Origin of the sequence: Bradyrhizobium genosp. P (assembly GCF_049949265.1) — a bacterium.
Classification (GTDB): domain Bacteria; phylum Pseudomonadota; class Alphaproteobacteria; order Rhizobiales; family Xanthobacteraceae; genus Bradyrhizobium.
In genome coordinates, this window is record NZ_CP188195.1 from 4,698,308 (window position 1) to 4,753,198 (window position 54,891).

The following is a 54,891-nucleotide window of genomic DNA, read 5'->3' on the forward strand; positions in this document are numbered from 1 at the left end:
CCGGCGCTGATCATCGACGCACTGTTCGGCGCTGGCCTCAACCGTGCCGTGAAGGGCGACCCGCTCGAGATCATCGCGGCAGTGAATGCCAACGGTGCGCCGGTGCTGGCGGTGGACCTGCCGAGCGGGATCAACGGCTCGAGCGGCGCGGTGATGGGCGCCGCGGTGCAGGCGACCGAGACCGTGACCTTCTTCCGCAAGAAGCCCGCGCATCTGTTGCTGCCCGGACGGATCTATTGCGGCCGCGTGCGCGTCGCCGACATCGGCATCGATCCGCAGGTGCTGGACGAGATCAAGCCGCTGTGCGCCGAGAACGTGCCGCAGGCCTGGCGGTGGTCGTTTCCGGTGCCGCGGATCGACGGCCATAAATACGCACGCGGGCACGCAGTAGTGGTGTCGGGCGACATCGCTTCGACCGGGGCGGCACGGCTCGCGGCGCGCGCGGCGCTGCGCGCCGGCGCTGGGCTGGTGACGCTGGCGTCGCCGCGCGATGCGCTCGCCGTCAACGCCGCGGCACTGACCGCGGTGATGGTGCGGGCGGTCGACAACCCGATCCAGTTCGCCGAGTTCCTGAGCGACAAGCGGCTCAACGCCTGCGTGATCGGACCCGGCGCCGGCGTCAGCGCGCGCACCCGCGACTTCGTCCACACCGCGCTGTCGGCGCAACGGCATCTGGTGCTCGATGCCGATGCGCTGACGAGCTTCGCCGGTGCGCCGGACCGGCTGTTTGAAGCGATCAAGGCTTCCGACGGCCAGCAGGTCGTGCTGACGCCGCATGAGGGCGAGTTTCCGCGGCTGTTCAGCGATATCTCGAACAAGCATCCCGGCCGTTCAAAACTCGAACGCGTGCGCGCCGCAGCCGAGCGGTCCGGCGCCGTGGTGCTGCTGAAAGGCGCGGATACGGTGGTCGCCTCGCCCGACGGCCGCACCAGCATCGCCGCCAACGCGCCGCCCTGGCTCGCCACCGCCGGCGCCGGCGACGTGCTGTCAGGCATGATCGCGGGCATGCTGGCGCAAGGCGTGCCGGCCTTCGAGGCCGCCAGCATCGGCGTCTGGATGCACGGCGAGGGCGCGACCGAAGCCGGGCCCGGCCTGATCGCGGAGGATCTGACCGAGGTGCTCCCCGCCGTGTTCCGACGCCTCTATGATGAGTTCGGAATTGAGTATTAGTAGTCGGTATCCGGACGATATCCTTGCATCAGATACTCGATGGCGTGCGGCAGCGTTTGCCTCATGGTGGGAGGATCCCCATGCCCGGCATTGCGGGCGAAGATGAACTGGTACTCGTAGCCTTTCGCCGCCAGCACCTTGGCCATGGTCTCGCAAGCCAGCACATAATCGTGCATCCCGTCCGCCATCTGATTGGGAAACCATTCGTCGTGGTCGCCTACCTCGAACCACATCCGGATCGGCTTCTTGGGGCTGTTGGGGATGAGGGGTGATGCTGCGGGTTGCTTCGTAGGCTGCGGCCCCGGGGGCAAAAACATGAAGCCTTCCGTTTCCAGCAGGGGATTCGGGATCGGGCCCGCGTACTTACTGTGATATTCCCAGGCCCCGCCTGGCAGGTTGGGATTATGCGGCCACTGCTGGTTGGTAAAGGTCGGGGAGTAGGCGAGGACCTTGCCGAAGAGCTCGGGGTGGAACCAGGCCATGGTGAAGACCGCTTCGCCGCTCGCACTGCCTCCCATCGCGATCCGGCCCGCCGGATTGCGGGTCAGGCGGAGGCCGGCCGCTTTCTCGACCAGGGGCAACACCTCCGTATCAACAAATTCCGCGTACTGCCCGTTCATGGAATCGTACTCAAACCCGCGCTGACTGCCCTGCGCGTCCTGGCCGCCGTTCTCGACGGTGATGGCCACCATCGGAGGGATTCGCCGCTCGTTGATTAGACCATCGAGGGTCGGGAACAGCAGGGACTCAAAGCTGTCCGATCCGGGGAAGGACGAGTTGCCGTCCCCTGACACGATGAACGGCAGGTCCCCTCTGTCGCGTGCCTGCCGGGGCACGTAGATTGTCACCTTGCGAGTCCATGTCCCCACCTCGCTGCAGTATTTGACATTGGGCGTGAAGCAATTGGGAACGAGCAAGGTCGAGAAGTCCCCCGGGGCGGTCTGCCCAAACTGATTGATGTAATCGAAATTGGGCTCCACGCGCACCAGGCCCGTGGGATAGATCTTGCTGTCACTCGACCGCATGGTGAAGCTGTACACCTTCCCTGTCGGGACGGTCGTGACCTCGATCGCGGTCGGATGAGTCGGGCCGATAATGAAATTCCCGTTGGTGACCGGCGGCAGCCGGCCATTCGCAATCTCGATCGCCGATGGGTAATTCGGGTTCAAGGGATTTCGGGTGGGTGGATTGGTTCTGAAGTCGAGACCGGTCAGGTCGATATAGAAGGGCGCACTCGGATTTGTGGTGTTGGCGCCGGCCGGCAGCAAACCGGGCGGCACGCCCTGCGCGTGGGCAAATGGGGGCGCTGTCCCGAAAAACAGCAGTGCTGCGACGCTCACCACCGTTCGGGCATGCGAGTGACCAACTCTCATTGAATCCTCCCCTGGAGATTTTTCAGCCCACCAGTCGTGTGGCTGGGTCGTGAAAGGCTAGAACAAAATTGGTTAGACCACAAGCATGAATTGGTATACCGCGCCAGCCTTCAATATTTCCTGCAAAGTTGCTGCTTTTGTAATATCGTATAGGCCAAATGCTCTCATTGAGTGAGCCGCTCGGATGCGTGGTCCTACCGCTTGTACGTCGGGTCTTTTTGACGATACGGCTAGACGATTAGGGTAGTCCGGCGCAGGACCGCGATGCACTGCTTCGGGCCAGGGACCGAAAAAGCGCTCGCGCCTCGACAGGAGGAGGCACGGATGTACGCCGTTGAATTGAAGTCAGCCGAATCCAATGAATAATCGACGCTCGATCTCAGCGAAGGCTGTGTCTTCACGGACTCGATCGTCCGCAGCGATTGTGTCTGCCGCGGCCTCCTCCGAGGAGGCGTCGGACGCCCGATTGCTCGCGGAGTTGCAAGGCGGCGCGGAACGGTCCTACCATCGCGTCGCCCTGGACATCATGCAGCTGATTGAGGATGGCGAAGTCAACGTCGGGGAAAGGTTGCCTTCCGAACGTGCACTCGCAGACCGCTTCGAAATCAGTCGGACCTCGGTGAGGGAAGCCATCATCGCCCTCGAGATTCGCGGCATCGTTGAGGTTCGTGGCGGATCGGGAATCTATGTCTGTGGCACCGAGCCTGCGGACTTTCTCCTGCATGACGCAACGCCGAGCCCGTTTGAATTGCTGGGTGCGCGACTTCTCATTGAGCCCGAGATTGCCGCCGTGTCAGCCGTTCGTGCCAAGGACACAGACCTCAACAAGATTTCAGCCGCACTGCGGGAGCTGCGGCAAACGATGCGCGACAAGCAGGCTAACGAAGCTGCTGATCGTCGATTCCATGTCGCTATTGCCGAGGGAACCGGCAACAGCGTCCTTGTCCAGATGGTGACAAGCGTTTGGGACAAGGTCCGCGGCGCTATGTGGCTGAAGCTTGAGGAACACTTTCATACGCCGGCCCTTCGTCAGGCCACCATGGAAGACCATCAGCGGATTTTCGCCGTCCTCGCCGCACGCAATCCGGAAGAGTCTCGTGCCGCGATGCGCATGCACATTGAGCGGGTGATGCGCGAGTTTGCGCAGAACTGGAGCTGAGCGAAGTCTGTCGCAGGATTGCCGTCCGGGAAGCGCGCTCACGGCGAAGGCTCACATCCAATGAAGGCCCGACAACTGGACCTATCCGACATGGACGCCGCGGCGCGTGTGCACCGCGCGGCGTTCGACCAGGCGCTGCCGCGGCTCACTGGCCTTCATACGCCGGACGAGGACCGCTGGTTCTATCGCGAGAGGATGTTTGTGACCTGCACGCTGTGGGGTGCGTTCGATGGCGCGGCCATGACCGGTGTGATTGCCTTTCACGACGACTGGATCGAGCAGCTTTATGTGCTGCCCGCTGCGCAGGGCCGCGGGATCGGCAGCGCGCTGCTTGAGATCGCAAAGCGTCGCGCGGAACGGCTGCAGCTCTGGACTTTCCAGCGCAATGCGCGAGCGCGCCGCTTCTATGAGGCGCGCGGCTTTGTGCCGGTCGAACAGACCGACGGCAGCGGCAATGAGGAGAAGGAGCCGGACGTGCGCTATCTCTGGAAGCGCGCGTCAGGCGCCATCGTTTAAGAGGGGCATGCCATGGATGAGCTGCACGTCATCATTTCGGGAGGGTTTTCGCTCGCGTATCACAACGTCCTACCCGAGTTCGAGCGTATGACGGGTATTACTGTGACGACGCTCTCCGGCGCGTCCCAGGGAACAGGTCCGAAAACGATAAAGTATCAGCTTGAACAAGGTGCGGACATCGATGTCGTAATCCTCTCGAAGGAGGGATTGGAAGAGTTGATCGCAAGGGGCAGGATCGCAGATGGCTCGGAAGCCGGGCTGGCAACTGCACCTCTCGGCGCCGCCGTGCGTCGGGGGAGCGCTAAGCCCGATATCAGCAGCGTAGATGCACTGAAGCAAACTCTGCTCGATGCACGTCTGGTCGCTTTGCCCGGGAGCACCAGCGGTCTGTTTGTGAAAGATGAGTTGTTTCCGAAGCTCGCGATTGCCGCCGAGGTGTCGTTCAAGGTTGTACCCCGGGGAACGGACTCGACGGCTATGCTGGCGGCTGGCGAAGCCGATTTGGCGATCGGCCCTCTAAGCGAACTGGTTGATCAGCCCGGTATTGATCTGATCGGTCCGCTTCCTGCAAGCGTTCAGCTCGTTCAGGTTTTCACGGCGGCGATTGTCAACACGTCGCACCGCGTGGAGCACGCCAGGCGGCTTATCGCGTTCCTGACATCCGACCGAGCCGAAGCCGCGATCAAAAAATCCGGGATGGAGCCAGTCCGCAAGACAGGTGGAGCGTAGCGATACCCGTCACCTTCGTCGTGGACTGAGGATGGGTATTACTGCGCTCCACCCATCCTACGACTAGCTCACCAGATACTTCGCCACCGCCGGCTCATTCCACTCGATGCCGAGTCCGGGACCGCGGGCGGTCACCGCGCCGTCGACGATCTCGGCAGGCTTTGCCAGGATCGCGCCGGCGAAGTCGAGGAATTCGAGCCAGTGTGCGGTCGGCGTCACCGCGAGCAGGTGCGCGCTGATCTCGGCGAACAGATGGCTCGACATTGGAATGTTTGCCGCGTCGGCTTGCCCTGCAACCTGGAGCCAGCCGGTGACGCCGCCGACCTTCATCACGTCGGGCATGATGAAGTCGGAGGCGCCGGCCGCGATCGCTTCCGCGAAGCCGCGCGGGAACCACCAGTTCTCGCCGGCCTGGATCGGCGTCGGCGAGGTCTCGCGGACTTTGGCGTGGCCCGACAAATTCTCCTGCGGCACCGGTTCCTCGATCCAGTGCAGATCATAGGGTGCGAGCCGCGCGATGCGTCGTGTCGCCTCCGCCGGATCGAGCGACTGGTTGAAGTCGATCATCAGCGCGACATCAGGTCCGAGCAGGGCACGGACCCCCTTCACGACACGCTCGTCATTGGCGGCATCGCCGTCACCGCCCTTGATCTTGATGCCGCGAAAGCCCTGATCGAGCGAGCGGCGCAGCGCGTGCTCGTCGCTCGCGGGATCGACCACGCCGTAGCTGTCATAGGCCTTGATCCGCTTTGTCGTGCCGCCGAGCAGTTCGGCCAATGGCCGACCGGCCAACTGCCCGAGCGCATCCCAACAGGCCATGTCGAGGCCCGACACCGCCATGCCGACGAGGCCCTGCCAGCCGAGCAGTCTGAATTTGGCGTCCATCGCTTTCATCAGATCGAACGGCGCGACCGGCTTGCCGACGAGGTCGCGGCCGATTTCCTCGATCAGATACACCAGTGGTTTAACGGTGAGCTTGCTGTAGGCGAAGATGTAGGTGCGGCCGGTAATGCCTTGATCGGTCTCGACATCGACCAGCACGAGCGGGCCGGAATCGATCAGCGTAAAGGCGGTCTTCACAGCGCGCTTGAGAGGAACCACCACGCCTCGCGCGCGGACTTCGCGAATCGCTGCAACTGTCTGGCTCATGGTCGTTTCCCCGTGTTCTTATTGGACACCGTACCATCGGACGAGCCGCGGCGCTGCCCAATCGGTCGCGACCGCCTCGATCAGATAACGCCCTGGATATTCGGCGAGGAAGGCGATGCGCTGGGTCTGGCCGGGCTCGATCGCCAGCGTATCGAGCCAGAACGGCTTCCAGCCGTCGTCGAGCCGGTCGAGCAGGCGGAAGTGATGGCCGTGCAGGTGGAACACGGTGGCAATCGAAGCGCGGTTGGTCAGCGCCAGCACGACCGGCCGGCCAGCCCGGGCCTGAAACGCCGGCGGGATGGACGGCTTGAAATCGGCGGGCCGGATCCAATCGGCCGGAGTGCCGAGGGCGAGGTCTATTCGTTCTGCGTTCTTGAGGTCGATCTGGGCGGGCAGGTCGTTAGCCGGGAGTGGCGGGGCGGGCGGAAACGGCGCGGATCGGACCGGCGGCGCGGCAGAGACGGTCAGCTTGCCGATCGGCCGGGCCTGCTTGCCGTCGTGCAGGAGGATCGGGAAGCTGGTTCCCGGTGCGCCCACCGCATCAATAAAGACATCGGTCCGGCTTCCCGGCGCGAGTACCAAGGCACCGTTACGGGCCGGGAACGGCTCGGCCGGCTGGCCGTCGATCGCCATTACCCTGACCTCGATGTTCTCCAGCTTGACCGCCAGCACATTGCGCGGGCTGGCGTTGATGAAGCGGAGTCTGAGGCGGGCATTGGCCGGGGCAGAGATATCGAATGAGGTTTTCCCATTAAGCGTATGAATTGGCGTCGTATCTGTCGGATCGATTCCAGGCGCTATCGCCGTCCCATCGGCGCGCAGGCGCCACTCCTCGATCAGCAGGACCTCGTCCCTATCCACCGCGATCGGCGAGGCGCCCGTCACCACGATGGCGCGCGGCCGGACCGGCCGGTCGCTGCCATCGCCAAGCAGGCTCGCGTCGCAGAAGAGGGTCCCGGCATGTCGAAGCGGGAGCTGGAAGCTATCCTTGGCGCCCGCGGAGATCGGGGTCCGGGAGATCAGCGGCTCCGCGGCCGGTCCGCCATCGAGCCCCTCGAAACTGAGCGCGGCCGGCACCGGCAGCTCGCTGCCGAAGGTCACATCGAGGGTTTCGCCGCGCTTGAAACGGAGTTCTCCGCTGCCAAGCGACCAGACCGGCGTCTCCGGTCCACTTGATCGAAGCGAGATACGTTCTGCTTTGGCCTGCAGCGCCACGGCAGTGCGGCCTTGGGCCCTACCTGCGGCAGGCAGAGCGGGGCCGAGCGCCGCGGCGCCGAGAACGGTCATCAGTTCGCGCCGGGTGAAGGGAAATTCGGGACTTGCCATCGGACCGATGCGGACCATTTTCCGGTTGATCTGTCCACCTGCCAAGGGTCGCAGGCGGTATGCAAAACCGGCCATTTTTTTGCTGCGAACCGGTGGGCCCATGTTATAAGCCCGCCGCAACGATCACGTTTATGGTTTGGCCGCGGGGGCGGCCAAACCATAAACGTGATCGATTCCATTAGGTTGGAGCATGATTGGCCGCCCGAAAAACCGCAGAGCACTTTTCGGCAATCATGCTCAGGCACCGCGGCCGGATTTGGATGCTTTTCACGCGGGCGTGGCGGAACTGGTAGACGCGCTGGATTTAGGTTCCAGTGACGAAAGTTGTGGGGGTTCGAGTCCCTCCGCCCGCACCAAGCGCTTACCGCGTTTGCATGACAATTCCTTGGCGAACCTTGAGCCCTCAACGGGCCGCGGGTTCGCCGAACCACCGGCGCCAGCCTGTTTGGCCGTGCGTCGACTTGATTGAACACTGCCACGGCCGTGCGGCCGCCGGCGAAAGCGGAAGAAGATTGATATGCAGGTCACCGAGACCCTCAACGAGGGATTGAAGCACGAGTTCAAGATCAACGTCCCCGCATCCGATCTCGATGCCAAGGCGGGCGCCAAGCTGGTCGACCTCAAGGACAAGGTCCGTCTCAACGGCTTCCGTCCCGGCAAGGTCCCGGTGGCGCATCTGAAGAAGATCTACGGTCGCTCGGTCATGGCCGAGACCATCGATCAGACCATCCGCGACACCAACACACAGATTTTCACTGACCGCGGCTTCCGCCTCGCCGGCGAGCCGAAGATCACGATGCCGACCGAGGAGAAGGAGGTCGAGGAGCTGCTGTCCGGCAAGACCGACCTGACCTATACGGTCGCGATCGAAATCGTGCCGCAGATCCAGCTCGCCGATTTCAAGACCTTCTCAGTCGAGAAGCCGGTGGTCGATGTCTCCGACGCCGACGTCGACGACGCCATCAAGCGCATCGCCGAGGGCAGCCGCCCGTACAGTGCCAAGGCCGAGGGCGCCAAGGCGGAGAAGGGTGACCGCGTCACCATCAGCTTCAAGGGCACGATCAACGGTGAGCCGTTCGAGGGCGGCACGGGCGAGAACATCCAGGTGGTGATCGGCACCGGACAGTTCATCCCCGGTTTTGAAGACGAGCTGATCGGTATTGGCACAGGCGAGACAAAGACGCTGAAGGTCGGCTTCCCGAAGAACTATCTCAATGACAAGCTCGCCGGCCAGCCGGCCGAGTTCGAAACCACCGCAAGCCTGATCGAAGTGCCCGGTGAAACCACGATCGACGACGACTTCGCCAAATCGCTCGGCCTGGAATCGCTCGACAAGCTGAAGGAAGCCGCGCGCGAGCGGCTGTCGTCCGAATTCGCCGGCGCCACCCGCCAGCGCGTCAAGCGCGCGCTGCTCGACAAGCTCGACGAGAGCCACAAGTTCGAGGCTCCGCAGTCGCTGGTCGCCGAAGAGTTCAACCTGATGTGGAACTCGATCAAGTCCGAGATGGAATCCTCGAACAAGACTTTCGCCGACGAGAACACTACCGAAGAGGCCGCCAAGGAAGAGTACCAGAAGATCGCCGATCGCCGGGTCCGCCTCGGCCTCGTGCTGTCGGAGATCGGCGAGAAGAACAAGATTACCGTGACCGAGGACGAGGTCGGCCGCGCCGTGATCGAACGCGCCCGCCAGGTGCCCGGCCGCGAGAAGGAAGTCTGGGACTATTACCGCAGCAACGCCCAGGCGTTGGCCCAGCTTCGTGCCCCGATCTACGAGGACAAGGTGGTCGACTTCATCCTGGAGCTCGCCCAGGTGACCGAGAAGAAGGTCACCAAGGATGAGCTGTTTAGGGATGAAGACGCAGAGAAAACTGCCGCTTGATTGCGGCACCTCGCGTTAATGATGAACCGCGAAAGCGTGGTCAGCGAGGCCTGCCTCGGCTGGCCGCGTTTGAGCAAATCGGTTTGAACTTCGCCTTGAATTTCGCCTTGAACCTCGACCTGCCCAGATGGCTAGGCCGATACCGGCCTTGTCGGCCGGAAATTGGTCTATATCTGGATTGACGCTGAGTCCCATTCTGCATCACCCCTAACGAACCCTCTAACCTCTGGGTTGTCCCAATGCGCGATCCCGTTGAAACCTACATGAACCTCGTACCGATGGTCGTCGAGCAGACCAATCGCGGTGAACGCGCCTACGACATTTTCTCGCGCCTGCTGAAAGAGCGCATCATCTTCGTCACCGGTCCGGTGGAAGACGGCATGTCGACGCTGACCGTGGCGCAGCTGCTGTTCCTCGAGGCCGAGAATCCGAAGAAGGAAATCTCGATGTACATCAACTCGCCGGGCGGCGTGGTGACGTCGGGCCTTGCGATCTACGACACGATGCAGTTCATTCGCCCGCCGGTGTCGACGCTGTGCACGGGGCAGGCGGCTTCAATGGGTTCGCTGCTGCTGGCGGCCGGCCATAAGGACATGCGCTTCTCGCTGCCGAACTCGCGCATCATGGTGCATCAGCCGTCCGGCGGCTTCCAGGGCCAGGCCACCGACATCATGCTGCACGCGCAGGAGATCCTGAATCTCAAGAAGCGCCTCAACGAGATCTATGTGAAGCACACCGGCCAGACCTACAAGGCGATCGAGGACGCGCTCGAGCGCGACAAGTTCCTCACCGCCGACGATGCGAAGACATTCGGCCTCGTCGACAAGGTCATCGACAAGCGTCCGGAAGACCCGTCGTCGGCAAAGGCCGCGTAATCAACGGGGCGATCCCATGGCGTCGGTGTGATCTCCACATTGACGCCTCACATAACCGGCAAGCAGGGCGCAGGCGGCAACCGCCTATGCCCGCGCACGGGCGGAAAGTTCCTCTTTCGTGCTCACCGGGGCGGAGTGGTAATCTCGCAACGATTCGTGGATTTCGACGCGTATTCCACGTGCGAATGCTGGAAATCACGGTATTGTCACGGTCTTGAGCAGGCCGCCCGATTAGCGAATTCTTGATAGTCGGGTGCCAGCATGGTTGGCTGTGATGCATCGGCTATGATCGCGGAGATTCGAAACCACCGTGATTCGCATGGTGAGTATTGCGTAGGGTCTTTTTTGGTACGAAATTTGCTCTATCTACCCTTTAGCCCGGTCTTGTGCCGGAACGGGGCGATCTGGCAAACGAGATCGAACGGCGGACGGAGATAATGAATGAGTAAGGTCGGCACGAGCGACTCCAAGAACACGCTATATTGCTCGTTCTGCGGCAAGAGCCAGCATGAAGTCCGCAAGCTGATTGCAGGACCGACCGTCTTCATCTGCGACGAATGCGTTGAACTCTGCATGGACATCATCCGCGAGGAGAACAAGTCCTCGCTGGTCAAGTCGCGCGACGGCATCCCGACGCCGAAGGAAATCTGCAAGGTGCTGGACGATTACGTGATCGGCCAGAGCCACGCCAAGAAGGTGCTGTCGGTCGCTGTCCACAATCACTACAAGCGGCTCAACCACCAGACCAAGCACAACGACGTCGAGCTGGCGAAGTCCAACATCCTGCTGATCGGTCCGACCGGTTCGGGCAAGACGCTGCTCGCCCAGACGCTGGCCCGCATCCTTGACGTTCCCTTTACCATGGCCGATGCGACGACGCTCACCGAGGCCGGCTACGTCGGCGAGGACGTCGAGAACATCATCCTGAAGCTGCTGCAGGCCGCCGACTACAATGTCGAGCGCGCGCAGCGCGGCATCGTCTATATCGACGAAATCGACAAGATCAGCCGCAAGTCGGACAATCCCTCGATCACCCGCGACGTGTCGGGCGAGGGCGTCCAGCAGGCGCTGTTGAAGATCATGGAAGGCACCGTGGCCTCGGTCCCGCCGCAGGGCGGCCGCAAGCATCCGCAGCAGGAATTCCTGCAGGTGGATACCACCAACATCCTGTTCATCTGCGGCGGCGCCTTCTCCGGGTTGGAGAAGATCATCTCCGCGCGCGGACGTTCGACCTCGATCGGTTTCGCGGCGCAGGTGCTCGCGCCTGAGGATCGCCGCACCGGCGAGATCTTCCGTCACGTTGAGCCCGAGGATCTGCTGAAGTACGGCCTGATCCCGGAATTCGTCGGCCGTCTGCCTGTGGTGGCGACCCTGGAAGACCTCGACGAGGTCTCGCTCAAGAAGATCCTGACCGATCCGAAGAACGCGCTGGTGAAGCAGTACCAGCGGCTGTTCGAGATGGAGAATATCGAGCTGACCTTCGCCGACGAGGCGCTTGGTGCGGTTGCCCGCAGGGCGATCGAGCGCAAGACAGGCGCGCGCGGTCTGCGATCGATCCTGGAGAGCATCCTGCTCGAGACCATGTTCGACCTTCCGGGCCTCGAAGGCGTCGAGGAAGTCGTGATCTCGCGCGAAGTGGTCGAGGGAACGGCACGTCCGCTCTACATCTACGCGGATCGTTCCGACCGCGCCGTCGAGAGCAGCGCGAGCGCGTAAAACGCGCTCGTCTCGATCTGCCAAAAACGCACGGCTGCCGGTCGTTCCGGCGGCCGCTTTGGCACAGCAGCAACTTCCTGTTTAGCCTGAATTTTCCGGCCTTTCTCCGTACTTGACACCCCTATATCCGATAGCCACCTAATGCTGTCGGCGGCGGTCCTCATGCGTTGAGATTCGTCGCTTCACGATGCGGGAAAAGTGGCTGCTGACAGCTTTCTGATTCCACATCATCAAGGCACCTTGTGGCGGTTGCGCGAGCAGGCGGGCTGCGTGCAAGGGGGCACAACAAAAGGAATAGGCCATGACGACTTCAAAACCCCGGCCAACGATCGTTCACGGCGAGAGCCACTCCTACCCGGTGCTGCCGCTCCGCGACATCGTCGTCTTCCCGCATATGATTGTGCCGCTGTTCGTCGGCCGCGAGAAATCGATCCGCGCGCTCGAAGAAGTGATGAAGAACGACGCGCTGATCATGCTCGCGACGCAGAAGAACGCGTCCGACGATGATCCGGCACCCGATTCGATTTACGAGACCGGCACGCTTGCCAGCGTGCTGCAGCTCTTGAAGCTTCCCGACGGTACCGTGAAGGTGCTGGTCGAAGGGCTCGAGCGCGCGCGCGTCGAGAAATATTCCGATCGCGCCGAATATTACGAGGCAACCGCGGTCGCGCTTGCCGACACCGACGGCAGCTCAGTCGAGGCCGAGGCGCTGGGGCGCTCGGTCGTGTCCGACTTCGAGAGCTATGTGAAGCTGAACAAGAAGATCTCCGCCGAAGTCGTCGGCGTGGTTCAGGCGATCACTGATTTCGCCAAGCTCGGCGATACCGTGGCCTCGCATCTCGCGGTCAAGATCGCCGATCGGCAAGCCATCCTGGAGACGTTGTCCGTCACGCAGCGCCTGGAGAAGGTGCTCGGCCTGATGGAGAGCGAGATCTCGGTGCTGCAGGTCGAGAAGCGCATCCGCTCGCGCGTCAAGCGCCAGATGGAGAAGACCCAGCGCGAATATTACCTGAACGAGCAGATGAAGGCGATCCAGAAGGAGCTCGGCGACGACGAAGGTCGCGACGAACTGGCCGATCTGGAGGAGAAGATCTCCAAGACCAAGCTGTCCAAGGAAGCACGCGAGAAGGCGCAGCACGAATTGAAGAAGCTGCGCCAGATGTCGCCGATGTCCGCGGAAGCGACCGTCGTGCGCAACTATCTGGATTGGCTGCTGTCGATCCCGTGGAGCAAGAAGTCCAAGGTCAAGAAGGACCTCGAGGCCGCGCAGGCGGTGCTGGACAACGATCATTACGGGCTCGAGAAGGTCAAGGACCGCATCGTCGAATATCTCGCGGTGCAGTCGCGCGCCAACAAGCTGACCGGACCGATCCTCTGCCTGGTCGGGCCTCCCGGCGTCGGCAAGACCTCACTCGGCAAGTCGATCGCGAAGGCGACGGGCCGCGAGTTCGTGCGCGTCTCGCTCGGCGGCGTGCGTGACGAAGCAGAGATCCGCGGTCATCGCCGCACCTATATCGGCTCGATGCCCGGCAAGATCATCCAGTCGATGCGCAAGGCGAAGACCTCGAATCCGCTGTTCCTGCTGGACGAGATCGACAAGATGGGCGCCGATTTCCGCGGCGATCCGTCATCGGCGCTGCTTGAGGTGCTGGACCCCGAACAGAACTCGACCTTCAACGACCACTATCTGGAGGTCGACTACGACCTGTCCAACGTGATGTTCATCACGACCGCGAATACGCTGAATATTCCGGGCCCGCTGATGGACCGCATGGAGATCATCCGGATCGCCGGCTACACCGAGAACGAGAAGGTCGAGATCGCGCGCAAGCATTTGATCCCGAGCGCGATCGCCAAGCACGGCCTCGACTCCAAGGAATGGTCGATCGACGACGATGCGCTGCTGTTGATGATCCGCCGCTACACCCGCGAAGCGGGCGTGCGTAACCTGGAGCGTGAGCTCTCCACACTGGCCCGCAAGGCGGTGAAGGAGCTGATGATCTCCAAGAAGAAGTCGGTCAAGGTCACCGAGAAGAACATCGAGGAGTTCCTCGGTGTTCCGAAGTACCGCTATGGCGAGATCGATGATGAGGACCAGGTCGGTATCGTGACGGGCCTGGCCTGGACCGATGTCGGCGGCGAGTTGCTCACGATCGAAGGCGTCATGATGCCCGGCAAGGGCAAGATGACGGTCACGGGCAATCTGCGTGACGTGATGAAGGAGTCGATCTCGGCGGCGGCGTCCTACGTCCGCTCGCGTGCGATCGTCTATGGCATCGAGCCGCCGCTGTTCGATCGCCGCGACATCCACGTTCACGTGCCTGAAGGCGCAACCCCGAAGGACGGTCCGTCGGCGGGCGTCGCGATGGCCACCGCGATCATCTCGGTCATGACCGGCATTCCGGTTCGCCATGATCTCGCGATGACCGGCGAGATCACGCTGCGCGGCCGCGTGCTGCCGATCGGTGGCCTCAAGGAGAAGCTGCTGGCTGCCGCGCGCGGCGGCATCAAGACGGTGCTGATCCCCGAGGACAACGCCAAGGATCTCACGGAGATTTCCGATGCGATCAAGGGCGGCATGGAGATCATCCCGGTCTCGCGGCTGGATGCGGTCGTCGCGAAGGCGCTGGTTCGCCCACCGACGCCGATCGTCTGGGAAGAGGACACCAAGGTCGACGTCAAGCCCGACGCTTCGGATGAAGCGGCAGGCGGCCTGACGGCGCACTGAGCAAACACAAGTCGAAAGTGATCAAACGGCGCCTTCGGGCGCCGTTTGTCTTTTCTCGATGACGAAATTGGCGATCGCGCCCGCGGCCATCAGGACGCTCGTCCCCAGGAAGACGGCGCGCATGCCGATATGGCCGCCGATAAATCCTCCCGTGAGAGGACCGATCACCTGACCTGCGTATTGCGCGGATACCGAGTAACCAAGCATGCGGCCGGTGACGGCATCCGGCACGTTGTGGCGGATGACGCTGGCGATGCACGGCAGCAAGCCGCCCAGCGCCAGGCCCATCAGGAAGCGGAGCAGGATGAGTTGCCAGCCACTCGTCACGAACGCCTGCGGGATCAACAGCACTGCTGAGACCGCAAGGCAGACGATGATGATCCGCCAGTGGCCGACGCGATCGGCGAGCTTGCCGAGGTGAGACGAGGACAGCAGACTGCCGAACGCCGCCGCCGACATCACGAGACCGGCCACGAACGTGACCTGTGGTGCGTCGACCAGCTGGGCGACATAGACCGTGATGATCGGCTCGATCGACATATTGGCGATCATCAGCAGCAGGCCGGTCACCCACATCGCGGCCACCGGGCGCTTGTCGGGAACCAGCGCCCAGCCGCCGCGCGATTTGCTGCCGCGCGCGCCTTGCGGCCGGGTCCCCTCGCGGATCAGGAAAGTCGTGCCGAGGAAGGTGAGGAAGATGATGCCGCCGGACAGGAAAAAGGTCGAGCGGATGCCGATCAGGGGCGGCAGGATGCCGCCGATCAGCGGACCAACCAGGCTGCCGGCCATGATGCCGGCGGACAGCACGCCGATCGCCCAGCCGGAGCGGGCCTTCGGAGTCTGGGAGGCAACCAGCACGGTCGAGCCTGAGGCGTAGCCGCCGAGCAGGCCGGTCAACAGCCGGAGCCCGACCAGTTCATAGACACTATGCGCCATGCCGATCAGCGACATCGCAACTGCCATGCCGAGGCTGGCGCGGATCAGCATCAGCTTGCGGCCGTAGCGGTCGGCGAGCCGTCCCCATAGCGGCGCCGTCAGTGCGGCGGTGAAGAAGGTCGCGCCATAGGCGACGCCCGACCACTGCACGATCGCGGCATGGTCGGTGACGCCGAGCTGCTCGACATAGATCGGCAGGAACGGCAGCAGCAGCGTCATCCCCACGATCGTGGTGAAGGAGCCGAACACGCAAACGATCAGGTTTCGCTTCCAGGGCCCTTCGTCGAGGGCGGCTTCGCGGTCGATCACGGTGTCCAAGTCCATGTCCATGTCAGCGCAGTCCGATGACGGCGAAGCCGCGCGCCCGCAAACCCCGGCGATCCTCATTCAGTGAGCGGAGCAGCCGATCGCGGGTGTCGCTGATGTGGTCGGCCGCTTCGCGTGCCGCGGAATCCGGATCGTTGTTCCTGATGAAGCCGAGAATGCGCCGGTGCTCGCGCCAGGCCTGCTCGCGCGACGGCTCGGTCCACACCTCGAGCCAGCGCGCCCGCGACAGTCGGGTCATCGCGCCCTCGAGCGCCTTGACGATGAACGGGTTGCCCGAGAGGCGCGCGATCTCGACATGGAAATCGGAACCGACGCGGTGCCATTCCTCGCGCGGCGCGCCTGACTGGCAGGCATCCAGCATCCCTTCGATACCGGCGAGGTCGGCCTCACCAGCCCGCGCGCACGCCAGGCGCACGGCAGTCGTCTCCAGCGCCACGCGGAACTCGGCGAGCGCCTCCAACTCGCCGAGATCGATCGGCGCCACGATCCAGTTGCGGCCGTCACGACGCACCAGCTCTTCGCCCTCCAGCCGCACCAACGCCGCACGGATCGGCGTGCGCGAGCCCTCGAACTGGCTCTCCAGCCATCGCTCCGTCAGCCGCTCGCCGGGGCCGAGGTCGAGCGAGAGGATCATCTCGCGGAGTTGGTCATGGATCTGAAGCATCTGCGACATGGCGGTCTCGGGAGCGGAAAATCCAATCTTGGCCCGTCCACATATCCCGATTTGGTATCCCAAACAAGGCATACTTGGGATACCGAAATAGCATGCATCGACTCAAATGGTCGGGCTGCATGGCAGAGGACCGTTGTGATGGATTGAGGCAGGCGACCTTGCGCCATCAGGGCCGGCGAGGCTAAAGAGGCGCAGGTAAGGGCGGCTAGCTCAGCTGGTTAGAGCATCTCGTTTACACCGAGAGGGTCGGCGGTTCGAATCCGTCGCCGCCTACCAGCCTTTGCACCCGGCGGGCTTCGGCTGGGCCAGCCTTCGCGGCGGTTTCACTACAGATGCGCGTTCACAGGGCGAAGGCTGTCTCGCCGAAGTTCGAAGAGCGAAGGCGGACCGATGCAAATCCCCATCGCCCTCCCTGCGCGACGTAGTGCCGATTGGCGTCGATGTTGGCGCGATGATATGTTCGGCGCACAACCGGGAACTCGATCCATGCGCAAAATTGTCGTCGCCCTCTTCATTGCCCTGATCGCAGGGTCTGCCTCGATCGTCCGTCCTGCCTTCGCGCAGGAAGAGCACGTTAAGGGGTATCGCCAGGAGGATCCGGAGAAGACGCCGGCCCAGCTGGAAGCCGACAAGCAGGCCGCGCGCGCCTATCAGCGCTCGCTCAACAATGTGCCGGACCAGAAGCAGGCCGATCCGTGGGGGATCGCCCGTGGCGATGACGGAGCGAAGAAAGCTGCTACGCCAGCCAAGCCTGCGATGAAGTCATCCAAGGCCAAGACCGTCACGACAAACTCCGGCCGCTCGACAAACTAGCAGAGAGTTTCGATGGACACCGCGCAAGCCCACGAGCGAAACGCCGACCAGATCGCCTATTGGAACGGACCGGGCGGCCAGCGCTGGGCCGACCGTCAGGCAGTGCAGGACATCGTGCTGCAACCCGTGCTTGATGCACTGCTCGATCGCGCGCAGCCGAAAGCCGGCGAGCATGTTCTCGATGTCGGCTGCGGCAGCGGCGCCTCGACGAAGGCATTCGCGAACAAAGTCGGGCCGTCGGGCCGCCTGTTCGGCATCGACGTGTCGGGGCCGATGCTGGAGCGGGCGCGGCAGAGCACGCCGAAAGATGCGCCGGTCGACTATGCGCTGGCGGATGCCACCGTCTATCCGTTCGATCCGGCAGGTTTCGATCTGCTCGCCTCGCGCTTCGGCGTGATGTTCTTTGCCGAGCCGGCGGTCTCCTTCGCCAATCTGCGCAAGGCGCTGAAGTCTTCGGGACGGCTCGCCTTCGCCTGCTGGCAGGAGCCGCGCGTCAATCCGTTTTTCATGGCGCCGCTGCAAGCGGTCTACAAGCACGTGCCGAAGCTGCCGCAACTCGGCCCGGAGGATCCCGGTCCGTTTTCGTTCGCATCGGAAGCGCGCGTGAAGCGGATCCTGGGCGAGGCCGGATTTGCAGGCATCGCCATGGAGCCGTGCGCGCTCGAGCTCGATATCGCGATTGGTCGCGGCATCGACGCCGCGATCCAGGGCGCGCTCGAAATCGGCCCGGCGAGCCGCGCGCTGGAGGGCCACCCGGCCGACGTGCGCGATGCCGCGGTCAGCTCGATGCGCGAAGCGCTGGCGCAGTATGCGAAGGGCGACTCCGTGCGGCTGCCGGCTGCGATCTGGATCGTGACGGCGCGGGCCTGAGGACTTACGCCCGTTCTTCCCAGATCATGGCCAGGTGCACGATGGTCTGCACCGCCCTTTCCATGTCCTGCCGGCTCACCCATTCCAGCCGCGAATGGAAGGCGTGCTCGCCCGCAAAAATGTTGGGGCAGGGTAGGCCCATGAACGACAGCCGCGAACCGTCCGTGCCGCCGCGGATCGAGCTCTTCACCGGCGTCAGGCCGGCGCGCTGGATCGCCTCGATCGCATAAGCGACGATCTCGGGGTGGCGGTCGATCACCTGCTTCATGTTGCGGTATTGCTGCTTGACCTCCATGCGCCAGGTCGAGCGCGGATACGCGGTCATGACATCCTTCACGATGGCTTCCAGCAGGGCTTCCTTCTGCTTCAACCCGTCCTCGGTGAAGTCGCGCACGATGAGGTCGATCCGCGCCGTCTCCAGCGCGCCCGAGATCGCAACCGGATGCAGAAAGCCTTCCCGGCCTTCGGTGGTCTCGGGCGAGCAGGTGTCCTTCGGAAGCCGGTCGACGATCGCAGCCGCGATCTTGATCGCGTGCTCCATCTTGCCCTTGGCAAAGCCCGGATGGGTGGCGACGCCTTCGATAACGATGCTGGCGCCGTCGGCGGAGAAGGTTTCGTCCTCGATATGGCCGGCACTCTCGCCGTCCATGGTGTAGCCGAAATCGGCGCCGAGCTTCTTGATGTCGACCTTGTCGACGCCGCGGCCGATTTCCTCGTCCGGCGTGAACAGGATCTTGATGGTGCCGTGCTTCACCTGCGGATTGTTGATCAGGAAGTGCGCCGCATCCATGATCTCGGCGAGGCCGGCCTTGTTGTCGGCCCCCAGCAGGGTGGTGCCGTCTGATGTGATGATGTCGTTGCCGATCTGGTCGGCCAGCGCCTCATGCTCGGCGGCGCGGATCACCTGCGAAGGATCGGCCGGCAGCACGATATCGCCGCCACGATAGTTGCTCACGATGTGCGGCTTGACGTCCTTGCCGGTGCAGTCGGGCGAGGTGTCCATGTGCGAGCAGAAACAAATCACCGGCACCTTCTTGTCGGTGCTGGCCGGGATCGTCGCGTAGACATAGCCGTGCGCGTCGAGATGGGCATCGGATACCCCCATCGCCTGCAACTCGGCGACCAGCAGGCGGCCGAGATTCTTCTGCTTCTCGGTCGAGGGGCAGGTCGGCGATTCGGGATCGGACTGGGTGTCGATCACGACATAGCGCAGGAATCGCTCGGTGACGGTGTGCTTGAAGTCGAGAGCCGGTGCTAGCATGAAGACCGCGCAAGGTGGGAGGCGTAGCGTTTTCGAGCGAAGTAAATCCGGTTCGCGGGAAGACAACGCGTCAAAACGAAAATCAGGAGGCTCTATAACAGAAAAGCGCCACTCCGGGACCGCGTCGCGAGCCGGAATGGCGCCTCAGTCCAATAAAGCGCCTCAGTCCAATAAAGAAAGGCGGATCAGACCGCTTCCTTGAGTTCCTTGGACGCGCGGAAGGCGACCTTCTTGCTGGCCTTGATGTGAATCTGCTCGCCGGTGGCGGGGTTGCGGCCCATGCGGGCTGCGCGCTTGCGGACCTGAAGGATGCCGAGGCCGACGATCCTGATACGCTCGCCCTTCTTCAGGTGCTTGGTGATCCGGCCGACCATGTCGGTCAGGATCGCCTCGGCCTGCTTCTTGGACAATTCCTGCTCCTCGGCGATCGCCGCCGCCAGGTGCTTCAGCGTGATCGTCGCCGGGGTCGCTGCTTTCTTCGCCATGTGTGGCCTTCCTCGTTGAATGGCTGGATGGGTGCTTTCGCGCGAATGGCAAGCCCGTTCGCGCTAGGAAACTGCGTCCGGAAGAGTCCTTAAACCACGAGTTATAATAGGGGTAGCGCCGGTCCGGTGTCAGGAAACCCAGACGTATCAGGGCTTATTTGATTCGAGGCTTTGCTGACACCGCTGTTTTGCCTGAAAACAGGCCACAATTTGCATCGGCGTCGCAAAAATGCCTGCCCTATCAGGACATTTGCAACCTCCTTGACTAACCGGATGCAGGCCTTTATGCCCTCGGTTCTGCGCGGATCAACCTCGTGATCGCCATCCGCGGGAGTAGCTCAGTTGGTTAGAGCGCCGCCCTGTCACGGCGGAGGCCGCGGGTTCGAGTCCCGTCTCTCGCGCCATTTATTCTCACTAAATTTCAATATCCTAGCCGGGTAACCTGCTTGGGTTCCGGACCTTATAAGTGTCACAAGGCGCGCGACTGTGGCACTTTTGGACGTCCTTTGTGCGCTTCAGTACTGCCTGTTTTATCCCCGGTGGCCTAGTTTGATTTTGACAGTGGCCTGAATTGAAACCTAAACGGCCGGTCTCTAATTTAGTTGGGTATGGACGAGCAGTGGTCCGAAACGCTCCGATGTGCGACTTGTCGTAAGACTGGCATGGTCAGCCTGACGCAGGAGGCGCGCGCGGAGATACCGACGGTCAACGCTATCGCGGACGGCTTCAAGGTCGTGCCGACTAGGTTTGGACCAGTGTTCTACTGCGCGGATTGCGACGCGCCCGTGCAGCCGTAAGGCCGCCTCCGTTCTTGAAGCGAACCTTTTCACGGAACCTTGCGTGTACCTGAAACTTAAGTCCCCGTTCCAGACTGGAACCGAAAAGGGGAAGTGCATGGAACGTCGCCGGCTGAAGCACGATCTCTCATTGGAAGAGCGGCTAACGATTGAAGCCGGAGAGCTGCGAGATCGGGCCAAGAATATGCCGCCCTGCGTCGAGCGTGAAGCCTTGATCCGACGCGCACGGCAGAATGAAGCCGCCGCCCAAATGTCGGATTGGCTGGCATCGCCGGGCCTGCAACCGCCTGAGTAAAGTTCAGGAACCAAAAGCTAGCTAGCGGTAGCTTTTCTAAATCCATGCCGCGCTATTACTTTCACGTCTTCCACGAAGACATAGAGCCCGACGATGAGGGCGAAGAATTGCCCGATAAGCACGCCGCGGTGGTCGGTTCGCGCTACAATTTTGCGGCTGCCTCTGTCGCGGACGGACTTCTTCAACGGAATCGGACCCAAAGCGGACACGGGCTTGCAAAAAGCTTGGAGGACTATTTGCCGGCCGTGAGGCGACGAACCCCGGATGCGGTGAGGCCAAGTTCACCGAGCCGTCTTAGCGCATAGCCCAGCCCGACTAGGCGCTCCCAATGTAACTGGGGTATTTCGCGCTGCGCATCGCCTTTGGCGACCTCGCGCAGGGACTCGAATTCGTCTGAGCTTAAAGCCGGAAGATGATCTGTGGTCATAACGCCTCGTCAGTCCAGACCTTGAAGCTTACCAGCGTGTTCGGCCCGAAGGTCTGAGTGATCGGGACATCGGAGGCATCGCGCCCCTGTGCGATCAGCACGCGGCCAATTCGGGGCACATTGTTGCGCGGATCGAACATGTGCCAGCGCCCGGCGAGATAGGCTTCGAACCAGCCGGCGAAATCACCTGCCGCCCATGGCAGTGGTGTCCCGATGTCGCTGAGATACCCCGTGCAATAGCGCGCCGGGATGTTCATGCAGCGGCAGAACGTGATCGCGAGGTGGGCATAGTCGCGGCATACGCCTTTGCCTTCGCTATAAGCCTCCCATGCCGTCTTGGTGGCGCGGGCGTGCTCATAGCCGAACGCGATATGATGGTGGACGAAGTCGCAAATCGCCTGCACCCGCGACCAGCCGGGCGGCGTGTTCTCGAACAGCTTCCAGGCGATGTCCGACAGACGATCGGTCTCGCAGTAGCGGCTGCCGAGCAGGTAAACCAGCGTATCCGGCGGCAGATCTTCAACCGGATGCTGAACGGCCGATGCAAACACGGGATCTGGCAGGCCGCTGTCGTTGATGACGCCATCGGCGGCCAGCCGCATGTGGCCGGCGGGAGCGACAATGCGGCTGCACCAGTTGCCGAACATGTCACGGTACGGCGTGATCGGCACCGAAGGGCTGGTGGTGAGATGATCCGGGATAATGATGTCGGACGCGCGGGTGAAGTGCGTCCCCAACACCATGATCATGGGTACCGGTTGCGGAAATTCGTAGTGCATTTCGAATCCCACACGCAGCTTCATTCGAAATACTTTCCCTGAAATCCACCCTCGAAATGGCTACGAAGCCGCGGAATACAAGGCGTTGCGCCACGTTGGCCGCCATGTCGGATCAAATGCGCGCATTCCCCGAGAAAACAATAGCTAATTGACGGAAAAGCGCGCAGGGTCGCTAGATGTCCGAACATGTTGACGTGTCCAAGCGCAGAAGCGCCGGTCTATGACGACGCGTACGCGACGGGAAACAGTTCATTTCAAGCACTCCTTCCGGATCAAGGGCATCGATCGCTTGCTGCCGCCTGGCGGTTACGAGATCGTCACGGACGAAGAGATGATCGAAGGCCTGTCGTTTCCAAGCTTTCGTCGCGTCGCCACCATGATCATGGTGCCTGGCGCGCCGCCGCGCCAATCCTCGATCGAAATGTTCTCAATCAGTGCGATCGCTCTGTCGGATGCGCAGCGCATCGATGCGGGTGCACCGCATGAATGACAATCCGATCGATCTCAACAAACATAAAAGAAAGCACCCCAATGCAAAATCTCTCGCCGCGCCACGTGAAAATCGAAGAGTCGCTCCGGCTGGGCGTCACGTCCGGCTGGTACTCGACCAAGGTCAGCGGCACTTTCGTTTCCGGCCCGCATGATTCCGAAGCAGATTGCCTTCGCAAGATCGCGGAGATCGACCCGTCGCCGGCTAAACTCAGGAAGCCGTGAAGTTGAGTGGCGAGTCCAGATGACACCGAAAACGATCGCACCGAAAATGGCCGACCATGGACCGTCCGAGGTGTTAACCACCAACCCGGCGGGGCGACCTGTCACACTCTGACAAGGCCAAACATGACGGTCCGTCTCCTTGAAGTATCTGTTGAATCTATCGAGCCAACTCGGTGGAGATGGCTTGTGCTTGACAGCGCAAATGAGATCGCCAGCGGCTACGAGACATCGAGGGAGACGGCTCAGGTCAAAGGCGATACCGCACTATTCGAACTTCTATCGGAACTGCCAGACGAACCCGGCGACCGCTGACGCAAATTGAGGACGGTCTATTACAACGATATTTTCGGCAAAGAGCGAACCACGAATTTCAGCTTCCGGATATCGGTTTTCAACGAGCGAACACTATCGTTCTGGGACACCGCCACCCCGCCACCCCGCAACATTGCAAACGGGTTTCACGCCAAGGCCGGATTTACGTTCCCGGTTTTAGCAGTGTCACAAGAGACGTCAGTGTGACACTTTCGGCCGCCCTGTCACGGCGGGGGCCGCGGGTTCGAGTCCCGTCTCTCGCGCCATTCATTTCAAGCACTTAGTCTAGCTGACCTGATGGCGCCGCTTTGGCGGCTCACACGCTCTCACGCAAAAAAAGCGGCGATCGCGGCGAGGTCGGATTGGACCGGAGTTCCGCCGCGCAGATTGGCGTCGATGACGCGGCGGCAGGCGTCGACCGTTTGGGTGTCGCCCAACTCGTTGGCGGCCTCGAGGATCGACCAGACCGTGTCCATCGGGATGTCGCTCGTCATGGCGGCTTTCGGGTCTGACAGCATCTGGCGAACGGGGCTAGAATTCGTAGAGGTCGTGGCCGCGCCGCGCCAGGACGTGCAGGTCGGCGACCGTGCCGCGCGCCGCGCTGCATCGGCGGCATTCGATGACTGTGTCGTCGGATGCGTGCGCCGGATCGGCCACCTTGATCGACAGGCTGCCGCAATCGGTGCAGACGATCTTGAAGCCGCTGGAAACGGTTTGCTGCTGCAAATTCATTGTGGCCTTCGCCTCTGTTGACGCTGACCTTAGGAAACAATTTTTAAAACTGGGGTCGCGGAGCGGTTCGCAATCGACTGACCGCCTTAAGCTGTCCTTAAGATATCAAATCGGCGGCCGGTCCGGCAGATGCAGGATCGGCTTTCCGAGCGCCTGCGCCGCGGTACGCACAGCTTCCTTCGCATTGACGGTCACGATGCCGGCGGCGTGCGCCCAGACCGCCAGATCGGATTTGCTGTCGCCGGCGTAGATAAAGCCTTGTGGAAAACTCCGCCGCAGCAGGGCGGCCTTGTTTGAGCCCTTGAGATTGTGCTCGCCGTCGGAGGCGAACACCTGGTCGATGTAGGGCAATAGCGCGGCGAGCTGGCCCGCAAGCACGGCGTCGGCCGCGGTCGCCAGCACGACGCGGCGGCCGGCGGCCTTCTCGCGCTGGGCCAGCGCCACGACGTCGCGATGGAATGCGATGCGATCCCAGTCGATCTGGTGACGCAGAGCGAACTGGCGCTTCAGCGCGGCCCGGCCGCGCAACAGCCATGCGGCGCAGGAGAGCGCGACCAGCGGATTGTGGGGCAGGATCGAGAACAAGCTCTTGTAGAGCAGGTCGCCCTTGATCAGCGTGCCGTCGAGGTCGAGCACCAGCGGCATGGTCCGGGGCAGGCCGAACATTGGGTCGGTTTTGCCGGACTCTGACCGGCGCTGCAAATCCCTGTCGGCGTCGAGGCAGAGTTCAGTCATGCGCGGCGCTCAGTTGGGTCGACACCTTGCAGACATTGATCTCGCGGGCCCCGGTGTCGGTGGTCCTGCAATCGCCATAGCCGAACCGGTTCGCGAACGCGGCGCCGTCTTCATCGGAGGCCGACACGATCAGCACCTGCGGTGCGCCGCGATTGGCGGCGCGGAATTTCACGACCGAGGCAGCGTCCGGCGCATCCTGCCAGTCCGGCGTGGCGCGCATGAAGTCGCGCGCCTCGACATATTGCAGCGGGAAATAGCCGAAATAGCGCGTCGATGGCAGCGGTGACGACAGGCCGACGCCATGGCCAGCGAGTGCCGCGGTCTGCGCGGCATGCAGGGTCGGGCGGATGCGCCAGGCGAACAGATGGCTGTCGCGCTGCGCGATCAAATCGGCATTGGCAAAGGTCTGGCCGGGATTGGCGCGCCCGGCGGCGAGCTCGCTCTCCAGCACCGGTGCCCAGCTCTTGTAGGCAATGGCCCGCACTGCCGTCTGTCCGACCAGGCCGGACAGCGCCGCCAGGCAGAGCGCGCGCACCAGTGCCTGCGCCGGCTGCCGGCTTGCGATCGCCAGCACGATGGCGAGCCCGCTATAGGGTGCAAGCCGTTCCGAGAGCAGCGCAGCTCCGAGCTTGAGATTGAGCAGCGATAGTCCGACCACGAGGACAAAGAAGGCAGGCCACAGCAGGTCGCCCGAACGGAAGCGTTGCAGCGCTGCAAAGCCTGCGACCACAAGCGCGCCGAACACGGGCGCGAGTGCCACCACTTCCCACCAGGTGAAGGTGAAGAGATAGGTCGCAGCCACGATGCGACGGATGATCTGGGCGATGCCGCCTTCGGTGCTGGCCGTCTCGCCGGGAATGTTCTGATAGGCGAGCAGGAAGCTTGCGATCAGAACCAGGACTGGCAGCGCCGATGCCGCGGCCCAGGCGCCGTCGATCAGCAGCCGCCGTGTCGCCGCCTTTGCGCCGGCCCGCTCGAATACATCGATGGCCCGCGCGATGCCGTCGGCGGCGAGCAGCAGACAGGCGGCCACGACTGACGTGATGTGGGTCAAATAGAGCGCGGCCAGGAACAGCGCGGTCGCGATGAAGGCGAGTGTGTCGCGGCGTGCGCCCAGATTGCGCCAGAAGCTCGCGAACAGCAGGAACAGCGGGAGGCCAAGTGCGAAATTGTAGAAGCCCCAATGGATGAAGACGCCGAAGGCGATCGGCAGCAACAGCAGCGCCGGCAGCAGCGGCCGCTCGGTCTCGGCGCGGCTCGCCACGAAGGCCGCGACGATCCAGAGCAGGCCGTAGAGGCTGAGGAACAGGCTGTTGGCGACGAGCGCATCGCCGGTCAGCCGGATCAGCCCGGCGAGCAGGAGATAGATCGCCGAGTTAGGTTCGATCCGCGGATTCCACTGGTAGAACGACGCGGCCGGCTCCTGCAATGCACCGCCCCAGCCGAAGCGGGCGATCAAGTCGGCCTGCGCCAGGTGCACCGGCCCGTCCTGGGTCGGCACCAGCTTGACCAGCCAGATCGGGCCATCCAGCAGCACGAGCAGGCCTGCGAACAGCAGGACTGCGGTGAGGACGCCGAGATTGGCTTTCGGCGTGTCGAACGGTGCTGCGATCGACATCCTAGTGGATCCCGCCGAGACGGATCAGGTCCGAGCCGGTCAGGCCGTTCAACCAGGGCAGGTCCACGAAGGTCAGCACGCCGAACAGCGCCATGGTGACGGCGGCGGCGATCAGCATCGCCGGCTGCCGCATCAATTCCTCCGGCCGTGCCGCGGCGGAGTCGGGCGTCAGCGCGAGCCGCATGTAGAAGGCGAACAGCGCGATCAGGAGCGGAATGACGACGAGATATTCGATGCGGTACTTCAACAGGAAGATCGCCATCATGAAGGCAAAGCCCTGGGCGTAGACGAGGCAGCTCGTGACCAGGCTCGAATGGGTGTAGACGGCGAAGGAGGGGCGGTAGGCGACGAGGTTGGCGATGCCACCGGCCTCCACGATGGCGCGATGCTCGGAGACGCGTTTGGCGGCCATCAGGAAGGCGCCGCCGAACCAGTAGGCGAGCAGGATCGACACCGGCGGTGCGATGCTGGGCACCACCGCGAACCATCCGAACAGGAAGCGCAGCGGATTGTTGAGGGACTCGACGATGACGTCGACGAAGGCACGGTCCTTGGCGCGGATCGGGCGCACATTATAGATCACGCCGAATACCGCGAACACGGTCGCGGTGGTGGCGAAGGCGTAGCCGAGCCGGTTGGCTGCCAGAATGCCGACGGTGGTCAGCAGGATGTATTGGGCGAAGACGATGGTCGGCGACATCGCGGTCTGCACCGCCGGCCGCGATCGCTTGGTCGGATGCATGGCGTCGAACGGCGCATCGAGCCATTCGTTGATGGTGTAGTTGGCCGATGACAGCGCCATCGCCACGAACAGGCAGATCATCAACCGCTCGGCGAGCGTCGTGACATCGATCGGCCCGGTCTGCGACATGATCAGGGCGAAGGCGACGCCGGGGATGATCAGCATGTGCTTGATCCAGTGGTCCGGCCTGGCGATCGCGACGTAGTCGGCGAACCCGGCGGTCGGCTGCGCGTGATTGGTGATGGACATTGCGATGCTCCAAATTCCACCTGTGCCGCATCGGGGCGCGTGCGGCGAAAGATGCTTTGGAAGGGCAGCGATCGTGCCGGGGCGGACCATTGGCCGTCGGGAGAGGCGGAAGGCGCGTAACGCAGTTAACGCCGGTAGGGGGGCCCGGGATTGGGCACGGCGGCCGATCTCGCTGTCCGGCGTTCCGCACCGTCAGCATGCGCGGCACCCTCGCGTTGCGGCAGATGGTCTCCCGCGGCATGCGCCGGAATGGGACAGCTGTTTCATTTCGGCTGACCGTTCCTGGCGCGGCTCCGAGCAACAAAAAAGCCGCCAGAAGGCGGCCGTTTTGTCTGTGGAGGCGAGGGAAGTCCTAGCGGACGGTCGAGGTCTCCGACGACGTGATCGCGACCGGCTTGCCGGCCTTGATGACGTGGGTGCTCTGGGCGGTCTGGGTGAAGTCCGCGTTAGTCCGGGCCGAGATGCCGAATGCCGCGACCGCGATGCCGGCCACGAGGGCGACAACCACGATCTTGAGATGGGTCGAACGATCAGCTGAATGGATCGAGTGGTTCATGGTCGCCTCCGGGCGTCTATGCGCCGTCTGTTGACCTGAGTCGTAAGCCCGATCTGTTTCCGGATCGTTTCGCGGGTTCCCCAAAATGGTTTCATCCCCCGGCTGCATTGGTTTCGCCGCGGCTTGCGCGCTGCGGCCGCAGGACCGAAACTGCGGGAAGGCGCCGACGCGCGCTTGGGAGAAAAACAATAATGAAAACAATGAAAATGACCCGCCGGACGCTACTCGGCGCGGGCTCCGGCGCGGTCGCCGCAACGATCTTTGGCAAACAAGCCGTTGCCGCTGCCGAGTTCGATTTTAAGCTCGGCGTAGACACTCCGGAAACCCACCCGCTGACGATCCGCCTGTCGGAGGCCGCCAAGACGGTGGCGGCGCAGTCGTCCGGCCGGGTCAACATCACGGTGTTTTCCAACAGCCAGCTCGGCGGCGACCCCGAGATGCTGTCGCAGGTGCGGGCCGGCGGCATCGAGTTGATGGCGGCGCCGAGCCTGACGCTGTCGATCCTTGTGCCGCTGTCGGGCCTGCCGAGCATCGGCTTTGCGTTCCAGTCCTACGACCAGGTCTGGGCCGCGATGGACGGCGGCGTCGGCGACTTCGTGCGCGATGCGATCGGCAAGACCGGCGTGGTGCCGCTGCGGAAGGTCTGGGACAACGGCTTCCGCCAGATCACCTCGTCGTCGAACCGGCAGCTCAACAGCGTCGACGATTTCAAGGGCTTCAAGATCCGCGTCCCCGTCACCGCGCTTTTGACCTCGCTGTTCTCCGGCCTCGGGGCGCTGCCCTCGAGCATCAGCTACAACGAACTCTATTCGGCGCTACAGACCCACATCGTCGAGGGGCAGGAGAATCCACTCGCGCAGGTCTCGACCGGTAAACTCTACGAGGTGCAGAAATACTGCGCGCTGTCGAACCATTGCTGGAGCGGCTACTGGATCCTCGGCAATCGCAGCGCGATGGCGAGCTTGCCACCGGATCTGCTCGAGATCATCAATGCCGCATTCGACGCGGCGGCGTTGCAGGAGCGGACCGATCTCGTTGCGATGGATCGCTTGCTGCAGGCCGAACTGACCGCCAAGGGCATGACCTTCAACACGCCCGATCCCGTGCAGTTTCGCGCCGCGCTGGTGAAGGCCGGCTTCTACACGCAGTGGCAGAAGACCTACGGCGCAGACGCCTGGGCGGCGCTGGAGAAATATACGGGAAAGCTGACGTGACGGCATCGCGCATATAGCCTGCGATTACCTGACGCGTAATCGCGGGAGCGATCTCCCCTTGCGATGATCGAATTGTCGGCAGCGACGACGTTGCCGATCGATCCGCAAGGGAGATGTGAGATGAATCGTCGAACGGTCCTCGAAGCTACGCTGGCTGGCACCGCATTGGCGGCAGCATCGGTCGCGAGCGCGCAACCGGCCACGGCTCAACAGGCGGGGCGGCCGCTCCATGCGACCGCCAGAGACGGCACCAAACTCTTCGTGCAGGATTGGTGTTCCGGCCGGCCGGTGCTGTTCCTGGCGGCCTGGACGTTCAATTCCAGCGCCTGGGGCAGCCATATCGTCGCGCTCAATGCCAAGGGGTATCGCTGCGTCGCGCCCGACCGGCGCGGGCACGGCCGGTCCGACATGCCGGCTGTGGGATATGATCTCGATACGCTGACTGACGACGTCGCCAATGTCATCGAACAGCGCGACCTGCGCGATGTCACGCTGGTGGCGCACTCGATGGGCTCGGTCGAGGCGGTGAACTATCTCGCGTGTCACGGCTCGGAGCGCATCGCGCGGCTGGTTCTGGTCGCTCCGACGACGCCATTCTTCGTCAAGACCGAGGATAATCCCGACGCGGTTCCGAAGCCGATGATCGATGCGCAGAACGGGGCCATCGCGCAGGATTTTCCAAAATGGATGGCCGCGAACGAAGCGCCGTTCTTCATGCCTGATACGCCGGAGATCACGCGCGCCTGGATCAGGGCGATGATGCTGAGCGTGCCGCTGCCGGTGGCGCTGGCCTGCCGCAAGACCATTTCCTTTGCCGATCTCCGCGGAGCTGCCGCCGCAATCGATCGTCCGACCTTGATCGTCCACGGCGACAAGGACGCCAGCGCGCCGCTCTCGCTGACCGGTGCGAAGACGGCGAAGCTGATCAAGGGCAGCAAGCTCAATGTCTACGAGGGCGCGCCGCACGCGCTCCCGCTGACGCACAGCGAGCGCCTAGTAGCGGACTTGCTGGCCTTCATGGCAAGTTGAGGCGCGCGGCTAGCTCGCGCGCTTGATCGCGATCCCGTTGGGTGACGGTCATGCTGTTTCCTCCCGCCGCGGCCTTTGGCCTGCGGTCGTCTTGTGTTGAGCAATCCAACGATAGATCGATGACAATGTCAACGATCTCGGATAGCTTAGCAGCGCGTGCCTTTGTTGGCAGAGGTTGGCGGATGACCGAGAAGCTCAGGAACGCGCGGGCCGTGCCGGCGGAGATCGTGGACGCCGAACTGGCGCCGATCACCGCGATGATGTCCTCGCGCTTGATGGTGCTGGCGAACCTGCTCAAGCGCGGCGCCATCCTGCACTACAAGCGCCTTGCCGGTCTGTCGTCGGTCGAGTTCGGGCTGGTCGCCTCGCTTGGCCGGCGGCCGCCGATGAGCGTGGTGCGGCTGGCGGAAGCCGTCGGCATGGACAAGGGCCAGATCAGCCGGGCGCTCGCCGAACTCGTGGCACGCAAGCTGGTCGCCAAGGCGGTCAACCCACGGGACAACCGGGAGACGTTGGTCTGCCTGACCAAAGGTGGCCTCGCGGCACATGACGCTATTGTGGCAGGCGCGCAGGAGCGCAACCGGCGCCTGCTGGAACAGCTGAGTCCACAGCAGCTTGAGTTCTTGCTCGACCACGTCGATCGCCTGACAGCGACCGCAGCCGAAATGCTCGCCGCCGAGAAAGAGCTGAGCTGATATGGCGACAGCGCAAGGCTTCCGAGCAAGACACCCTAACAAGACACCCTAACAAGACACCCTAACAAGGCACCCGAGCTGCGCCGCGGCGTTGCCTCGCAAGGAACGCCCGCCCGCAGACCGGGCCGAGAGCCTGCGGGAGAGGGCGGTAAAAGCGTCAAAATAGCTTGTCTTGCGCCCTCTGTTGCGCTGCGCTAAGCCTCAAGAACAATTCCAATCAACGAATCTGCGGCCTCTCCAAAACCGCAGTAAGAAGGCCTCGCCGATGACCGGCATCCTGCAGAATTACCTCCCACTTGTGGTTTTTATCGGGGTCGCCGGCCTGATCGGTCTGGCGCTCCTGATCGCGCCGTTCCTGGTCGCGTTCCAGTCGCCGGATCCGGAAAAGCTCTCCGCCTATGAATGCGGATTCAACGCTTTTGACGACGCCCGCATGAAGTTCGACGTCCGCTTCTATCTGGTGGCGATCCTCTTCATCATCTTCGACCTCGAAGTGGCATTCTTGTTTCCCTGGGCCGTGGCGTTCGGGAAGCTTGGTACCACCGGGTTCTGGTCGATGATGGTGTTCCTGGCCGTGCTGACGGTTGGGTTTGCTTATGAATGGAAGAAAGGCGCGCTCGAATGGGATTGAGCCCCACCGTCGCATCCTCACAGCCGGCGACCGCCAAACCTGCGATCGCCAAACCTGCAATCGCTATGGCTCCGACAGGCATCCTCGATCCGTCGACCGGCAAGCCGGTCGGCGCCAACGATCCCTATTTCGTCGAGGTCAACCACGAACTATCCGACAAGGGCTTCTTTGTCGCCGCGGCTGACGATCTCATCACTTGGGCTCGCACCGGCTCGCTGATGTGGATGACCTTCGGTCTCGCCTGCTGCGCGGTCGAGATGATGCAGGTGTCGATGCCGCGCTACGACGTCGAGCGCTTCGGCTTCGCGCCGCGCGCTTCGCCGCGGCAGTCCGACGTGATGATCGTCGCGGGCACCCTGACCAACAAGATGGCGCCGGCGCTGCGCAAGGTCTACGACCAGATGCCGGAGCCGCGCTACGTCATCTCGATGGGCTCCTGCGCCAACGGCGGCGGCTACTACCACTATTCCTATGCGGTGGTGCGCGGCTGCGACCGCATCGTGCCGATCGACATCTACGTGCCGGGCTGCCCGCCCACTGCGGAAGCGCTGCTCTACGGCGTGCTGCTGCTGCAGAAGAAGATCCGCCGCATCGGCACCATCGAACGCTAAGGTTTCTACGTCATGGACGACGGCAAGCTCGACGCCCTTGGGCAGACGATTGTGAGCGCGCTTCCGGGCGCCGCCACCGCCCACTCGGTCGCGTTCAACCAACTCACTGTCGACGTCGAGGTAGGCAAGATTGTGGAGGTCGTCACCTTCCTGCGTGACGATCCCAACTGCCGCTTCGTCAACATCACCGACGTGACCGCGGTCGACTATCCCGGCCGCGATAAGCGCTTCGACGTCGTCTACCATTTTATGTCGCCGGTGCTGAACACGCGGATCCGGCTGCGCGCCGAGGCCGACGAAACGACCCAAGTGCCGTCGATCATCGGCGTCTTCCCGGGCGCCGACTGGTTCGAGCGCGAGACCTACGACCTCTACGGCGTGATCTTCATCGGCCATCCGGACATGCGGCGGCTGTTGACCGATTACGGCTTCGACGGGCATCCGCTGCGCAAGGACTTCCCGCTGACCGGCTTCGTCGAGGTGCGTTACGACGACCAGGAGAAGCGGGTGCTGTACGAGCCTGTCAGGCTCGACCAGGAATTCCGCAAGTTCGATTTCCTCTCGCCTTGGGAAGGCGCCGATTATCCGCTTCCCGGTGACGAGAAGGCCAAGGCGGAGCCGAAGCCATGAATGAGCAGCCGCAAAACCTCCGCAACTTCACAATCAACTTTGGCCCGCAGCATCCTGCCGCCCACGGCGTTCTCCGTCTTGTGTTGGAGCTGGACGGCGAAGTCGTCGAGCGCGTCGATCCGCATATCGGCCTGCTTCATCGCGGTACCGAGAAACTGATCGAGCACAAGACCTATCTGCAGGCGATTCCCTATTTCGACCGGCTCGACTACGTCGCTCCGATGAACCAGGAACATGCGTTCTGCCTCGCCGTGGAAAAGCTGCTCGGCATCACGGTGCCGCGCCGCGGCCAGTTGATCCGCGTGCTCTATTGCGAAATCGGCCGCATCCTCTCCCATCTGCTCAACGTCACCACGCAGGCGATGGACGTCGGCGCCTTGACCCCGCCGCTGTGGGGCTTCGAAGAGCGCGAGAAGCTGATGGTGTTCTATGAGCGCGCCTCCGGCTCGCGGATGCATGCAGCCTTCTTCCGCGTCGGCGGCGTGCACCAGGATTTGCCGCCGAAGCTGATCGACGACATCGATGCGTGGTGCGATCCGTTCCTGCAGGTCGTCGCCGACCTCGACACGCTGCTCACCGGCAACCGCATCTTCAAGCAGCGCAACGTCGACATCGGCGTGGTGCCGCTGAAGGAAGCCTGGGAGTGGGGTTTCTCCGGCGTGATGGTGCGCGGTTCGGGCGCCGCCTGGGACCTGCGCAAGTCGCAGCCCTACGAATGCTACGCCGAGATGGAGTTCGACATTCCGATCGGCAAGAACGGCGACTGTTTCGACCGCTATCTGATCCGGATGGAAGAGATGCGCCAATCTGTGCGCATCATGAAGCAGTGCATCCAGAAGCTGAAGGCATCAGACGGGCAGGGCCCGGTCGTGGTCGAGGACAACAAGGTCGCGCCGCCGCGACGCGACGAGATGAAGCGCTCGATGGAAGCGCTGATCCATCACTTCAAGCTCTACACCGAAGGCGTGCACGTGCCGGCCGGCGAGGTCTACGTCGCGGTCGAGGCGCCGAAGGGCGAGTTCGGCGTCTATCTCGTCGCCGACGGCACCAACAAGCCCTACAAGTGCAAGATCCGTGCGCCGGGCTTTGCCCATCTCCAGGCGATGGATCACATCTGCAAGGGTCATCTGCTCGCCGACGTCTCGGCCATTCTCGGCTCGCTCGATATCGTGTTTGGAGAGGTCGATCGGTAATGGTGCAGCCGCCCATCCAGTTTGACCGTGCCTCGGGGGTCCTCGAAGGGGCCAACGCCTGGGAGCGGACGGCTGCGCTGGCGCTGACGACGGGCGCGAAGGTCTCCGCGCACTTCTCCCATATGGGCTTCATCGCCTGCGCCAATCTGCTGCGCAAGACGCTGCCGAAGCGCGACATCGCCGTGAAGCTCAACGAGGACGCGGTGTTCGCCTATCCGAACGGCGATGGCTACTGGAGCAAGCTGCTCGATCTCGATTACACCTATGAGTCTGAACTCGAGTTTCTGTTTGAGGACTCCGCCGACGTCGACTACACGCTGCTCGATTGCGGCGCCAATTACGGCTACTGGTCGGTGCTGGTGTCGAGCAAGCCGTTCGGCGCGCACAGGGCGATCGCGATCGAGCCGTCCGGGCAGAATTATCCAAAGCTCGCCAACAACGCCCGCATCAACGGCAACCGCTTCGAGACCATGAAATGCGCGATCGGTGCCGCCCGCGGCACCGCGCGGCTGTCCGGGGTCAAGCATGAGGGCTACAGCATCACCGGCGACCAGAGCCGCGGTGAGGAAGTGCCGGTCATCTCGCTCGACAATCTGATCGAGGACGGCAAGGTCGCGGCATCCGGAAAATATCTGGTAAAGCTCGACGTCGAGGGCGTCGAGATCGAGGCCATGAAAGGCGGCAAGCGGTTGATGCAGGCCGACAGCGTGCTGGTTTGCGAGGAGCACGGCAGCGATCGCTCGCATAGCATATCGCGCTACATCCTCGAAGAGACGCCCCTGACGCTGATCGTCTACGACCCCAGCACCAATCGCCTTGAGACCGTGAACGAGCTTTCGATTCTCGATCGCATCAAGGTTTCCACCCATATCGGCTACAACGTGTTCGGCACCGCAAGCGCCTTCTGGCAAGACCGGATTGATGCGTTGAATGCGAAGACCGCACGCCGCGTGCAATGAGAGACTGAACGATGTCCGTCCGCCGCCTCGCCCCGAAGGAATTGCAGCCCGCGAGCTTCACGTTCACGGACGAGAATCTCGCCTGGGCCAAGAAAGAGATCGAGAAATATCCGCCGGGACGTCAGGCCTCGGCCGCGATCGCGATCCTGTGGCGCGTGCAGGAGCAGCATGAGGGCTGGGTGTCGGAGGTCGCGATCCGCGCCGTCGCCGATCTGCTCGATATGCCGCACATCCGCATGCTGGAGATCGCGACCTTCTACACGATGTTCCAGCTCTCACCGGTCGGCAAGAAGGCGCATGTACAGGTCTGCGGCACCACGCCGTGCCGGCTGCGCGGCGCCGCCGACCTGATCGAAGTGTGCCAGCACCGCATCCATCACGATCCCTTCCAATTGTCGAAGGACGGCAACTTCTCCTGGGAGGAGGTCGAATGCCTCGGCGCCTGCGTGAACGCGCCGATGGTGCTGATCTGGAAGGATACCTATGAGGACCTGACCAAGGAGAGCCTCGGCAAGGTGCTTGACGGCTTCGCCGCCGGCAATCCGCCGAAGCCCGGCCCGCAGGTCGACCGTCAGTATTCGGCGCCGATGGGTGGACCGACCACGCTGAAGGAAACCACCTGATGCGCGGCTTTCAGGTACAGGCGAGCGGGATGGGGGGCGGTGCGATGAAGAGCTGGCGTTACATCGCCCTGCACACCGCGGCCGCGGCCTGCTTCATCTACCTGCTGCAGCGCTACGGGTTGAACGCCTCGCTGGAGACCAGCCTGTTGTGGGCCATCGTGTTCGGCGGCTGTGCCGCCGGGCTCGCTTACTCCCAAGCCAACCGTTGATGTTCGGAAAGTTTTGAGAATGCTCGCCGACAAGGATCGCATCTTCAAGAACCTCTACGGCCTCCATGACTGGGGCCTCGAGGGCGCGCGCAGCCGCGGTGCCTGGGACGGCACCAAGGGAATCATCGACAAGGGCCGCGACTGGATCATCAACGAGATGAAGGCGTCCGGCCTCCGCGGCCGCGGCGGGGCGGGCTTCCCGACCGGCATGAAGTGGTCGTTCATGCCTAAGGAATCCAAGGACGGTCGTCCGAGCTACCTCGTCGTCAATGCGGACGAGTCGGAGCCCGGCACCTGCAAGGACCGCGAGATCATGCGGCACGATCCGCATCTGCTGGTCGAAGGCTGCCTGCTCGCGAGCTTCGCGATGAACGCGCATGCCTGCTACATCTATGTGCGCGGTGAATTCATCCGTGAGCGTGAGCACCTGCAGGCCGCAATCGACCAGGCCTACGACGCCAAGCTGGTCGGCAAGGACAATATCAACGGCTGGCCGTTCGACATCTACGTCGCCCACGGCGCCGGCGCCTATATCTGCGGCGAGGAGACCGCGCTGCTCGAGAGCCTCGAAGGCAAGAAGGGCCAGCCGCGCCTGAAGCCGCCGTTCCCGGCTAATGTCGGTCTCTATGGTTGCCCGACCACCGTGAACAACGTCGAATCGATCGCGGTGGCGCCCGACATCCTGCGCCGTGGTGCCGCCTGGTTCGCCAGCATCGGCCGGCCCAACAATGTCGGCACCAAACTGTTCTGCATCTCCGGCCATGTCGAACGTCCGTGCAATGTCGAAGAGGCGATGGGCATCCCGTTCAAGGAACTGATCGACAAGCATTGCGGCGGCATCCGCGGCGGCTGGGACAATCTGAAGGCGGTGATCCCCGGCGGTTCGTCGGTGCGCATGGTGCCGGCCGAGCAGATCATCGACACGCCAATGGATTTCGACAGCCTGAGCAAGCTGCGCTCGGGCCTCGGCACCGCCGCCGTGATCGTGATGGACAAGTCGACCGACCTGATCCGGGCGATCGCGCGAATCTCCTATTTCTACAAGCATGAGAGCTGCGGCCAGTGCACGCCGTGCCGCGAGGGCACGGGCTGGATGTGGCGCGTGCTGACCCGCATGGCCGAGGGCCGCGCCCACAAGCGCGAGATCGACATGCTGCTCGAAGTGACCAAGCAGATCGAGGGCCACACGATCTGCGCGCTCGGCGACGCCGCGGCGTGGCCGATCCAGGGCCTGATCGCGCATTTCCGTCACGAGATTGAAGAGCGCATCGATCAGTACTCGCACAAGGCCGATCTGGACGATCAGGGCGTCCGTGATCCCGTGCACATGGTGGCTGCGGAGTAGTGATGGCAGCGATGACGCAACAGATTGCCTGGTGGCAGAAATACGGAACGCTTGCGCAGATGGCGCAGGCGGCCGTGGCGCTGCTCGGCTTTGCTGCAATCCTGCTGCAGATCAACGAAATCCGCGCCGCCAACCGCGCGTCCAGCGCGCGCACGGTGTTTCTGGGCTACACCGACCTCGCATTCAAGAATCCGAAATTCGCCTACCCCGACTATGCAGCGATCAAGGCCGGCAGCCGCGACGAGCGGACCCAGTATGAAAGCTTCGTGTCCTATTTCCTGTACGCCTGCGAGGAGGCGATGACGGCCTTTTCCGACCGACACGAATGGCAGGCCTCCTGCGACTACGACCTGAAGCCGCATCTGCCGTTCCTCTGCGACAAGAACCAGGCGCAGCCCGCCTATCTCGCCACCTACGGCGCCGACATCCAGCAATGGGTGAGGGCGTCACTGAAAACCGCCAGCGTCGTGCCGCCCGACTGCAAGCTGGGAAAGACTTGAAGACATGACCAAGATCATCGTCGATGGCAAAGAGATCGATGTGCCGCCGGAATACACGCTGTTGCAGGCGTGTGAGGCGGCTGGCGCCGAGATTCCGCGCTTCTGCTACCACGAGCGACTGTCGATCGCCGGCAATTGCCGGATGTGCCTCGTCGAGGTGAAGGGCGGCCCGAAGCCGGTGGCAAGCTGTGCCTGGGGCGTGCGTGACTGCCGTCCGGGCCCGAAGGGCGAGCCGCCGGAAATATCGACCCGTTCGCCGATGGTGAAGAAGGCGCGCGAAGGCGTGATGGAGTTCCTGCTGATCAACCATCCGCTGGATTGCCCGATCTGCGATCAAGGCGGCGAGTGCGACCTGCAGGACCAGGCGATGGGCTACGGCGTCGACACCAGCCGTTTCGCCGAGAACAAGCGCGCGGTCGAGGACAAGTATCTCGGCGCGCTGGTCAAGACCTCGATGAACCGCTGCATCCAGTGCACGCGCTGCGTCCGGTTCTCCGCCGAAGTCTGCGGCGCGCCCGAGATGGGCGCGACCGGCCGCGGCGAGGACATGGAGATCACCACCTATCTGGAGTCGGCGCTGAGTTCGGAGTTGCAGGGCAACCTTGTCGACATCTGCCCGGTGGGCGCGCTGACCTCGAAGCCCTACGCGTTCGCGGCGCGGCCCTGGGAGCTCGGCAAGACGCAGTCGGTCGACGTCATGGACGGCGTCGGCTCCGCGATCCGGGTCGACACCCGCGGCCGCGAGGTGATGCGGATCCTGCCGCGCATCAACGAGGCCGTGAACGAGGAGTGGATTTCCGACAAGACGCGCCACATCGTCGACGGCCTGCGCACGCAGCGGCTCGACCGTCCCTATGTCAGAGAGAACGGCCAGCTCCGGCAGGCCTCGTGGCAGGAGGCTTTCGCGGCAATTGCGGCCAAGGTCGGCCGCGGCGACGGCAAGCGGATCGGCGCCATCGCCGGCGATCTCGCCGCCGTCGAGGAGATGTTCGCGCTGAAGGAGCTGCTGGCGAAGCTCGGCTCGGCCAATCTCGCGGTGCAGGGCGGCGACGCCTTCGATGCCAGGGCCGGCCGCGGCTCCTACATCTTCAACCCGACCATTGCCGGCATCGACCAGGCGGATGCGGTGCTGATCATCGGCTCGCACCCGCGCAAGGAAGCCGCCGTGCTCAACGCGCGGATCCGCAAGCGCTGGCGCGCCGGCGGGATCAAGGTCGGCCTGATCGGCGCCCATGCCGATTTCACCTATCCCCACGATTATCTCGGCGCGGGCACCGACACGCTCGCCGAGCTCGTGGCCGGCAAGCACTCGTTTGCCGACGTGCTGAAGAACGCCAAGCACCCGATCATCCTGGTCGGCGCCGGCGCCTATGCCAGGCAAGACGGCGCGGCGGTGCTGGCGCAGGCGGCGAAGCTCGCCGTCGACGTCGGCGCGCTGAAGGACGGCTGGAACGGCTTTGCGGTGCTGCAGGATACGGCGTCGCGCGCCGGCGCGCTCGACATCGGCTTCGCGCCGTCGGCCGGCAGCCTGACCACGGCGCAGATGACGACCTTCGGCACGCTCGACGTGCTGTTCCTGCTCGGCGCCGACGAGATCAAGGCGCCGGATGGCACCTTCGTCGTTTATATCGGCACCCATGGCGATCGCGGCGCGCACCGCGCCGACGTCATCCTGCCGGGTGCGGCCTACACCGAGAAGGCCGGCATCTACGTCAACACCGAGGGTAGGGCGCAGATGGCCAACCGCGCCGCGTTCCCGCCGGGCGAGGCCCGCGAGGACTGGGCGATCATCCGCGCGCTGTCGGATGTGCTCGGCAAGAAGCTGCCGTTCGACTCCATGCAGGCGCTGCGCCAGGCGATGTTCAAGGTCACTCCGCATCTGATGCGGCTCGACCAGATCGAGGCTGGCAAGCCTGACGACGTCCAGGCGTTGGCGGCCAACGGCGGCAGCGTCGACAAGGCGGCGTTCAAGCCGACCGTTGAGGATTACTATCTGACCAACCCGATCGCGCGGGCCTCCGCCGTGATGGCGGAGTGTTCGCGGCTGGCGTCGGGCCGAATGCTGACGGCAGCGGAGTGAGCGTGACCTGATGGCTGAATTCTTCGCAAGCTCGTTCTGGACCGGCTTCCTCTGGCCGCTGATCATCATGGTCGCGGAGAGCCTGCTGCTGCTGGTCGTGCTCCTGATCGCGATCGCCTACATCCTGCTCGCCGACCGCAAGATCTGGGCGGCGGTGCAGATCCGCCGCGGCCCCAACGTGGTCGGGCCGTTCGGACTGCTGCAATCCTTCGCCGACCTGCTGAAATTCGTGCTGAAGGAACCGGTGATTCCCGCCGGCTCCAACAAGGGCGTGTTTCTGCTGGCGCCATTGGTGTCCTGCGTCCTGGCGCTCGCCGCCTGGGCGGTGATCCCGATGAATCTCGGCTGGGTGATCTCCGACATCAATGTCGGCGTTCTCTACATCTTCGCGATCTCCTCGCTGTCGATCTACGGCGTCATCATGGCCGGCTGGTCGTCGAACTCGAAATATCCGTTCCTGGCCGCGCTGCGCTCGGCGGCGCAGATGGTGTCCTACGAGGTCTCGATCGGCTTCGTGATTATCACCGTGCTGCTATGCGTCGGCTCGCTGAACCTGTCGGCCGTTGTGGAAGCGCAGAACACCCGCGGGCTTGGCAGCCTGATCGGGCTGCCGCAGCTCACCATCCTGAACTGGTATGTGTGGCCGCTGTTCCCGATGTTCGTGGTGTTCTACGTTTCGGCGCTGGCGGAAACCAACCGCCCGCCGTTCGATCTCGTGGAAGCCGAATCCGAGCTGGTCGCCGGCTTCATGACCGAATACGGCTCGACGCCGTATCTCCTGTTTATGCTCGGCGAGTATGTCGCGATCACCACGATGTGCGCGCTGGCGTCGATCATGTTCCTGGGCGGCTGGCTGCCGCCGGTGGCGCTGCCGCCGTTCACCTGGATCCCGGGTGTCATCTGGTTCGTACTCAAAGTGTTCTTCATGTTCTTCATGTTTGCGATGGCGAAGGCGATCGTGCCGCGCTACCGCTACGATCAACTGATGCGGCTCGGCTGGAAGGTGTTCCTGCCGCTGTCGCTGGCAATGGTGGTGATTGTGGCGGGTGTGCTGCAGTTCACCGGCATCGCACCGAAGTGAGGCCGTCATGAGCATCAACGCAACAGCCCGCTCGCTTCTGCTGTCGGAATTCGTCTCGGCGTTTGTCCTCGCCATGCGCTATTTCTTCAAGCCGAAGCCGACGCTGAACTATCCCTTCGAGAAGGGCCCGATCTCGCCGCGGTTCCGCGGCGAGCACGCGCTGCGCCGCTACCCCAACGGGGAAGAGCGCTGCATCGCCTGCAAGCTGTGCGAGGCAATCTGCCCGGCGCAGGCGATCACGATCGAGGCCGGTCCCCGCCGCAACGACGGCACCCGCCGCACGGTGCGCTACGACATCGATATGGTGAAGTGCATCTATTGCGGCCTGTGCCAGGAAGCCTGCCCGGTGGACGCCATCGTCGAGGGACCGAATTTCGAATTCGCGACCGAGACCCGCGAGGAACTGTTCTATGACAAGGCGAAACTGCTCGCCAATGGCGACCGCTGGGAGCGCGACATTGCAAGGTCGATCGAACTCGACGCGCCGTACCGGTAAGGTGAGGACATGATCGTTTCGGCGCTGTTTTTCTATCTGTTTGCCGCCGTCTGCGTGGCTTCGGCCGTCATGGTGATTGTCTCGCGCAATCCCGTGCACTCCGTGCTATTTTTGATCCTGGCGTTCGTCAACGCCTCGGGCCTGTTCGTGCTGATGGGCGCCGAGTTCCTCGGCATGATGCTGATCGTGGTTTATGTCGGCGCGGTCGCGGTGCTGTTCCTGTTCGTGATCATGATGCTCGACGTCGACTTCGTCGAGCTGCGCGAGGGCTTCATCCAGTATCTGCCTGTTGGCATCGTGATCGGCGGCATCTTCATGTTCGAGCTTCTGCTCGTCGTCGGCGCCTGGGTGATCAACCCGACCGTGACCAAGACGATCACGGCGGCGATCCCGACCAATGTCACCAATACCGAGGCGCTCGGCCTCGTGCTCTACACCAAGTACATCCACTACTTCCAGCTCGCCGGCATGGTGCTGCTGGTCGCCATGATCGGCGCCATCGTGCTGACGCTGCGCCACAAGGCGAGCGTCAAGCGGCAGAACGTCAACGTGCAGAACGCGCGCACGCCCGAGATCGCGATGGCGTTGCGCAAGGTGACGTCGGGGCAGGGACTGCAGGATGCCGACGCGGCGGAGTGGGTGAAATGACGATCGGGCTCGGGCACTATCTGGCGGTCGGCGCGATCCTGTTCACGCTCGGGATCCTCGGCATCTTCCTCAACCGCAAGAACATTATCGTCATCCTGATGTCGATCGAGCTGATCCTGCTCTCGGTCAATATCAACCTGGTGGCGTTCTCGACCTTCCTCGGCGACATCGTCGGCCAGGTGTTCGCGCTCCTGGTGCTGACGGTGGCGGCGGCCGAGGCTGCGATCGGCCTTGCCGTGCTCGTTACGTATTTCCGCAACCGCGGTTCGATCGCGGTTGAAGACGTCAATCTGATGAAGGGCTGATCCGGCGATGATACAGGCAATTGTGTTCCTGCCTCTGCTGGGCGCCATCCTCGCGGGGATCATCGCGCTGTCGGGTGCGCATGCGCGCTGTCCGAGCGGCGACACCGTCGAGCATCACGATGACGCGCATGGCGACGCCCATGCCGCAGCGGCCCACGAGGATCATGATGACGACCACGGCCACGACGACCACCACGTCGCCGAGCCGGCGGCGGCGGGCTCGCGGCTTGCGGAGCTGATCACCACCGGCCTGTTGTTCGTGTCGGCGGCGCTGTCCTGGTTCGCGCTGGTCGATGTCGGCTTCATGCACCATGACGTGCGTGTCGTGCTGCTGCCCTGGATCACCTCGGGCGACTTGCAGGTGGCCTGGACGCTGCGGGTCGACACGCTGACCGCGGTGATGCTGGTCGTGGTCAACACGGTATCCGCGCTCGTCCACCTCTATTCCATCGGCTACATGGACGAGGACCCGAACCGGCCGCGCTTCTTCGGCTATCTCAGCCTGTTCACCTTCGCGATGCTGATGCTGGTGACGTCTGACAACCTCGTGCAGATGTTCTTCGGCTGGGAGGGCGTCGGTCTCGCAAGCTACCTGCTGATCGGCTTCTGGTACCAGAAGCCGTCGGCGAACGCTGCGGCGATCAAGGCCTTCGTGGTCAACCGCGTCGGTGATTTCGGCTTCGCGCTCGGCATCTTCTCGATCTTCGCGTTGGTCGGCTCGACCGATTTCGAGACCATCTTCCACGCAGCTCCAGGGCTGACCGGCAAGGCCGTCGACTTCTTCGGCTGGCAGGTCGATGCGCTGACCCTGACCTGCCTGCTGCTGTTCATGGGCGCGATGGGCAAGTCGGCGCAGTTCCTGCTGCACACCTGGTTGCCCGACGCGATGGAAGGCCCGACCCCGGTGTCGGCGCTGATCCATGCCGCGACCATGGTCACCGCCGGCGTCTTCATGGTGGCGCGGCTGTCGCCGCTGTTCGAGCTGTCGCCGACCGCGCAGGCAGTGGTGATGTTCTTCGGCGCGACCACGGCGTTCTTCGCCGCCACGATCGGCCTGGTGCAGAACGACATCAAGCGCATCGTCGCCTACTCGACCTGTTCGCAGCTCGGCTACATGTTCGTGGCGATGGGGGCGGGGGCCTATTCGGTCGGCATGTTCCATCTGTTCACGCACGCCTTCTTCAAGGCGCTGCTGTTCCTGGGCTCAGGCTCGGTGATCTACGCGATGCATCACGAGCAGGACATCCGCAACATGGGCGGCCTGTGGCGCAAGATACCGTACACCTTCACGGTGATGTGCATCGGCACGCTGGCGCTGACCGGCTTCCCGCTGTTCGCCGGCTACTTCTCCAAGGACGCGATCATCGAGGCCGCCTATGCGTCGCATAACCCGCTCGGGGTCTATGCCTACCTGCTGACGGTCGGGGCCGCGGGGCTCACCTCGTTCTATTCCTGGCGTCTGATCTTCAAGACGTTCTTCGGCGAGCCGCACGACCAGAAGCACTACGAAGCGGCGCATGAGAGCCCGATGTGGATGCTGGTCCCGATCGGCGTGCTGGCGGCAGGCTCGATCCTGGCTGGCCTGCCGTTCAAGGAGCTGTTCGCGAGCCCCCACGGCGTCGAGGAGTTCTTCCGCGAGTCCGTCAAGATGAACCCGCATATCCTCGAGGACATGGAGAATATGCCGAGCTGGCTCGCGCCGCTGCCGACCGTGATGATGCTGCTCGGCCTGTTCGTGTCCTACATGTTCTATATCCGCAGGCCGTATCTGCCGGTCGAACTCGCCAACCAGCAGCCGATGCTGTACCAGTTCCTGCTCAACAAATGGTACTTCGACGAGTTGTATGATTTGATTTTCGTGCGCCCGGCCAAGTGGATCGGCTACCAGCTCTGGAAGAAGGGCGACGGCTTCATCATCGACGGCCTCGGTCCCGACGGCGTCTCGGCCCGTGTGCTCGACATCACCCGCAACGTCGTCAAATTGCAGACCGGCTACCTCTATCACTACGCTTTCGCGATGCTGATCGGGGCCGCCGGATTGATCACCTGGTTCATGTTCGGCTTGGGAGGCCAGTAATGACAACCTGGCCCATCCTTTCCGTCACGACCTTCCTGCCGGCGTTCGGCGCGCTGCTGGTCTACCTGCTCGCGCGCGGCGGCGACGAGGCGGCCGACCGCACGGCGCGCTGGATTTCGCTGTGGACGACCGCGATCACCTTCGTGGTCTCGCTGATCCTGGTGGCGCGCTTCGATCCGGCGCAGGCCGACTTCCAGTTCGTCGAGAAGACGTCCTGGCTCGCCACCGGCATCACCTACCACATGGGCGTCGACGGCATCTCGCTGCCGCTGATCATCCTGACCACCGCGATCATGCCGTTCTGCATCGTCGCGAGCTGGAAGGCGATCACGACCCGCGTCAGCGAGTACATGATGGCGTTCCTGATCCTGGAAACGCTGATGGTCGGCACCTTCTCGGCGCTCGATCTCGTGCTGTTCTATTTGTTCTTCGAGGGCGGCCTGATCCCGATGTTCCTGATCATCGGCGTCTGGGGCGGCCCGCGCCGGGTCTACGCCTCGTTCAAGTTCTTCCTCTACACTTTCCTCGGCTCGGTCCTGATGCTGCTCGCCATCATGGCGCTGTACTGGACCGCCGGCACGACCGACATCCCGACGCTGATGCACACCGCGGTGCCGCGATCGCTGCAGACCTGGGCGTGGCTGGCTTTCTTCGCTTCCTTTGCGGTGAAGATGCCGATGTGGCCGGTGCACACCTGGCTGCCGGACGCGCATGTCGAGGCGCCGACCGCGGGCTCGGTGATCCTGGCCGCAATTCTGCTGAAGATGGGCGGCTACGGCTTCCTGCGCTTCTCGCTGCCGATGTTCCCGCTGGCCTCGCACGATTTCGCGCCGTTCGTGTTCACGCTGTCCGTCATCGCCATCATCTACACCTCGCTGGTGGCGCTGATGCAGGAGGACATGAAGAAGCTGATCGCGTACTCCTCGGTTGCGCATATGGGTTTCGTCACCATGGGCATCTTCGCGGTGACGACGCAGGGCGTCGCCGGCGGCATGTTCCAGATGATCTCGCACGGCATCGTGTCCGGCGCGCTGTTCCTCTGCGTCGGCGTCGTCTACGACCGCATGCACACCCGCGAGATCGCGGCCTATGGCGGGCTGGTAAACCGGATGCCGCTCTATGCGCTGGTGTTCATGGTCTTCACCATGGCCAATGTCGGTCTGCCCGGCACCAGCGGCTTCGTCGGCGAGTTCATGACGCTGCTCGGCACCTTCAAGGTGTCGCTGCCGACGGTGTTCTTCGCCACCACGGGCGTGATCCTGTCGGCATGCTACGCGCTGTGGCTCTACCGCAAGGTGGTGTTCGGGGCGCTGGTCAAGCCGTCGCTGATGTCGATGAAGGATCTCACCTTCCGCGAATGCCTGACGCTGTTTCCGCTGATCGCGCTGACCATCCTGTTCGGCGTCTATCCGAAGCCGGTGCTCGACATGTCGGCCGCCTCGGTCCAGCAGCTCGTCAATAATTACAATACCGCCGTGGGTGCCGTGAAGGCAGCCGCGCTGGTCGTCCAATAGTATAGCGTTTTCAAGCGAAGTGGGACCCGGTTCGCGTGAAGAAAACGCGTCAGACAAAAAGGCCAGAACCTCGATCGAAGTTGAGGTTCTCGATTAGGACCATGCCATGAGCTTTTCCAGTGCAGGTTATCAGTTGCAGCCGGTGCTGCCCGAGCTGGTGCTCGCGGTCGGCGCCATGGTGCTGTTGATGATAGGGGCCTATCGCGGGGAGGGGACGACGCGGCTCGTCACCACGCTCGCGGTGCTGCTGCTGGCCGTGACCGGCGTGCTGGAGCTGACGCTGCCGGCCGGCAAGCTCGTCACCTTCGGGGGCAGCTTCATCGTCGACGACTTCGCCCGCTTCCTGAAAATCCTCGCCCTGATCGGCTCGGCGGTGACCCTGATCCTGGCGACCGAGTTCCTGTCCCGTCCGTCGCAACGGATCTTCGAATTCTCGATCCTGGTGCTGCTGTCGACGGTCGGCATGCTGGTGCTGATCTCGGCCGGCGACCTGATCACGCTCTATCTCGGCCTCGAGCTGATGAGCCTCGCGCTCTATGTCGTGGCCGCGAGCCAGCGCGACAACGCCAAGTCCAGCGAGGCGGGCCTGAAGTATTTCGTGCTCGGCGCGCTGTCGTCGGGCATGCTGCTCTACGGCGCATCGCTGATCTACGGCTTCACCGGCACCGTCAACTTCGCCGGCATCGCCGCGGCCGCAACCACCGGCAGCCTCGGCATCGTGTTCGGCCTGGTCTTCCTGCTCGCCGGTCTCTGCTTCAAGGTGTCGGCGGTGCCGTTCCATATGTGGACGCCCGACGTCTATGAGGGCGCCCCGACGCCGGTGACGGCGTTCTTCGCCTCGGCGCCGAAGGTTGCGGCGCTTGCCGTGTTCACCCGTGCGACGCTGACCGCATTCCCGGGCATCGTCACCGAGTGGCAGCAGATCCTGGTGTTCGTGTCGATCGCCTCGATGGCGCTGGGCTCGTTCGCCGCGATCGGCCAGACCAACATCAAGCGCCTGATGGCTTACTCGTCGATCGGCCATATGGGCTTTGCCCTGGTCGGCCTTGCCGCCGGCACGGTCGAGGGCGCGCAGGGCGTGCTGGTCTATATCGCGATCTACGTCGCGATGACGCTGGGTACCTTCTCGATCATCCTGGCGATGAAGCGCAACGGCCATGCTATCGAGCAGATCAGCGATTTCGCCGGTCTGTCCCGCACCAATCCGCTGCTCGCCTTCGTCTTCGCGATGTTCCTGTTCTCGCTCGCTGGCGTTCCGCCGCTCGCCGGATTCTTCGGCAAATTCTACGTCTTCGTCGCGGCGATCAAGGCGAACCTGTTCACACTCGCGGTGATCGGCGTGCTGACCAGCGTGGTGGGCGCGTTCTACTATCTGTCGATCGTCAAGGTGATGTATTTCGATCAGCCGATCAGCAAGCTGGATCCGATGCGGATCGAGCTGCGCACCGTGCTGGCGGTTGCGGGCATCTTCAACATCTTCTTCTTCGCCTATCCGGGGCCGCTGGTCAGCATGGCCTCGGCGGCGGCGAAGTCGCTATTCTAGATGGTATTCACTCTCGGGTCCCAAGCCATATCGGCGGGCTACAAGCTCGCGGCCTTCGACCAGATCGGATCGACCAATGCCGAGGCGATGCTGCGTGCGCGCGAGGGCGAGCGCGGACCGATGTGGTTCGTGACGCCGGAGCAGACCGCAGGACGGGGCCGTCGGCAGCGGGTGTGGGTAGCGCCGCGCGGCAACCTCGCCAGCAGCGTCCTTGAGTTGATGGACGTTCAGCCCGCGGTCGCAGCGACGGTCGGCTTTGCCGCGGGGCTGTCGTTGGAGGCCGCGCTGCAGCGGGTCAGCGTCGAGGCTGCGCTGCGGCTTGGGCCGGGCAGCCCCAAATACAGCCTGAAATGGCCGAACGACGTGCTCGCCAACGGCAAGAAGCTTGCTGGCATCCTGCTGGAGGCCGAGGCCGTCGGCAGCGGGCTGGCGGTGGTCGTCGGCATCGGCACCAATGTCGTCGCGGCCCCCGAGGGCACCCCGACGCCCGCCGTGTCGCTTGCGGCTCTCGGCATCCAGATCGGGGCCGAAGAGCTGTTTGGCGCGCTGTCGGACGCCTGGGTCGAATTCCGCGGCATCTGGGACAACGGCCGTGGCTTCCCCGAGATTCGCCGTCTTTGGCTGGAGCGCGCCGCCGGCCTCGGCAAGCAGGTCGCGGTCCAGACCGGCACCGCGGCGCTGGAAGGCACGTTCGACACCATCGACGACACCGGCTGCCTGATCGTCCGCACCGCCGACGGTGAGCGGATGCCGGTGACCGCCGGCGAGGTTTATTTCGGCAGCGCAGCTTCGATGGGGACGACCTGATGGCGCGGCCGGAAGAATTGACCTTTGCGCCGCTCGGCGGCGTCGGCGAGATCGGCATGAACCTGTCGATCTACGGGCTCGGCAACCGCCAACAGCGGTCCTTCCTCGCGGTCGATCTTGGGGTGTCCTTTGGCGACGAGGAGCATCTGCCGGGCATCGACCTGATCATGCCTGATATCCGCTTCCTCGAGAAGGAGCGCGACAATCTGATGGGCCTGGTGCTGACGCACGCCCATGAGGATCACTTCGGCGCCATCATCGATCTCTGGCCGAAGCTCCGTTGCAAGATCTACGCGACCCAGTTCAGTGCCGCGCTGTTCGAGGCCAAATGCGCCTCTGAGCGCAATCCGCCGAAAATCCCGGTGACCGTGATCCCGTCCGGCGGCCGGGTCGACATCGGACCGTTCAATGTCGAGTTCATCCCGGTCGCGCATTCGATTCCGGAGTCGCATGCGCTGGCGATCAAGACCGAGGTCGGCACGGTGCTGCACACCGGCGACTGGAAGATCGATCCGACGCCGATCATCGGCCTGCCGACCGACGAGCGGCGGCTGCGCGAGCTCGGCGACGCCGGCGTGCTGGCGCTGGTCGGCAATTCCACCAATGCGGTGCGCGACGGCCGCTCGCCGTCGGAAGCCGAGGTCGCGAAGACCATCGCCGAGCTGGTCAAGCAGGCCAAGGGACGCGTGGCGGTCACGACATTCGCCTCCAACGTCGCCCGGGTCAGGGCGGTGGCCGAAGCGGCAAGGGCCGCCGATCGCGAGGTCGTCGTGGTCGGCCGCGCCATGGAGCGCGTCGTGCAGGTGGCCCGCGAGTGCGGCTATCTCGACGCCTCGCACAAGTTCCGCAGCGCCGATGTCTACGGCCATTTGCCTGCCGACAAGGTGCTTGCGCTGTGCACCGGCAGCCAGGGCGAGCCGCGCGCGGCGCTGGCCCGGATCGCCAATGACGACCATCCGCAGGTGACGCTCAACAAGGGCGATACCGTAATCTTTTCCTCGCGCACGATTCCCGGCAACGAGAAGGCGGTCGGCGGCATCATCAATGGCCTGGTGACGCAGGGCATCGAGATCATCACCGATCGCGATCACCTCGTGCATGTCTCCGGCCATCCGCGCCGCGACGAATTGCGCGACATGATCTCCTGGGTGCGGCCGCAGCTCCTGATCCCGGTCCACGGCGAGGCGCTGCATCTTGCCGAGCACGCCAAGCTGGCGCGCGCCGCCGGTGTGCCGAAGGTGCTGATTTGCCGCAATGGCGATCTGGTCAAGCTCGGCCCCGGCGATCCCGGCATCATCGGCGAGGTGCCCTCGGGGCGGCTCTACAAGGATGGAACCATCCTGGAGGACTCCAAGTCGCGCGCCGTCGTGGAGCGGCGGCGGATGGGTTTTGCCGGCGTCGCCTTCATCGCCATCGCGGTGACCGACAAGGGCGAACTCGCCGACGATCCCGAGGTTGATCTCGTCGGCATGCCGGAGAAGAATAGCGAAGGCGAGACGCTCGACGACATCGTGTTCGACGCTGTCGTGTCGACGGTCGAGGGCCTGCCGCGGGCGCGCCGGCGCGATCCGGATGCGATGGCGGAATCGGTGCGCCGCGCGGTGCGGGCAGTGCTGAACGAGCATTGGGGCAAGAAGCCGATCTGCCTCGTGCATGTTCTGACGGTCTGACGCGCACATTTAGCTGCGCGCAACGACAAGGGAGAGAAGCATGCTGGGCCGGCTCAATCACGTCGCGATTGCGGTCAAGGACGCCAAGAACGCCGCCAGGATCTACGGCACGGCGTTCAACGCCGAGATTTCCGACGCCGTGCCGCTGCCGGAGCATGGCGTCGTCACCGTGTTCGTGACGCTGCCGAATACCAAGATCGAATTCATCGAACCGCTCGGCGAAGCATCGCCGATCGCGAAATTCGTCGAGCGCAACGCCGACGGCGGCATTCACCACATCTGCTACGACGTCCCCGACATCATCGCCGCCCGTGACCGGCTGATCGCCGACGGCGCGCGGGTGCTCGGCGATGGCCAGCCGAAGATCGGGGCTCACGGCAAGCCGGTGCTGTTCTTCCATCCCAAGGATTTTTCCGGCGCCTTGGTCGAGATCGAGCAGGCCTGAGCCGCATGATTTATCTGATCTCCACCGGGTTTGCGATCTACTTCGTCCTGTGGTGGCTCGTGCTGTTCCTGACGCTGCCGTTCGGCGTGCGCAGCCAGCTCGAGGAGGGAGGTGGTCCTCCCGGCACCGATCCCGGCGCGCCGGTGCTGGCACGGATGGGAAGCAAGCTGCTCTGGACCACGCTGATCTCGGCCGTGATCTTCGCAATCGGGATGTGGGCCTATTACGCCGGCTATCTGTCGGTCGACCGATTGTCGAAAATGATGGGGATGCCGTTCTAGCGAGGTTTGAACGAACTCATCGTTTGCCTCTTACTTTGATCCGACTAGCGAGACCACCGTCTCCGACGCTGCCATCAGCGCCGCCGCGTAGTCCGGCTCGGTCGATCGGGTGCTCGGCATGATGGCCTCGGCCTTGTTGTTGAACATGGCGCCGCTGTGTCCGGTGAGATCGGGTGAAACCAGAAGCGGCGTCAGACGCTTCGCGTAGATGTCGGGCTCCAGCGCCATGAACAAGAAGAACCACTCGATCGCGGCCAGCAGCTTTTTGGAGCCGAGCAGGTTGGCGCGAATATTGGTTTTGACGAAGCCCGGATTGAGGCCGAAGACGTCGATCCCGGGAAAGCGCCTGGCGAAATCCAGGACCAGCACCTCGTTGCCGGCGACCGTGTTCGAATGTGCTTTTATCCGGCCGTAGCCCCGCTCCGAATTCAAGTCGCCGACATCAGCGGTCTGGTTAGAGCCGGGGAATCCCATGACGAACACACGGGGCTTCATGCCCGACCGGGTACGATTGACGCCCAGACGGGAAGCGATCCGTTTCAAGATGACAAACCGGCTGAGATAGCTGATCGCAAGATCTTGCTCGATGCCATCAGCCGTAACCTCGCGCTGCGGGCCTGCCATGATCCCGGTGGTGAAGACGAGCAGGTCAAGCGTTTCAGCAGGGAGCGCCATGGCCACCCGCCCTGCCTCGCCGATCAGACTGAGATCGGCCTTCATGAACTCGATGCCGAACACGGATTCGTCCCGGAAGGTCTGGCCTACGACGAGAACGTGTGCGCCTCGAGCGGCCATCTGAAGGCTGATGGCACGGCCAATGCCGCCGGTCCCACCGATGATTGCGACTTTCAACCCCGCAAGCGTGAGGTCTCCGACTGGTGGCAGGCGAACCGACAAGCTATTGTCGCGCTTCATGATTTGGCTTCCATTCGGCTTTGATCTATAAGCTTCAGCTCAGCGAGCGAATTAGTTTCTTTCTAGAAAGAAACCTATATGTCAGGCGCCCGCTGTCAAGGGCGAAGGGCATGGGCCGACCTCCGGCAATCTCGAATGAGCAGATCATCGCCGAGGCACGGCGCTGCTTTCTGGCGCGCGGGGCGAATATCTCGGCGGTCGAAATCGCTCGGGAGCTCGGCGTAAGCCACACGACCTTGTTCAACCGCTTCGGATCGAAGGAAGGGTTGATGGTCGCTGCGCTCGGGATATCGGACGAAATCCCGTGGGTGGCCGGTTTGGAAACAGGCCCGAACGATTATTCATTCGTCGAACAATTGACGTCGCACGGCAAAATCATCGCCGAATATTCCCAGAGCCTTCACGCTAGAATGGCGTTGCTCCAAGCAGCCGGCATCTCTCATGAATGCGCGATGCCTCCGCAAGGCGCTTCACCCGCGCCTGTCAGGGCTTATCTTGCGTTCGCGGATTGGCTCAGACGCGCACAGGATCGGGGTCTTATCGGCGATTGCGGTGTCGAGACCTTGGCATCGACCATTCTGGGAGCCCTTTACAGCTGGACGCTGACCGCAAGTGCCTGTGGTCATTCTACCACCGCTGGCGCTCGAAATGATTACGTGGAGCGTTTCGTTGAGTTGATCTGGAAGGGCATAAGCCCGGTCGATAAGCAATTGGGGGGAGACGAATGAATTTCCAGCGGATCGCGATCGTTGTTTTCGTGCTGCTTGCCGCCGGCCTGGCGGGATCGTTCTATTTCTCATGGAAGCTCCTGACGCGGCTCCGCACCGTGCAGGCCTTTGTCGAGAGTTCGGTGTTTGCCGAGGCGGTCGCGGCCTGCGAGCGGGTGCCGAGCACCACACCCTTCAAATGGAATGACGGCAAGCAGACCGCCGTGATCGGACTTAACTCGGTCAAGGTCGACAAGAATACGATCAGTGCGACCTACACGCTGGTCGCCGACAGCGTCTATTGCGACTATGATCCGATCAGGAAGAAGGCCGACATCGGCTCGAATTTCCTGGAACGGGAGTGAGGATCAACCTCACCCAGAAGCTCGGTTCTGATTGCATCAGAACCGAGCTCCGGATTTATGTTTGACGCGTTTTCTTCACGCGAACCGGTATCCACTTCGCTCGAAAACGCTATGGGACGCGTGAGGAGGCGACCACGATGAACGTGCAGGCGCAATCAAGCTCCTCCGGGCAGGGCCAGTATCGAATCCTGCGGGAAGCCGATCTTCGCGATTATCTGGCGGGACTACCTCCCGTCGCCGCGCAACTCGGCGGCGCGCCGGCAGATTGGTCGATCAGCGAGGTCGGCGACGGCAACCTCAATCTCGTCTTTATCGTCAAGGGAACCAGCGGCGGCATCGCCGTCAAGCAGGCGCTGCCTTACGTCCGCCTGGTCGGCGAGAGCTGGCCGCTGCCGCTGTCGCGCGCCCATTACGAGCATCTGGCGCTGGTGCATCAGGCACGGCTGGAGCCGAAGCTGGTGCCGTCAGTGCTGCATCATGACAGCCCGCTGGCGCTGACCGCGATGGAGCTGCTCGAGCCGCACATCATCATGCGCAAGGGGCTGATCGAGGGTATCAGCTATCCGCGTTTCGTCGAGGATATCTCGACCTTCATGGCGCAGACGCTGTTCTTCTCGTCCGACCTCGCGCTGTCGGCTGCGGAGAAGAAGCAGGGGATCGCTGCGTTCGCCGGCAACCATGCGCTCTGCAAGATCACCGAGGATCTGATCTTCACCGACCCCTATAGGATCGCCGAGCAGAATCGCTGGACCGCGCCCTGGCTCGACACGACGGCGGCGGCTTTCCGCGACGACCTCGATTTGCACGTTGCGATCTCGCGGCTCAAGCTGAAATTCATGGCAAGCCCGGAAGCGCTGATCCACGGCGACCTGCACACCGGCTCGATCATGGTCACCGAGCGTGAGACCAAGGTGATCGATCCAGAATTCGCCTTCTACGGCCCGATGGGTTTTGATATCGGCGCCGTCATCGGCAATCTCATCATGGCCTATCTGGCCTCCGCCGGGCACGAACGCTCGCTCGGCGAACGGGCCGCGTTCGAGGCCTGGTTGCTGGAGACGGTGGAGGGAGTCTGGACCGAGTTTTCCCGCAAATTTCTCGCGCTGTGGCGCGACGAGGGGAAGGGCGACGGCTATCCGGTGTCGCTGTTCACAGGCGAGGCGGGTGCCGCGCGGCTGGAGGCCGAACGGCAGGCCTACATGACGTGGCTGTTCCAGGACACGGTCGGCTTTGCCGCGGCCAAGACCATCCGCCGCATCCTCGGCCTCGCCCACAATATCGATTTCGAGTGGATCACGGACGAGAAGCAACGTGCGATCTGCGAGGCGCGCAGCCTGCGGCTGGCGCGGACGATGATGCTGGAAACTCCGTCGTTCACGACGATCGGGGCTGTGACCAAGGCGGCGCGCGAGGCGCGCGAGTGGATGCCAGACTTCGCAAGCGGGTAGGGTGCGTTGGTGATGCGTAACCGGCTACCAGTCTTTCGTCTGACCGTAGGCAGTGTCTTCGTTTTTTCAGAATTTATTCTTGACGCGCACCCCAACTCAGCAGTCTAATGCCGCCGTCTCACCCGATTGAGGGGCGGCTCGCGATCGTCACGAACGTGGTGTGAGATGCGGTGGACGCTGAACGTGCAACTGACGAGAGCGCGTGAAGCGGACGGTGAAATCGTGCAGGCCTGACGCCCCAGTGGTTGGTGTCCTGTCACAAGAGACTGACGTCTCTTGCTGATGGCGGTGACAAACAAGCCCGGTCTCGCCGGGGGGAGCACGTATAAGCCGTAAACCATCGCGCAGGGAAAGCCGGAGTGCCTCCGCTGAACCTGTATGCTCGTGTGCGCTTCTCTTTCCACCCTTTGCACACGAGACCGCGGGTGCAGCGTGCACCCGGCTTTCCCTGCGCCCTCTGCTTGAGAGGCGCGAAACGAGATGCAAAGCTCGGGCAGATCATGTCGCGAGAATGCGGACTCTCATCCTCTCCCACTGTTTGACAATTGAATCAGATCAACACCGTCATCCTGAGGTGCGAGCCCTTGCGAGCCTCGAAGGATGAATAGGCCACCAGCCGGGCCGTGCATCCTTCGAGGCTCGCTGCGCGAGCACCTCAGGATGACGGGACTGACGGTGGTGCCGAATTCATCATCGCGATGTGGATGGAGCGCGTTTCACTCCATGCCAACCTCAATCCGCCGTCCGCTCGCGCAGCCGCTGTGCGTAGACGTTGATGATCAGTGCGGCGAGCAGGATGATGCCGCGGATCAGGATCTTCAGGAAGCTGTCGATATTGACGTGGTCGAGACCGTTGTTGAGCACGCCGAGCACGAACAGGCCGACGATGGTGTTGCCGATGCCGCCGCGGCCGCCGAACAGGCTGGTGC

The 54,891-nt window shown here is 63.2% G+C and carries 56 protein-coding genes and 3 tRNA genes (2 of these 59 only partly in view); 43 read left to right on the plus strand and 16 right to left on the minus strand.

From position 1 onward, the window contains the following. Positions 1-1,170: the 3' portion of an NAD(P)H-hydrate dehydratase gene (locus ACP2YO_RS22725; RefSeq protein WP_426442795.1), read on the plus strand. It extends 330 nt beyond the left edge of the window; 1,170 of the gene's 1,500 nt are visible here — the last part of the coding sequence; its start codon lies beyond the left edge, outside the window; the stop codon is at positions 1,168-1,170. Here ACP2YO_RS22725 and ACP2YO_RS22730 read toward each other — a convergent pair. Beyond that, positions 1,167-2,543: an alpha/beta hydrolase gene (locus ACP2YO_RS22730; RefSeq protein ID WP_426442796.1), complete on the minus strand. Its 1,377-nt coding sequence runs from the start codon at positions 2,541-2,543 to the stop codon at positions 1,167-1,169. The two genes, ACP2YO_RS22725 and ACP2YO_RS22730, sit on opposite strands and share 4 nt — an antisense overlap. Before the next feature lie 466 nt (positions 2,544-3,009). Here ACP2YO_RS22730 and ACP2YO_RS22735 point away from each other — a divergent pair, with 466 nt between their 5' ends. Genes ACP2YO_RS22735 through ACP2YO_RS22745 form a run of 3 tightly spaced genes read left to right on the plus strand, consistent with a single transcriptional unit; the run spans position 3,010 to position 4,947 of the window. Further along, positions 3,010-3,702 (plus strand): FadR/GntR family transcriptional regulator, encoded by a 693-nt coding sequence (locus tag ACP2YO_RS22735; protein ID WP_426442797.1) that lies wholly within the window; start codon positions 3,010-3,012, stop codon positions 3,700-3,702. A 60-nt stretch (positions 3,703-3,762) separates the two neighbouring features. Then, positions 3,763-4,218: a GNAT family N-acetyltransferase gene (locus ACP2YO_RS22740; RefSeq protein ID WP_426442798.1), complete on the plus strand. Its 456-nt coding sequence runs from the start codon at positions 3,763-3,765 to the stop codon at positions 4,216-4,218. Positions 4,219-4,230: 12 nt separating this feature from the next. Continuing rightward, on the plus strand, positions 4,231-4,947 hold the full coding sequence (locus ACP2YO_RS22745) for a substrate-binding domain-containing protein (protein WP_426442799.1): 717 nt from the start codon (positions 4,231-4,233) through the stop codon (positions 4,945-4,947). A 63-nt stretch (positions 4,948-5,010) separates the two neighbouring features. Here the strand turns inward: ACP2YO_RS22745 and ACP2YO_RS22750 are convergent, their stop codons facing one another. Together ACP2YO_RS22750 and ACP2YO_RS22755 are read right to left on the minus strand one after the other, a co-directional pair. Beyond that, the gene (locus ACP2YO_RS22750) at positions 5,011-6,096 is read right to left on the minus strand and encodes an enolase C-terminal domain-like protein (protein ID WP_426442800.1); all 1,086 of its coding nucleotides are present in this window, start codon (positions 6,094-6,096) and stop codon (positions 5,011-5,013) included. A gap of 18 nt (positions 6,097-6,114) precedes the next feature. Next, complete coding sequence (locus ACP2YO_RS22755; RefSeq protein WP_426442801.1) at positions 6,115-7,440, minus strand: multicopper oxidase family protein; 1,326 nt, start codon at positions 7,438-7,440, stop codon at positions 6,115-6,117. Between the two features lie 253 nt (positions 7,441-7,693). On the opposite strand from ACP2YO_RS22755, the gene ACP2YO_RS22760 reads away from it, so the two are divergent. The 5 genes from ACP2YO_RS22760 (at position 7,694) to lon (ending at position 14,620) form a co-directional block, all read left to right on the plus strand. After that, positions 7,694-7,778, plus strand: a tRNA-Leu gene (locus ACP2YO_RS22760). A 161-nt stretch (positions 7,779-7,939) separates the two neighbouring features. Further along, positions 7,940-9,301: a trigger factor gene (tig, locus tag ACP2YO_RS22765; RefSeq protein WP_426442802.1), complete on the plus strand. Its 1,362-nt coding sequence runs from the start codon at positions 7,940-7,942 to the stop codon at positions 9,299-9,301. A gap of 239 nt (positions 9,302-9,540) precedes the next feature. Beyond that, on the plus strand, positions 9,541-10,176 hold the full coding sequence (locus ACP2YO_RS22770) for an ATP-dependent Clp protease proteolytic subunit (RefSeq protein ID WP_426442803.1): 636 nt from the start codon (positions 9,541-9,543) through the stop codon (positions 10,174-10,176). A gap of 441 nt (positions 10,177-10,617) precedes the next feature. Beyond that, positions 10,618-11,892 carry an ATP-dependent Clp protease ATP-binding subunit ClpX gene (clpX, locus tag ACP2YO_RS22775; protein WP_426442804.1) on the plus strand — a complete coding sequence of 425 codons (1,275 nt, stop codon included), beginning with the start codon at positions 10,618-10,620 and terminating at the stop codon, positions 11,890-11,892. A gap of 301 nt (positions 11,893-12,193) precedes the next feature. After that, positions 12,194-14,620, plus strand: coding sequence for an endopeptidase La (lon, locus tag ACP2YO_RS22780; protein ID WP_426442805.1), 2,427 nt, complete (start codon positions 12,194-12,196; stop codon positions 14,618-14,620). Positions 14,621-14,641: 21 nt separating this feature from the next. Here the strand turns inward: lon and ACP2YO_RS22785 are convergent, their stop codons facing one another. Both ACP2YO_RS22785 and ACP2YO_RS22790 read right to left on the minus strand, forming a co-directional pair. Beyond that, on the minus strand, positions 14,642-15,886 hold the full coding sequence (locus ACP2YO_RS22785) for an MFS transporter (RefSeq protein WP_426442806.1): 1,245 nt from the start codon (positions 15,884-15,886) through the stop codon (positions 14,642-14,644). Between the two features lies 1 nt (position 15,887). Beyond that, the gene (locus ACP2YO_RS22790) at positions 15,888-16,556 is read right to left on the minus strand and encodes a GntR family transcriptional regulator (protein WP_426442807.1); all 669 of its coding nucleotides are present in this window, start codon (positions 16,554-16,556) and stop codon (positions 15,888-15,890) included. A 199-nt stretch (positions 16,557-16,755) separates the two neighbouring features. On the opposite strand from ACP2YO_RS22790, the gene ACP2YO_RS22795 reads away from it, so the two are divergent. From ACP2YO_RS22795 to ACP2YO_RS22805, 3 genes are all read left to right on the plus strand, one after another. Beyond that, positions 16,756-16,832, plus strand: a tRNA-Val gene (locus ACP2YO_RS22795). A 210-nt stretch (positions 16,833-17,042) separates the two neighbouring features. Continuing rightward, on the plus strand, positions 17,043-17,369 hold the full coding sequence (locus ACP2YO_RS22800) for a hypothetical protein (RefSeq protein WP_426442808.1): 327 nt from the start codon (positions 17,043-17,045) through the stop codon (positions 17,367-17,369). A gap of 12 nt (positions 17,370-17,381) precedes the next feature. Continuing rightward, on the plus strand, positions 17,382-18,239 hold the full coding sequence (locus tag ACP2YO_RS22805) for a class I SAM-dependent methyltransferase (protein WP_426442809.1): 858 nt from the start codon (positions 17,382-17,384) through the stop codon (positions 18,237-18,239). A 4-nt stretch (positions 18,240-18,243) separates the two neighbouring features. On the opposite strand, the gene pepT is transcribed toward ACP2YO_RS22805, so the two are convergent. Together pepT and ACP2YO_RS22815 are read right to left on the minus strand one after the other, a co-directional pair. Beyond that, entirely contained in the window at positions 18,244-19,500 is a 1,257-nt protein-coding gene (gene pepT / locus ACP2YO_RS22810; protein ID WP_426442810.1) for a peptidase T, read from the minus strand. Positions 19,501-19,685: 185 nt separating this feature from the next. Continuing rightward, complete coding sequence (locus ACP2YO_RS22815) at positions 19,686-19,985, minus strand: HU family DNA-binding protein (RefSeq protein ID WP_426442811.1); 300 nt, start codon at positions 19,983-19,985, stop codon at positions 19,686-19,688. Positions 19,986-20,312: 327 nt separating this feature from the next. Here ACP2YO_RS22815 and ACP2YO_RS22820 point away from each other — a divergent pair. Further along, a tRNA-Asp gene (locus ACP2YO_RS22820) sits at positions 20,313-20,389 on the plus strand. A 732-nt stretch (positions 20,390-21,121) separates the two neighbouring features. Beyond that, the gene (locus ACP2YO_RS22825) at positions 21,122-21,382 is read left to right on the plus strand and encodes a DUF6894 family protein (protein ID WP_426442812.1); all 261 of its coding nucleotides are present in this window, start codon (positions 21,122-21,124) and stop codon (positions 21,380-21,382) included. Positions 21,383-21,500: 118 nt separating this feature from the next. Here the strand turns inward: ACP2YO_RS22825 and ACP2YO_RS22830 are convergent, their stop codons facing one another. Continuing rightward, the gene (locus tag ACP2YO_RS22830; RefSeq protein WP_426442813.1) at positions 21,501-22,307 is read right to left on the minus strand and encodes a transglutaminase-like domain-containing protein; all 807 of its coding nucleotides are present in this window, start codon (positions 22,305-22,307) and stop codon (positions 21,501-21,503) included. A gap of 196 nt (positions 22,308-22,503) precedes the next feature. Between ACP2YO_RS22830 and ACP2YO_RS22835 the strand changes: the two genes are divergently transcribed. Beyond that, the gene (locus ACP2YO_RS22835) at positions 22,504-22,773 is read left to right on the plus strand and encodes a hypothetical protein (protein ID WP_426442814.1); all 270 of its coding nucleotides are present in this window, start codon (positions 22,504-22,506) and stop codon (positions 22,771-22,773) included. Beyond that, positions 22,770-22,997, plus strand: a complete 228-nt coding sequence (locus ACP2YO_RS22840) for a hypothetical protein (protein ID WP_426442815.1) — start codon at positions 22,770-22,772, stop codon at positions 22,995-22,997. The genes ACP2YO_RS22835 and ACP2YO_RS22840 overlap by 4 nt, the downstream gene beginning before the upstream one ends. Before the next feature lie 638 nt (positions 22,998-23,635). Here ACP2YO_RS22840 and ACP2YO_RS22845 read toward each other — a convergent pair. From ACP2YO_RS22845 to ACP2YO_RS22870, 6 genes are all read right to left on the minus strand, one after another. Beyond that, entirely contained in the window at positions 23,636-23,803 is a 168-nt protein-coding gene (locus ACP2YO_RS22845) for a hypothetical protein (protein ID WP_426442816.1), read from the minus strand. A gap of 37 nt (positions 23,804-23,840) precedes the next feature. Further along, complete coding sequence (locus tag ACP2YO_RS22850; RefSeq protein ID WP_426442817.1) at positions 23,841-24,041, minus strand: hypothetical protein; 201 nt, start codon at positions 24,039-24,041, stop codon at positions 23,841-23,843. 105 nt (positions 24,042-24,146) lie between these two features. Next, positions 24,147-24,776: a haloacid dehalogenase-like hydrolase gene (locus tag ACP2YO_RS22855; RefSeq protein ID WP_426442818.1), complete on the minus strand. Its 630-nt coding sequence runs from the start codon at positions 24,774-24,776 to the stop codon at positions 24,147-24,149. Beyond that, complete coding sequence (locus tag ACP2YO_RS22860) at positions 24,769-26,394, minus strand: hypothetical protein (RefSeq protein ID WP_426442819.1); 1,626 nt, start codon at positions 26,392-26,394, stop codon at positions 24,769-24,771. The genes ACP2YO_RS22855 and ACP2YO_RS22860 overlap by 8 nt, the downstream gene beginning before the upstream one ends. Position 26,395: 1 nt before the next feature. Next, entirely contained in the window at positions 26,396-27,385 is a 990-nt protein-coding gene (locus ACP2YO_RS22865) for a UbiA family prenyltransferase (RefSeq protein WP_426442820.1), read from the minus strand. A 352-nt stretch (positions 27,386-27,737) separates the two neighbouring features. Next, the gene (locus tag ACP2YO_RS22870; protein ID WP_426442821.1) at positions 27,738-27,941 is read right to left on the minus strand and encodes a hypothetical protein; all 204 of its coding nucleotides are present in this window, start codon (positions 27,939-27,941) and stop codon (positions 27,738-27,740) included. A gap of 200 nt (positions 27,942-28,141) precedes the next feature. Between ACP2YO_RS22870 and ACP2YO_RS22875 the strand changes: the two genes are divergently transcribed. From ACP2YO_RS22875 to ACP2YO_RS22990, 24 genes are all read left to right on the plus strand, one after another. Beyond that, positions 28,142-29,155 carry a TRAP transporter substrate-binding protein gene (locus ACP2YO_RS22875; RefSeq protein WP_426443290.1) on the plus strand — a complete coding sequence of 338 codons (1,014 nt, stop codon included), beginning with the start codon at positions 28,142-28,144 and terminating at the stop codon, positions 29,153-29,155. 120 nt (positions 29,156-29,275) lie between these two features. After that, positions 29,276-30,184, plus strand: a complete 909-nt coding sequence (locus ACP2YO_RS22880; RefSeq protein WP_426442822.1) for an alpha/beta fold hydrolase — start codon at positions 29,276-29,278, stop codon at positions 30,182-30,184. A 182-nt stretch (positions 30,185-30,366) separates the two neighbouring features. After that, the gene (locus tag ACP2YO_RS22885; protein ID WP_426442823.1) at positions 30,367-30,879 is read left to right on the plus strand and encodes a MarR family winged helix-turn-helix transcriptional regulator; all 513 of its coding nucleotides are present in this window, start codon (positions 30,367-30,369) and stop codon (positions 30,877-30,879) included. A 265-nt stretch (positions 30,880-31,144) separates the two neighbouring features. Next, positions 31,145-31,510, plus strand: a complete 366-nt coding sequence (locus ACP2YO_RS22890; RefSeq protein WP_426442824.1) for an NADH-quinone oxidoreductase subunit A — start codon at positions 31,145-31,147, stop codon at positions 31,508-31,510. A gap of 65 nt (positions 31,511-31,575) precedes the next feature. Then, positions 31,576-32,121: a NuoB/complex I 20 kDa subunit family protein gene (locus ACP2YO_RS22895; protein ID WP_426443291.1), complete on the plus strand. Its 546-nt coding sequence runs from the start codon at positions 31,576-31,578 to the stop codon at positions 32,119-32,121. A gap of 12 nt (positions 32,122-32,133) precedes the next feature. Continuing rightward, positions 32,134-32,751 carry an NADH-quinone oxidoreductase subunit C gene (locus tag ACP2YO_RS22900; RefSeq protein ID WP_426442825.1) on the plus strand — a complete coding sequence of 206 codons (618 nt, stop codon included), beginning with the start codon at positions 32,134-32,136 and terminating at the stop codon, positions 32,749-32,751. Continuing rightward, positions 32,748-33,944 carry an NADH-quinone oxidoreductase subunit D gene (locus ACP2YO_RS22905; protein WP_426442826.1) on the plus strand — a complete coding sequence of 399 codons (1,197 nt, stop codon included), beginning with the start codon at positions 32,748-32,750 and terminating at the stop codon, positions 33,942-33,944. Before ACP2YO_RS22900 ends, ACP2YO_RS22905 begins: the two co-directional genes overlap by 4 nt. Next, a complete protein-coding gene (locus ACP2YO_RS22910) occupies positions 33,944-34,903 on the plus strand; it encodes an FkbM family methyltransferase (RefSeq protein WP_426442827.1) in 960 nt (319 codons plus the stop codon). The genes ACP2YO_RS22905 and ACP2YO_RS22910 overlap by 1 nt, the downstream gene beginning before the upstream one ends. A gap of 11 nt (positions 34,904-34,914) precedes the next feature. Then, complete coding sequence (gene nuoE / locus ACP2YO_RS22915) at positions 34,915-35,526, plus strand: NADH-quinone oxidoreductase subunit NuoE (protein ID WP_426442828.1); 612 nt, start codon at positions 34,915-34,917, stop codon at positions 35,524-35,526. Then, a complete protein-coding gene (locus ACP2YO_RS22920) occupies positions 35,526-35,735 on the plus strand; it encodes a hypothetical protein (protein ID WP_426442829.1) in 210 nt (69 codons plus the stop codon). Before nuoE ends, ACP2YO_RS22920 begins: the two co-directional genes overlap by 1 nt. 19 nt (positions 35,736-35,754) lie before the next feature. Continuing rightward, the gene (gene nuoF / locus ACP2YO_RS22925) at positions 35,755-37,080 is read left to right on the plus strand and encodes an NADH-quinone oxidoreductase subunit NuoF (RefSeq protein ID WP_426442830.1); all 1,326 of its coding nucleotides are present in this window, start codon (positions 35,755-35,757) and stop codon (positions 37,078-37,080) included. Positions 37,081-37,082: 2 nt separating this feature from the next. Then, positions 37,083-37,580, plus strand: a complete 498-nt coding sequence (locus tag ACP2YO_RS22930; protein ID WP_426442831.1) for a hypothetical protein — start codon at positions 37,083-37,085, stop codon at positions 37,578-37,580. A 4-nt stretch (positions 37,581-37,584) separates the two neighbouring features. Continuing rightward, on the plus strand, positions 37,585-39,660 hold the full coding sequence (gene nuoG, locus ACP2YO_RS22935) for an NADH-quinone oxidoreductase subunit NuoG (RefSeq protein ID WP_426442832.1): 2,076 nt from the start codon (positions 37,585-37,587) through the stop codon (positions 39,658-39,660). A gap of 10 nt (positions 39,661-39,670) precedes the next feature. Next, positions 39,671-40,741 carry an NADH-quinone oxidoreductase subunit NuoH gene (gene nuoH, locus ACP2YO_RS22940; RefSeq protein ID WP_426442833.1) on the plus strand — a complete coding sequence of 357 codons (1,071 nt, stop codon included), beginning with the start codon at positions 39,671-39,673 and terminating at the stop codon, positions 40,739-40,741. A gap of 7 nt (positions 40,742-40,748) precedes the next feature. After that, positions 40,749-41,237, plus strand: a complete 489-nt coding sequence (nuoI, locus tag ACP2YO_RS22945) for an NADH-quinone oxidoreductase subunit NuoI (protein ID WP_426442834.1) — start codon at positions 40,749-40,751, stop codon at positions 41,235-41,237. Positions 41,238-41,246: 9 nt separating this feature from the next. Beyond that, positions 41,247-41,885: an NADH-quinone oxidoreductase subunit J gene (locus tag ACP2YO_RS22950; RefSeq protein ID WP_426442835.1), complete on the plus strand. Its 639-nt coding sequence runs from the start codon at positions 41,247-41,249 to the stop codon at positions 41,883-41,885. Then, entirely contained in the window at positions 41,882-42,190 is a 309-nt protein-coding gene (nuoK, locus tag ACP2YO_RS22955) for an NADH-quinone oxidoreductase subunit NuoK (RefSeq protein ID WP_212398800.1), read from the plus strand. Before ACP2YO_RS22950 ends, nuoK begins: the two co-directional genes overlap by 4 nt. A gap of 7 nt (positions 42,191-42,197) precedes the next feature. Next, entirely contained in the window at positions 42,198-44,267 is a 2,070-nt protein-coding gene (gene nuoL, locus ACP2YO_RS22960) for an NADH-quinone oxidoreductase subunit L (RefSeq protein ID WP_426442836.1), read from the plus strand. Beyond that, positions 44,267-45,781, plus strand: a complete 1,515-nt coding sequence (locus tag ACP2YO_RS22965; protein ID WP_426442837.1) for an NADH-quinone oxidoreductase subunit M — start codon at positions 44,267-44,269, stop codon at positions 45,779-45,781. Before nuoL ends, ACP2YO_RS22965 begins: the two co-directional genes overlap by 1 nt. A gap of 106 nt (positions 45,782-45,887) precedes the next feature. After that, on the plus strand, positions 45,888-47,324 hold the full coding sequence (gene nuoN / locus ACP2YO_RS22970) for an NADH-quinone oxidoreductase subunit NuoN (RefSeq protein WP_426442838.1): 1,437 nt from the start codon (positions 45,888-45,890) through the stop codon (positions 47,322-47,324). Continuing rightward, on the plus strand, positions 47,325-48,131 hold the full coding sequence (locus ACP2YO_RS22975) for a biotin--[acetyl-CoA-carboxylase] ligase (protein ID WP_426442839.1): 807 nt from the start codon (positions 47,325-47,327) through the stop codon (positions 48,129-48,131). It abuts the gene before it with no gap. Next, positions 48,131-49,801, plus strand: coding sequence for a ribonuclease J (locus tag ACP2YO_RS22980; protein ID WP_426442840.1), 1,671 nt, complete (start codon positions 48,131-48,133; stop codon positions 49,799-49,801). The genes ACP2YO_RS22975 and ACP2YO_RS22980 overlap by 1 nt, the downstream gene beginning before the upstream one ends. A gap of 40 nt (positions 49,802-49,841) precedes the next feature. Next, positions 49,842-50,246, plus strand: coding sequence for a methylmalonyl-CoA epimerase (mce, locus tag ACP2YO_RS22985; protein WP_426442841.1), 405 nt, complete (start codon positions 49,842-49,844; stop codon positions 50,244-50,246). A gap of 5 nt (positions 50,247-50,251) precedes the next feature. Next, the gene (locus tag ACP2YO_RS22990; RefSeq protein ID WP_426442842.1) at positions 50,252-50,527 is read left to right on the plus strand and encodes a DUF1467 family protein; all 276 of its coding nucleotides are present in this window, start codon (positions 50,252-50,254) and stop codon (positions 50,525-50,527) included. 30 nt (positions 50,528-50,557) lie between these two features. Here the strand turns inward: ACP2YO_RS22990 and ACP2YO_RS22995 are convergent, their stop codons facing one another. Continuing rightward, a complete protein-coding gene (locus ACP2YO_RS22995) occupies positions 50,558-51,247 on the minus strand; it encodes an SDR family NAD(P)-dependent oxidoreductase (protein WP_426442843.1) in 690 nt (229 codons plus the stop codon). Positions 51,248-51,552: 305 nt separating this feature from the next. On the opposite strand from ACP2YO_RS22995, the gene ACP2YO_RS23000 reads away from it, so the two are divergent. From ACP2YO_RS23000 to mtnK, 3 genes are all read left to right on the plus strand, one after another. After that, positions 51,553-52,170: a TetR/AcrR family transcriptional regulator gene (locus tag ACP2YO_RS23000; RefSeq protein WP_426442844.1), complete on the plus strand. Its 618-nt coding sequence runs from the start codon at positions 51,553-51,555 to the stop codon at positions 52,168-52,170. Next, positions 52,167-52,514 carry a hypothetical protein gene (locus tag ACP2YO_RS23005; RefSeq protein WP_426442845.1) on the plus strand — a complete coding sequence of 116 codons (348 nt, stop codon included), beginning with the start codon at positions 52,167-52,169 and terminating at the stop codon, positions 52,512-52,514. Before ACP2YO_RS23000 ends, ACP2YO_RS23005 begins: the two co-directional genes overlap by 4 nt. 137 nt (positions 52,515-52,651) lie before the next feature. Beyond that, positions 52,652-53,962: an S-methyl-5-thioribose kinase gene (gene mtnK, locus ACP2YO_RS23010; RefSeq protein WP_426442846.1), complete on the plus strand. Its 1,311-nt coding sequence runs from the start codon at positions 52,652-52,654 to the stop codon at positions 53,960-53,962. A gap of 732 nt (positions 53,963-54,694) precedes the next feature. Here mtnK and ACP2YO_RS23015 read toward each other — a convergent pair. After that, positions 54,695-54,891: the final stretch of an ABC transporter permease gene (locus ACP2YO_RS23015; RefSeq protein WP_426442847.1), read on the minus strand. It continues 838 nt past the right edge of the window; only the last 197 of its 1,035 coding nucleotides appear in the window; its start codon lies beyond the right edge, outside the window; its stop codon occupies positions 54,695-54,697.

Bases quoted from the DNA above. Each gene is read 5' to 3' on its own strand.
- ACP2YO_RS22730 (WP_426442796.1), bottom strand. From the start codon at position 2,543: ATGAGAGTTGGTCACTCGCATGCCCGAACGGTGGTGAGCGTCGCAGCA.
- ACP2YO_RS22740 (WP_426442798.1), top strand. From the start codon at position 3,763: ATGAAGGCCCGACAACTGGACCTATCCGACATGGACGCCGCGGCGCGT.
- ACP2YO_RS22745 (WP_426442799.1), top strand. From the start codon at position 4,231: ATGGATGAGCTGCACGTCATCATTTCGGGAGGGTTTTCGCTCGCGTAT.
- ACP2YO_RS22750 (WP_426442800.1), bottom strand. From the start codon at position 6,096: ATGAGCCAGACAGTTGCAGCGATTCGCGAAGTCCGCGCGCGAGGCGTG.
- ACP2YO_RS22755 (WP_426442801.1), bottom strand. From the start codon at position 7,440: ATGGTCCGCATCGGTCCGATGGCAAGTCCCGAATTTCCCTTCACCCGG.
- tig (WP_426442802.1), top strand. From the start codon at position 7,940: ATGCAGGTCACCGAGACCCTCAACGAGGGATTGAAGCACGAGTTCAAG.
- ACP2YO_RS22770 (WP_426442803.1), top strand. From the start codon at position 9,541: ATGCGCGATCCCGTTGAAACCTACATGAACCTCGTACCGATGGTCGTC.
- clpX (WP_426442804.1), top strand. From the start codon at position 10,618: ATGAGTAAGGTCGGCACGAGCGACTCCAAGAACACGCTATATTGCTCG.
- lon (WP_426442805.1), top strand. From the start codon at position 12,194: ATGACGACTTCAAAACCCCGGCCAACGATCGTTCACGGCGAGAGCCAC.
- ACP2YO_RS22785 (WP_426442806.1), bottom strand. From the start codon at position 15,886: ATGGACATGGACTTGGACACCGTGATCGACCGCGAAGCCGCCCTCGAC.
- ACP2YO_RS22790 (WP_426442807.1), bottom strand. From the start codon at position 16,556: ATGTCGCAGATGCTTCAGATCCATGACCAACTCCGCGAGATGATCCTC.
- ACP2YO_RS22800 (WP_426442808.1), top strand. From the start codon at position 17,043: ATGCGCAAAATTGTCGTCGCCCTCTTCATTGCCCTGATCGCAGGGTCT.
- ACP2YO_RS22805 (WP_426442809.1), top strand. From the start codon at position 17,382: ATGGACACCGCGCAAGCCCACGAGCGAAACGCCGACCAGATCGCCTAT.
- pepT (WP_426442810.1), bottom strand. From the start codon at position 19,500: ATGCTAGCACCGGCTCTCGACTTCAAGCACACCGTCACCGAGCGATTC.
- ACP2YO_RS22815 (WP_426442811.1), bottom strand. From the start codon at position 19,985: ATGGCGAAGAAAGCAGCGACCCCGGCGACGATCACGCTGAAGCACCTG.
- ACP2YO_RS22825 (WP_426442812.1), top strand. From the start codon at position 21,122: ATGCCGCGCTATTACTTTCACGTCTTCCACGAAGACATAGAGCCCGAC.
- ACP2YO_RS22830 (WP_426442813.1), bottom strand. From the start codon at position 22,307: ATGAAGCTGCGTGTGGGATTCGAAATGCACTACGAATTTCCGCAACCG.
- ACP2YO_RS22835 (WP_426442814.1), top strand. From the start codon at position 22,504: ATGACGACGCGTACGCGACGGGAAACAGTTCATTTCAAGCACTCCTTC.
- ACP2YO_RS22840 (WP_426442815.1), top strand. From the start codon at position 22,770: ATGACAATCCGATCGATCTCAACAAACATAAAAGAAAGCACCCCAATG.
- ACP2YO_RS22845 (WP_426442816.1), bottom strand. From the start codon at position 23,803: ATGACGAGCGACATCCCGATGGACACGGTCTGGTCGATCCTCGAGGCC.
- ACP2YO_RS22850 (WP_426442817.1), bottom strand. From the start codon at position 24,041: ATGAATTTGCAGCAGCAAACCGTTTCCAGCGGCTTCAAGATCGTCTGC.
- ACP2YO_RS22855 (WP_426442818.1), bottom strand. From the start codon at position 24,776: ATGACTGAACTCTGCCTCGACGCCGACAGGGATTTGCAGCGCCGGTCA.
- ACP2YO_RS22860 (WP_426442819.1), bottom strand. From the start codon at position 26,394: ATGTCGATCGCAGCACCGTTCGACACGCCGAAAGCCAATCTCGGCGTC.
- ACP2YO_RS22865 (WP_426442820.1), bottom strand. From the start codon at position 27,385: ATGTCCATCACCAATCACGCGCAGCCGACCGCCGGGTTCGCCGACTAC.
- ACP2YO_RS22870 (WP_426442821.1), bottom strand. From the start codon at position 27,941: ATGAACCACTCGATCCATTCAGCTGATCGTTCGACCCATCTCAAGATC.
- ACP2YO_RS22875 (WP_426443290.1), top strand. From the start codon at position 28,142: ATGAAAATGACCCGCCGGACGCTACTCGGCGCGGGCTCCGGCGCGGTC.
- ACP2YO_RS22880 (WP_426442822.1), top strand. From the start codon at position 29,276: ATGAATCGTCGAACGGTCCTCGAAGCTACGCTGGCTGGCACCGCATTG.
- ACP2YO_RS22885 (WP_426442823.1), top strand. From the start codon at position 30,367: ATGACCGAGAAGCTCAGGAACGCGCGGGCCGTGCCGGCGGAGATCGTG.
- ACP2YO_RS22890 (WP_426442824.1), top strand. From the start codon at position 31,145: ATGACCGGCATCCTGCAGAATTACCTCCCACTTGTGGTTTTTATCGGG.
- ACP2YO_RS22895 (WP_426443291.1), top strand. From the start codon at position 31,576: ATGGCTCCGACAGGCATCCTCGATCCGTCGACCGGCAAGCCGGTCGGC.
- ACP2YO_RS22900 (WP_426442825.1), top strand. From the start codon at position 32,134: ATGGACGACGGCAAGCTCGACGCCCTTGGGCAGACGATTGTGAGCGCG.
- ACP2YO_RS22905 (WP_426442826.1), top strand. From the start codon at position 32,748: ATGAATGAGCAGCCGCAAAACCTCCGCAACTTCACAATCAACTTTGGC.
- ACP2YO_RS22910 (WP_426442827.1), top strand. From the start codon at position 33,944: ATGGTGCAGCCGCCCATCCAGTTTGACCGTGCCTCGGGGGTCCTCGAA.
- nuoE (WP_426442828.1), top strand. From the start codon at position 34,915: ATGTCCGTCCGCCGCCTCGCCCCGAAGGAATTGCAGCCCGCGAGCTTC.
- ACP2YO_RS22920 (WP_426442829.1), top strand. From the start codon at position 35,526: ATGCGCGGCTTTCAGGTACAGGCGAGCGGGATGGGGGGCGGTGCGATG.
- nuoF (WP_426442830.1), top strand. From the start codon at position 35,755: ATGCTCGCCGACAAGGATCGCATCTTCAAGAACCTCTACGGCCTCCAT.
- ACP2YO_RS22930 (WP_426442831.1), top strand. From the start codon at position 37,083: ATGGCAGCGATGACGCAACAGATTGCCTGGTGGCAGAAATACGGAACG.
- nuoG (WP_426442832.1), top strand. From the start codon at position 37,585: ATGACCAAGATCATCGTCGATGGCAAAGAGATCGATGTGCCGCCGGAA.
- nuoH (WP_426442833.1), top strand. From the start codon at position 39,671: ATGGCTGAATTCTTCGCAAGCTCGTTCTGGACCGGCTTCCTCTGGCCG.
- nuoI (WP_426442834.1), top strand. From the start codon at position 40,749: ATGAGCATCAACGCAACAGCCCGCTCGCTTCTGCTGTCGGAATTCGTC.
- ACP2YO_RS22950 (WP_426442835.1), top strand. From the start codon at position 41,247: ATGATCGTTTCGGCGCTGTTTTTCTATCTGTTTGCCGCCGTCTGCGTG.
- nuoK (WP_212398800.1), top strand. From the start codon at position 41,882: ATGACGATCGGGCTCGGGCACTATCTGGCGGTCGGCGCGATCCTGTTC.
- nuoL (WP_426442836.1), top strand. From the start codon at position 42,198: ATGATACAGGCAATTGTGTTCCTGCCTCTGCTGGGCGCCATCCTCGCG.
- ACP2YO_RS22965 (WP_426442837.1), top strand. From the start codon at position 44,267: ATGACAACCTGGCCCATCCTTTCCGTCACGACCTTCCTGCCGGCGTTC.
- nuoN (WP_426442838.1), top strand. From the start codon at position 45,888: ATGAGCTTTTCCAGTGCAGGTTATCAGTTGCAGCCGGTGCTGCCCGAG.
- ACP2YO_RS22975 (WP_426442839.1), top strand. From the start codon at position 47,325: ATGGTATTCACTCTCGGGTCCCAAGCCATATCGGCGGGCTACAAGCTC.
- ACP2YO_RS22980 (WP_426442840.1), top strand. From the start codon at position 48,131: ATGGCGCGGCCGGAAGAATTGACCTTTGCGCCGCTCGGCGGCGTCGGC.
- mce (WP_426442841.1), top strand. From the start codon at position 49,842: ATGCTGGGCCGGCTCAATCACGTCGCGATTGCGGTCAAGGACGCCAAG.
- ACP2YO_RS22990 (WP_426442842.1), top strand. From the start codon at position 50,252: ATGATTTATCTGATCTCCACCGGGTTTGCGATCTACTTCGTCCTGTGG.
- ACP2YO_RS22995 (WP_426442843.1), bottom strand. From the start codon at position 51,247: ATGAAGGCCGATCTCAGTCTGATCGGCGAGGCAGGGCGGGTGGCCATG.
- ACP2YO_RS23000 (WP_426442844.1), top strand. From the start codon at position 51,553: ATGGGCCGACCTCCGGCAATCTCGAATGAGCAGATCATCGCCGAGGCA.
- ACP2YO_RS23005 (WP_426442845.1), top strand. From the start codon at position 52,167: ATGAATTTCCAGCGGATCGCGATCGTTGTTTTCGTGCTGCTTGCCGCC.
- mtnK (WP_426442846.1), top strand. From the start codon at position 52,652: ATGAACGTGCAGGCGCAATCAAGCTCCTCCGGGCAGGGCCAGTATCGA.